Genomic DNA, 57671 nt, shown 5'->3' with positions numbered 1-57671 from the left:
CTTAGCTGAAGATTACCAATCTCTGTTACATAATTAACACTCATTCCTGTGAACTCAGAGACGATTACTTTACCCGCCACCTCGGTACCTTGCTCATCACTTTCTACTGATTCACGAATCCACTCTGGTCTGATCGATACAGCGATTTCTGAACCAACATGTAAACGGCATCCTGGTGAGGCGTTATGTGCAAAGCCACATAGTACAAGATCTGATGAGAGGCGAATATAGACATCCTCTCCATCTATCCGTTCAACGATTCCATTCCATAGGTTCGTCTCTCCGATAAACGTACTTACGAATCGATTTACAGGACGATTATAGATTTCTTCTGGAGATCCAATTTGCTGTACAACCCCACTCTGCATGACCATAATTCGATCAGACATCGCCATCGCTTCCGCTTGATCATGGGTGACATAGATTGTCGTAATACCAAGTTCGATCTGCAGTTTCTTAATTTCAATACGCGTTTCTTCACGAAGCTTGGCATCAAGGTTAGATAATGGTTCATCTAATAATAAAATATTCGGCTCGATAACAAGTGCTCTCGCTAATGCCACACGTTGCTGTTGACCACCAGATAATTGATCAATTCGTCTATCAGCATAAGTATCCAAATGAACTTGCTTTAGAGCTGTCGCAACCTTTTGTTTAATATCATCCTTCGATTTCTTACGAACTCGAAGACCGAAGGCTACATTCTCAAATACCGTCATATGTGGAAATAAGGCATAGTTTTGAAAAACCATCCCTGTATTCCGCTTATTGGGTGGGAGATAGGTAACATTCTCATCACCGAACAAAATCCGTCCCTCTGTCGGATAATAAAATCCTGCGATCATGCGTAGTGTTGTCGTTTTCCCGCATCCACTAGGTCCAAGTAATGTGAAGAATTCCCCTGGCTTAATCGATACATCAACACCTGTTACTCCGCCTACTTGACCAAATTGTTTGCTGATGTGTTCAAGTGTAACTTGGATCAAAATGGCCCCTCCTTCAAGATTTCCCTTAGTTGTTATAATTCAGGCGGAGTTCATAGGACAACTCCGCCTGAAAATTCTAATTATTTCACTTACTACCTTTGCCTTTTATGTTCTGATCCCAGTGTGCCATCCACTCTTTTTCTTTATCAGCCATTACTTTCCAATCAATATCAAGAGGTTTAAGCTCTAGACCCTTGAGCCAAGCTGGTAGCTTATCTTTGCTAATATCAGAACGAGTCGGAATTTGGAATAATTTTTCGGCCATTTCTGCACGAATATCAGGGTCGAACAAGAAGTCGTAGAACTTCACAGCTGCATCTTTATTCGGAGCACCTTTGATAACACCAACACCGTCTACAAGTATTGGCGCACCGCTCTTCGGATACACGAAATCAAATGGACGCTTCTTCGTTTCTTTCTGTAACATCACATCTTGAAGGTTCCATAAAGTGAATGCCCCTTCTTGACGTTCAAGCTTCAATTGCATTTGAGTCGGATCTGCTGCATAGTCTTTAGTATTCGCATCTAGCTTTTTGAGGAAATCATAGCCTTTTTGCGGATCAGCAGCACCAAGACGGAAGATCATTGCAGAATAAATAGTTCTCATAGTACCTGAAGCAAGTACATCACGGATTACGATTTTATCTTTGTATTTAGGATCAATAATATCGTCCCAATCTTGTGGTGCATCTGCTTTGTTCTTATAAACATCGCTATTATACATAATTACTTCAGGTAATAGCATTTCGCCATACCAGCGATCTTGAGCATCTTTATACTGTGCTGGAACCTGATCGCCACCGCTCGGTTTAACCGTATCTAGCAATCCTTCATCAGCTGCAGTCATTAATGCAGACTGTGTACCGCCCCACCAAAAATCTCCTTGCGGGTTAGCTTTCTCACCACGAACACGTTCAAGAATTTGCTGAGCCCCCATCTCTAGTGTTTCAACTTCGATATTCGGGTATTTCTCATTGAATTTCGGTAGAACGACAGCGAATACATTCTTATCTCTTCCTGTATAAATGACTAATTTCTGCTTGGCGTCATTCGGTTTAGCAGTTTCTGCTGCTTTCGGAGCATCTGTTGCCTTTGGTGCTTCCGATGAAGCCGTATTGCCGGATCCCCCACTGCTACAAGCTGTAATGATCATAATAAGTGCCATTAAAACCATTGCATAAACTGAGTGCTTCTTTTTGCTACGTGCCACTTAGATTCCCCCTTGTATTAAGCTAACTTCACTATGGTAAAGTATACCATGGTAAGAATTGTATATGAGAAATTTTGGGTTGTCAATGCTTGGAATATATGATCTTATCTAGTACAATGTATATATTTATGTCGTCTTAAATCAGCATAATAAGGAGTTAATCACATTGAATAATGCAGAACATCAACTATTTCTCCACTTACTACAATCTGAATTCAAGCTAGCAACTGGCTGCACAGATCCAGCTGCAATCGCTTCTGCCGTAGCTCGTGCTTCAGAACAGTTAAAGTCCAGACAACTAGAAGATGTTGCACATATTGAAGTTGAGCTTAGTCCCAATATTTTGAAGAATGGCTATCACGTAGATATCCCTGGCACCTCTGAGCGTGGAATTGAAATGGCTGCTGCCTTAGGTTATGTAATGGGAGATTCCATAACTGGATTTGAGGTATTCCGTGGCTTACAAGACGAGCATGTCATATTAGCCAAACAACTCGTAACTAATAACAAGGTTGTCGTAAGACAATCCAATGAAGGATTGGGATTATCCATTCATATCCTCCTCACGACAGTTCATGGTGAACGAGTTGATGTACTTATGAAGCAAGATTATTTTCTAACACATCACATAAAAGTAAATGATCAAATTGTATATAGTAATGAAGCCATACATGTAGACCACATAACCGATCTAGGCTATACACTTCAAAATTTCGTTCATTTTATTGATCAAGTCGCAATTGATGAGCTCCAGTTTGTAGCAGAAGGAATTCAAACGAATGTATCTTTTCTTGAAGAGGGCTTAATAAACGCTAGAGGACTACAAATTGGCAAAGTTCTCATGAATGCTCATCAAGCTGATTTAGCTCATGGAACAATATCTGATATCAGTATGCGAATCAAAATGTTAACAGCTGCTGCTGTTGATTCACGTATGGGTGGTTCACCTCTCCCAGTCATGTCTAGTGGAGGGAGCGGTAATTTAGGATTAGGCGGGACGATTCCAATTGTAGTTGTTTGTGAGCATCATGGTTATACAGATGAACAACGAATAAGGGCTGTCGCACTCGCTAATCTAGTCCATATCTATATGAAGCAAATGACAGGTAGATTAACTGCTGTGTGTGGAGGCATTCTCGTTGGTATGGGTACCTCCGCTGCGATTGTTTGGTTACAAGGTGGTAGCCTGCATCAGATGGAAGGAGCTATCAATAATCTTACCGCTAACTTAACAGGAATGATATGTGACGGAGCAAATTATGGCTGTTCTTTCAAAGTGAGTACTGCTGCAGTAGAAGCCTATTTTGCAGCAACTCTAGCGCTACAAGGCTGTATCGCGACTTCAACTGAAGGCATTGTAGGCGAGCATAATGAACAGACTTTACGGAATGTTGCCCGAATTTATTTAGAGATGAACAAACTAGACCCCGTCATACTCCAAATGATACCGAATACCCAAACATCATCTAATTACGATTACAAACCATAACAAACCAAAAAAGGAACCCTGTACTAATTTAATTAGTGTAAGGTTCCTTCTCTATTAACTTTCTTGTTCGTATGCAGAGGGTTTATCTTGGTGTAAGCGTACGCTCATAACAAGTCCCATCGAGATCATATTAATTAACAGCGATGTACCTCCATACGAAATGAATGGAAGCGTGATCCCCGTAATCGGCATTAAACCGATCAGCATTCCTACATTTTGAAAAATTTGCAGTACGAACATGGATACAATTCCAATAATGATATATGATCCACTCAAATGAACGCTTTGAATGGCTGTTAAGATCATGCGATAAATCAGTACGAAATACATCAATAATAGAATTGCACTCCCACGGAACCCAAACTCTTCTCCAACTACAGCAAAAATAGCATCCGTATACGCCAAAGGAATACGTTGATCATGAACCATCTCACCTTGTAAGTAGCCTTGACCCGTAAGTCCACCTGAACCGATTGCCGTCATCGAATTCGTCTTTTGATAGCTCCAGTCCTTATCTGCGGTTTCAGGATACAAGAAGGAATCAATTCTAACAACCCAGTGGGAAAAATCAGTGTCCTTGAGACCTTCCACGATCTGATCATGAAAGCTGTCATATATATAATAGCTCCCAAAGGCAATTCCGCATATCACAACTAATCCAATAAGTACATGCGAATATTTGATTTCCCCAATCCAATACATACCAATTAAGATAACCAAATAAATAGCTGCATTTCCCATATCAGGATAGATCATTACAATTAAGAATGGTACAAATACGATTAGTCCAATCGGCAATACATCATTGACGAAGGAAAGCTGATCTCCATTTTTTTTGGAGAGAAGAGCAGCTATCACAATAATTAGAATAACCTTCATTAGCTCTGCCGGTTGAAAGGAAATTCCACCTATTTCAAACCAGCCTCTAGCACCATTAAGCTTATCCGTAAACATAAACGCGGCAATCAATAATGCTATGCCCAATCCATATAAATACGGCCAGTATTTAAGTAGTATTCGATAATCAAAGAATGAAGCTGAGAAGAATGCAATTAATCCAACCACAGTGATAATTACATTTTTCATAAATGGAATTTTGATAGTAGCTTCTAGTGTAGCACTGTGCACTAGAAGTATAGACATAATCATAAATGCGATCAAAATAATAACGATATATGGATCAAATTGTTTTATTTTTCGGAGCAAAACACAATCCTCATCCTATCCCGAGCAGTTTCTTCATTTTGGACAACATTCCCGGCTTTACTTCAAGCGGACTAAGCGGCACAGAATCACCTAAGATCCGCCTAGCTATGTTGCGATAAGCGATTGAAGCTCGTGAAGTATCACTCATCACCGTTGGTTCACCAGCGTTAGCTGATTTGATTACATGTTCGTCATCAGGAACGATACCCAGTAGATCAATGGCTAGAATCGAACAAATCTCATCGATATCCAGCATCTCACCCTTCTTCATCATGTCAGGACGAATCCGATTAATGATTAATTTGGGTGATTTAATTTGCGATTTTTCTAATAATCCAATGATACGATCTGCATCACGCGTAGCAGCTAGCTCCGGCGTAGTAACGACTATCGCACGATCAGCACCCGCAACCGCATTGCGAAAACCATGTTCAATACCAGCTGGACAATCAATAATGATATAGTCAAAATCAGCCTTAAGCTCGTTTACAATTTTCTTAACTTCTTCCGGTTCAATCTCAGTCTTATCCGCAGTCTGAGCTGCTGGCAGCATGTACAGTTCACTAAAGCGCTTATCCCTAACTAGCGCTTGATTCAACCGACAACGTTCTCGGGCAACATCGATGATATTATAAATAATCCGGTTCTCAAGTCCCATAACAACGTCTAAATTACGCAATCCGATATCGGTATCCACCATACATACTTTTTTGCCAAGCAGAGCAAGAGCAGAACCGACGTTCGCTGAAGTTGTCGTCTTACCAACACCGCCTTTACCGGATGTAACTACGATAGCTTCTCCCATGAACGTTCACTCCCCTAATATAATATTCCCATATGAAGAAACGATATTACCTTCTTATGGTAAAATTTGATGAAGATGATTCATTCTTTCAATCTCCATCACGCCATCTTTAATATAAGCAAACTCCATGTGGGCCTCATTGATATTACCTTCATCAGGTGCTCTTGATACGACTTCAGCAATTCTAAGTTGCATGGGGTGCAAATAAGAAGCAGCGATAATTGATGATTCATCACCTTCACTTCCGGCATGAGCCGTCCCTCTTAGTGCACCTAATATGTAGATGGAACCTGTACAAATAATAGATCCACCCGGATTTACGTCGCCTAAAAACAATAAATCGCCTTTATGCTCAAGCATTTGACCGGATCGAACAATCCCTTTTAGCGACTTCAAACGATTAGCTAAATCAAGTTCCTCTATTTCTGCATCAGACTCAATCGATTGAATAAGAAGATTTCCTTTTTGCTTGATGATCTCTCGTATTTGATCCTTCTGTAATTCTGTTAGATTACGTTTACCAAGCTTCACATACACATGTATGATCGGTCCTGCAAAAAACTGTTCGTGTGTTTTCTCTAATATATAATTAAGCTCACGTAGTAACATCTCATAATTACAGTGGTCATTCAAATGAAAAACTAGCCCATCCTTAGAACCTTTGATCGTAATGAATTGTTTTCTCTTAGCAGTCATTTAAGTTCCAGCCTCCTACTCCATACATTTCTGCTAATGGACAGGTTTCTCCTTCCTATCCCTAGGAATCCTCTCGATCTTTTTTGAAAAAGACCAGATCATCCAATAATTTGCGTATCGGCATGTATATAGCTAACGCAAATAGCATGTTGAATAGAGAACTCGGTAGGATATTGTGAGTCAATGCATAGAGATAATTAATCTTTGTAACATTGAATAGTAGATAGGAACCGTAAATGATTGACTCAAAAAATAAATAACTAAGGCCAATTAACAACATAATATTCAGAATAAAATGGGGCTTACGCGACTGTAACAGGCCAAGTAAATAGCCCGTTAAGCCCATCGCGAAAGAATGCACACCTATCATATGCCCATAAAACATAAAGTCTTGTAAGATCCCAAAAATAAGGCCGTAAACAAGCGCCTGATGTCTTCCCAAATATAAAGCAATAAACATAATGAGTACAAACACTAAATTCGGTGAAACGTGAACGTCCGATTGCCATGAAACAGGTAAGATCCAAGTGAACCATGTCCCCTGTATGAAAAATAATAACAGGCAAATCAGCCAAACATAATGGCGTTTCATGACTTACCTCATTTCTGGCACTTCGACCACAAACACTTCGCGAATTTTATGGAACTGAGCGAATGGCTCGATCATTACCTTATGTGTGATACCAAAATCACCAACATCGCGACTAACAACCTTCCCAATTGGGATTCCTCCTGGGAATACTTGACCAAAACCAGATGTAATGACTGTGTCTCCAATTGCAATCGGATCATTTTGATCAACCCTTGTCATAACAAGCTGACCAAGACTTTTCTCATAGCTCTCTATGATGCCATAAGAATCATTCTCACGCCCTTGCGCTGTAGCAGCAATCGCTTTGGTTGTGTTATCAATGTCTGTGATGTCTGTCAATAGCTGAACCGTAGAATGAAATGGAGCTACCGTCTGAATACGACCAACAAGACCATCAATTGTCATAACAGCCATGTTAGGCTTAATTCCATCCTTCTCACCGAGATTAATGGAAATTGTATTCGTATAAGCATCGATGGTGTTTGCAGATACCACTTCAGCTATTCGATATCGATAGTCATTAGCTTGCTTCTGATGCTCAGTAAACTGCAGATCTTCTTTAAGCCGCTTATTCTGCGCTTCTAGATCATTCAGGCGCTGCGTGTCACGTGCATATTGGGTAAGTGTCATTTTGAGCGTCTTGTTCTCCGTATAAACGACACGAAGCTTGCTAAGATCTTCAAAGAAACCCGCTACATAGCCAGCGGGCTTATAAAATAATCCTTGAGTCCAGGAAACAGTATCTCTAATAAATTTTTCGGGCCATGTATTACCTGCTTTACCGCCTATCGTCAATCCCATAAGGATGAAGAAGAGGATCAAAGCAAGCATCAGAAAAATAAGCCTTTTATTCCCCATAAACTTGAACAAACGAAACACCTTCTCGGAATCTGATGAATCCTACCCTTTTTTGTATCTAGCTCCAGCGTTGTTCTTAAATAAATGCATATGGTCAAGGGATAAGCCTGTCCCAATTGCCACACAATCAAGTGCGTTCTCCGCGACGATGACTGGCATACCAGTCTCATGAGTAAGTAATTTATCTAAATTACGCAGTAAACCGCCACCACCAGTAAGTACAATACCACGATCAATAATATCCGCTGCAAGCTCTGGTGGACATTTTTCAAGCGTAACCTTAACAGCTTCTACGATTGAATTTAACGTATCTGTTAACGCATCTGTAATTTCTTCGGAAGTAACTGTCATTGTTTTGGGCAAGCCGCTTACAAGGTCACGTCCACGAATCTCGAAAGACTCGACCTGCTCAAGTGTCAAGGCTGTACCAAGCTCCATCTTAAGTGTTTCAGATGTTCTTTCACCAATTAACAAGCTATATGTTTTCTTGATATATTGCATAATAGCTTCATCCATTTCATCACCAGCAACACGAATCGAACGACTCGTTACGATACTGCCAAGTGAAATGACGGCAACCTCAGTTGTACCACCGCCGATATCGACAACCATTGAACCCGTTGGTTCCCAAACAGGCAAGCCAGCGCCAATCGCTGCAGCAAGTGGTTCTTCAATTGTATGTGCTTCACGCGCACCAGCTTGTTTCGCCGCGTCTATAACAGCTCGCTTCTCTACTGCTGTAATTCCTGACGGCACGCAAACCATTACGTTAGGGTGACGACCAAACATCGATTTCTTCTGTGCTTGTCGAAGGAAATAACGAATCATGGCTGAAGTTGTTTCAAAATCTGCAATAACCCCATCCTTCATCGGTCTGATCGCACGGATATTTCCTGGTGTACGACCAATCATTTTCTTCGCGTCGTTACCGACTGCCTCAATTGTTTTTGTATCTGTACGCTGAGCAACCACAGATGGTTCTCGCACAATAATACCTTTACCTTTTTCATATACCAACGTATTAGCTGTACCTAAATCAATTCCTAAATCTTTTCCACCGAACATTCGTGGAGCTCCTTCCCGCTATGCAAAAACTTTGTGTTCTGGTGAATCACAATGCATTTATTATACTTGAAAAGCCTTCTGTAGGCTAATGGTAGTTACATGTATCCTTTTTCCTTTAAACTTACGTACCCATTATCACCAATTATAATATGATCGAGTACATCAATTCCAATAATCTCGCCTGCTTCCACAAGTCGCTTGGTAATCTCGATGTCCTGTGGACTCGGAGTGGGATCACCGCTCGGATGATTATGTGCACAAATAATAGCTGCCGAGCTACGTTTAATTGCTGCACAAAAGACTTCGCGTGGATGTACAATCGAAGCATTCAGAGAGCCCATCGAGAGCGTCTCCTGTCCAATCACATGATTCTTTGTATTCAAAAACAAGCATACAAAATGTTCTTTCGTTAAATATCGTAGTTCTTCTGTTAATACCCGCGACACATCTTGTGGAGTCCGAATGATTACCGTTTCGCTTTGGGTGCTTCTCGCCATTCTTCGTCCTAGCTCAATACTAGCATGAATTTGCAGTGCTTTAGCTGCACCAATCCCTTTGATCTGCATTAGTTGATCGATACTCATGTCTCCGAGCGTCCTTAAACCGCTAGACTCGGATAATACCCGGTGAGCTAGTCCAATTGCTGATTCTGCATAGGTGCCTGTTCTAAGTAGTATCGCTAACAATTCTGCATTACTTAGTACACTTGAACCGTAGCGAAGCATCCTTTCCCTCGGACGTTCTTCGTTCGGAACATCCCTCAAAGCGATATGAGGCAGGCTCATGAATTCCCCTCTTTCATTCTAATATGGATTCACCTATTTTCATTTATTCCCAAAGCTGGTTATGTTGATTATAGCACTCATTCGCCCAATAAGGTAATGTTCAAAGTACTTCATTACCAAATTCAGCTAACATTCGATTGAGCAAACAGAGCGGCAGTCCTACTACTGTAAAATAATCACCATTGATTTGCTCAACAATAGTCGAGCCCAATCCTTGAATAGCATATCCTCCCGCTTTATCTCTTGGCTCACCCGATTGCACATATTTGGCAATTTGCTCCTCTGATAATGGACGCATCGTCACTTCTGTGCAACTGAAAGAAACCTTAGATTGATTGGTAGCAGCATCCACAATGGCAACTCCAGAATATACCTGATGAGTTCTTCCTTTGAGCTTGTTCAACATCGAATGTGCATCTTGATCATCTGTGGGTTTACCCAAAATTTGATCTTCTAACACAACAATCGTATCTGAACCGATTACTAAGCCTTGCTCATACTTGCCAGCAACAGAAGATGCTTTGCGAAGTGCAAGCATTTCTACTACTTCTTGAGGAGGTGTGCCCGCTGCAAAGGATTCGTCGACATCACTTGAATCAACCGTGAACGACAGACCAAGCCCGCTCAGCAGTTCCTTACGACGTGGAGAAGATGAAGCTAAAATAAGTTTACTCGACATTATAACCTCCGATAAACAAAAAATGCTGCCACGATCCCAAGGATCGCGCATAGATTTAGTTTGATCTCAATATAGAAATCATATTTCAATACTTGCAAATCTGCTTTAGGCTCCCATGAAATTGGAATTGACTTCGTAAGAAACCAAAGTGCTTTGACCGGCATTAAGAGCTCACCTAGTATGATACCAACTACTAAACCGATGATTAGAACAAGAATAAATACGAACGAATTTTTCTTCATCGTAAACTTCCTTCCGTCTCTCCCAAAATCTACATGCCTATTATACGTGCAACCTATCACTCTTTCAATGTAAAATAGGAATTAAACTAATTGAGAGGAGTATCAACAGCATTGTATAAAACATCACGAGTATTATTTCTAGTCATCGTTATATCATTAATTACTAGTCAAACTGCCTTTGCTTCGAAAATTATCATAGATCCGGGACATGGGGGATCAGATCCAGGAGCTATAGGGGTTAATGGGCTTGAAGAGAAACTAGTTAACCTCGATGTATCACTTAAAGTACGCGATTTATTACATAAAGAAGGATTCGAAACGGTTATGACACGTGAAGATGATCGCTACATCTCACTTGCAGACCGAATTCGCTTTAGTAATCGTCAGGATGCAGATTTACTCGTATCTATTCATTCCAATTCGCATCCAAACTCATCTGCTCGCGGCGGGTTAATTCTTTATTACGATAGTCGTTATCCACAGGCAAGCTATCCTGCATCCCCTGAAATGATTCATTATAGTAAAGTATCTGAGCTATTTGCCCAACAAGTGCTTGATAAGTATATCAGCATCACAGGATTTCAGAATCGTGGACTTATGGATAGTTCCGTCTATATGGTACGAAAGGGAAATGTTCCTAGTATTCTAGTAGAAACAGCTTTCCTTAGTAACTGGGAGGATGCTGCTATACTTGCAGATGAATCCAAGCGAAGCATCATTGCGCAAGGGATTGCTGAAGGAATCAAAAGCTATACTCAAATCATTTTCCCCGACACCGTTGATCATTGGGCTAGGGAATCCATTATGAAAATGCATGAAAAAGGCTGGTTACAGGGCTATAAAAATTATTTCCAGCCAAGTAATGCGCTGACACGTGCTGAATTTGTATCACTAATGAACCGTGTGTTTGATTTCAGCAAGCTTGAGCCTATTGCATCCTCACAGGACAGCTCTACGCCTGTGTTCCCAGATTTACCACAGAAGCACTGGGCTTATGAGGACGTAATGAAGGCCGCTGAGCTAGGTTTACTGCAAGGTTATCCGGATGGAACGATTCAACCTGATTCACCGATTACTAGAGGTGAGACAGCATATCTGTTTAATCTATTGATGAATGCTAGTAATGAAACTACCAAAGCAACACCTATATTTACAGATGTACCAGCTGATCTTTGGAGCTCACAAGCAATCTATGCCTTGCAGAAATTAGGAATACTAACAGGCTATAACAAAACTGAATTTAAGCCTAATTACAAGATGCTTCGCTCTGAAATGGCTGTCGTCCTAGATCGCTATTTACAAACCAAATAATTTCATATATAACCCCCGAAGACTAGTTAAGCATAACTGTTCTTCGGGGGTTATCTTCTTTTATATAGCATTAATCGCTTTATAAAGCTGCTTCTCTGCTATTAGATATTGCATCATGGCTGATTGAGCTTTCCATAGTAAAGATGAAGAAGGCTTCTGCTCGTATTCTTCCAATGACAAGATAGCAGCGTTCATCGATTTGGTCATACTGAGTATGATTTTATTTGCTTCATCTTGTCCATCCTTTAGAGCAGTTGCAATCGAAGTCCAACCTGTATGGGCATCTTTAATTGAAGCCATCGTCGCAGGATCAAATGGAGTAGACTGAGTTTCTTCTAAGTGTGTTACCGTCACACCGCTTATCATTCGAATCAATTTATCACCATTCGTAATATAATCACGTACACTTTGAGGTTTAGAGCCGCTCCATTTCATTTGACTTATGGCGGGTATTGCAATTGACTTCACATAAATATCAATCTGGCTTCCCTTTAATACTTCAGCTAAGCGCTGAGCGTCAGCTTTGTTCGCAGCTACTCCAGCATAGACGGTCAGCTTATCCCCTTGTTCGGTTGATGTGACAAATCCTTTTCGACCTAATTCAGTGATTGCAGCTTGTCCAGTCTCTGCAGATGAGAACACACCATGCTGGAGAAAGGAATAGGTATAAGAGTCAATATTAACATTAATCATACCTTCCATTGATACACCAGCTGTTACTGCCTGAGAAGTCACATCCTTCTCTTGTGCAGGCGTCTTTCCTTCAGCAGTAGGCTTACTTGATTCAGGAGCTGGCGTAACCATTGCCGATTTACTCGGATCAAGCACTTCACCTCCACCTTGAATGATATTTAGAATAAAAAAGCCCAAAGTAACACCTGTCATCACCGCTGCTGAAATGGACAACACTGCTTTCCACCAACTGGTTCTAGGCCGCTTACGCAGCATCACACCATTGAATGATTCCTCTGTCCATATTTGATCGCGATTTAACTCCCACATCGGTTCCTCTGGTATCTTAATTCGATCATCTGATTGCACTATTCGTGGTTCTTGATATTTAAAATTATTTACTGATTTAAGTTTATTCTCTTTTTGATTTATCTCAATAACTTTTGATGCGTTGGTTTTCATTTCAATGTGATGAATGACTTGCTCAACTCGATCTGTATCCGCCTCAAATTCACTTTGCCAAGGACCGAAATCCGTTGTGAACTGATTAATTCCTACTTGATCTGGAGTATCATCTTTAGTCTGCGAATTCTCTGGCTTGAGTGGTATCACCTTATTTTCGCCACTTTTGCGATGATCCTTCTCCCCAACTCGATTGCCACTATGATCAAAATGAAACGTAATCTTCGCTTTATTCATTCAGGCACCTCCGTTCAATAGTGTTCAGCATAACTTTCTACTCTATGAATCTTTTGCTATTACTAGATTATGATTGAGAGGAGGGTTATATGACTATAAGTTACGACAGATTTCATCTTCGTCCCATGTCTGTCTCAGTGTCTCATGACACACGAAAAAACCACCCCTCACTCCGTATATACGAAGTAAGGGATGGCTTCTAGTTGCATTCATTAGAGACTATACGTAGATCCTAACTATTTAAACAATATCTTTGAGTTTCTTAGCCAAACCGGCTGCTGCCTTCCAAATATCTCCTGCACCCATCGTAAGTACAAGATCACCTTGCTTCACATGATCAATCAAATAAGCAAGAACTTCATCTCGTGTCGGAATGTAGTTCACATTCTGATTGCTGTTCTTGTGGATGAGCTCCGTAAGCTTCTCTGACGAAATTCCCTCAATCTGCTTCTCACCAGCAGGTGAATATATATCAGTAATAATAACTTCATCTGCTTCAGCGAACGCCCGAGAGAATTGATCGAATAAATAGAAGGTTCTTGTGTACCGCTGCGGCTGGAACACCGCAATAATATGTTTACCCGTTGATTTAGCAGCTGCAATAGTCGCTTGGATCTCCGTAGGATGATGAGCATAGTCATCAATGACGAGAATATCATTTTCTTCACCAAGCACCTGGAATCTTCGCTTAGCGCCGCGGAAATCTTTGATTCCTTCGGCGATTTGCTCAAATGTTAAGCCAGATTCTAGGCAAGTTATCACCGTTGCCATTGCATTGTATACATTATGCGTACCTGGAACTGACAATACAATTTTACCAAGCAGCTTTCCATGATGTAGAACATCAAAGGATACCTTACGATCTCCTAATTCAATATTGCTCGCTACATAATCCGCTTCATCATGAATACCGTAAGTGATTACTTCTGCATGAATATCGGGAATCATTGCACGTAAATACATATCATCCCCGCATACGATTGCTTTGCCGCCTTCTTTAACCTGGCTCAAAAACTGCGCATAAGCCCGCTTCAAGTTCTCGAAATCACCATTATAGTTCTCCAAGTGATCTGCTTCGATATTGTTTACAAGAGCAAGGTAAGGATGATATTGCAAGAACGTACCGTCGCTCTCATCCGCTTCAGCTACAACATATTCACCCTTACCAGCTTTAGCATTTGAACCAATATTCATGATCTCTCCACCGATAATATAAGTCGGATCTGTATCACAATTCTCCATTACGAGTGCAATCATCGAGGAGGTTGTTGTCTTCCCGTGTGCCCCAGCAACAGCAATTCCTTTACGTGCGTTCATGAGTCTAGCTAGCATCTGCGAACGGTGTATGATTGGAATATTACGTTTTTCCGCTTCCACAATCTCAACGTTATCTTTGGATAGGGCTGTCGAATAAACGACTAGATCAGCATCTGTTACATTATGTGCTTCGTGACCGATATACACGTGCGCACCTTTTGCTTTAAGCTTCTCTGTTAATTCCTGTTGCGCTAAATCGGAACCTGATACTTTAAATCCCATTTCAAGCATTACTTTTGCAATCGCGCTCATTCCGTATCCACCGATACCGATAAAATGTACATGTTCTGATGTATTCAAACCACTGTTCACCATCCCTTTTCAGAATCGGCAGTATGTAAAATCCAAGAGCGAACATCGGAAATTAGATACAAAGTACCTGATACAACCGCTAAATCTTCTGGTTCAGTTCGATTTAGCAAAGTATCAAGACCAGCTTTCCAATTCGTTTCGATCGTTACTTCGATGTTCAAATTCATCTCGTCTATTAAATCGCGCACTTTAACCGCCAAACTTTGCGCATTTTCTTTCTTATGGTAGTCCGGTTCAGTAACCACTAAAGTATCCACTATTGGTAGTATATGCCTGAGATATCCCGGATGATACTTCGTTGAAATCATTCCGATCATAAAATGAAGTTTTTTATACTTATAAGTTTCCTTTAATGCGGATGCTAATGCTTCTGCACCTTCAGGATTATGTGCACCATCAATGACTACACGCGGATTGTTCGCAATTAACTCCAATCTGCCAGCCCAATGTGTATCCTTCATCGCTTGATACAGATCTTCCTCTTCCACGATCAAAGCACTATATTGACGCAATATTTCGATTGTCATCAAAGCTGCAGATACATTCTTCAATTGATGCGCACCATTCATGGCAATCTCAGCATTTAGATATTCTCTAAAAGGACCTTTAAAATTAAATAATTGCTTATTTTCTTCTGTACTTAACTTTTCATACTGAAATTGGCTTCCTAATAAATACAACGTAGCTTTACGACTGCGAGCAACCTCCTGAATAACCTCAATTGCTTCTGGCGATTCAGCTGTGCACACAACAGGAACACCTGATTTAATAATGCCGGCTTTCTCAGCAGCAATCTTACTAATCGAGTCACCTAGAATATCCATATGATCATGACCAACATTCGTAATCACTGAAACTACTGGATTCACAATATTCGTTGAATCTAGTCTTCCACCTAATCCAGTTTCCCAGATCACATAGTCAGGGTAAGTCATTTTGCCATAGTACATAATAGCTAAAGCTGTGCATACCTCAAACATCGTTGGATGTCCTAATTCTGTCGCTCCAACTTGTTCTATTAGCGGGTACAATTGGTTAGAAAGCGTCAGTAATTGCTCTTCTTCGATGTCTTGACCATTATATTGCATGCGATTCGTAAATTTCTCGATGTAAGGGGACGTGAACGTCCCCACATCGTATCCAAGTGCAAGTAGTGACTTAGTTAAGAATGCACATGTTGACCCTTTACCATTCGTACCAGCAACATGAATGAACTTCAACCTACGCTCGGGATGTCCAAGCAAATCCATTAGCATTTCCATCCGCTTGAGCCCTGGCTTAATTCCGAGCGGTACTAAATTAACAATCCAATTCACTGCGTCGTCATAATGCTGAAAAGGCACCGAAGAGGAATCAATAGATTTTGTAGACATGAGACATCATCCCTTCATTTCTGCAAGACGTGTAATCACTTTCTCACGTTTGTCAGCATAATCAGCGAGCTTGGCTCTTTCTTCCTCAACAACTGACGCTGGTGCTTTAGCCATAAACCCTTGGTTCGCTAACTTCTTCTCGATCCGTTCTACTTCTCCATTAAGGCTAGCGATTTCTTTCTCAAGTCTTGCAATCTCTTGATCGATATCAATTAGTCCAGCAAGTGGGAAGAACATCTCAACACCTGTAACAACAGCTGTCATCGCTTTATCTGGCGCTTGAAGACTTGTATCAACCTCAAGCTTTGATGTGTTACAGAAGCGTTGAATATAATCCACATTGCCTGTTAGAATTTGACGAATTTCTCCGTTAGATGGTTTAATCATCAACTCAATTTTCTTGCTCATAGGCACGTTTACTTCGGCACGAATGTTTCTTACCGAACGAATAATATCCATTAAGAGCTCCATCTCAGCAACAGCATCTGGTGCCTCAAACTTAGCTTCATAAACAGGCCATGATGCAAGTGTAATCGTTTTGCCTTCATGCGGCAAATGCTGCCATATTTCCTCGGAAATAAACGGCATGAACGGATGAATCAGACGTTGTGTTTGATCAAGAACATACGCAATAACGGATTGTGTTGTTTTCTTCGCAACTGCATCTTCGCTATATAGGCTTAGCTTACTGAACTCAATGTACCAATCACAGAGGTCATCCCATATGAAATTATAAAGTACACGTCCAGTTTCGCCAAACTCATACAAATCGATCAGACGAGTAACATCCTTAACCGTTTCGTTCAAACGATGAAGAATCCAGCGATCCGCTGTACCCAGCTTACCACTTAAATCTATGTCGTCAACTGTAAACCCTTCAAGATTCATTAATGCAAACCTAGAAGCATTCCAAATCTTATTTGCAAAATTTCGTGCCTGCTCGACTCGTTCCCATCGGAATCTTAAATCTTGTCCTGGACTTGATGTAGTTGATAGCATATAGCGCATTGCATCTGCCCCATACTTCTCAATTACTTCCTGAGGGTCAACACCGTTGCCCAGCGATTTGGACATTTTGCGACCTTCTGAGTCACGCACAAGTCCATGCATCAGTACATCTTTGAATGGAACCTGATCTGTAAATTCCAAGGCCGTGAAGATCATCCGAGCTACCCAAAAGTAAATAATATCAAACCCTGTAACAAGAACGCTTGTTGGGTAAAAACGTTGTAAATCCTCAGTATTGTCTGGCCAGCCTAGTGTTGAGAACGGCCATAAACCAGATGAGAACCAAGTATCAAGAACATCGTTATCTTGCTCGATATTGGCCGATCCACACTTCGAACAGCAGGATGCGTCCTCACGTGCAACTGTAATTTCACCGCAATCCTGACAATGCCATGCAGGAATACGATGTCCCCACCATAACTGACGAGATACACACCAGTCACGTACATTCTCAATCCAGTTCAAATAAGTTTTCTCAAAACGATCAGGTACAAAGTTAACACCATTACCTGACTTTTGTGCTTCAATGGCTTTCTCCGCAAGCGGCTTCATGCTAACGAACCACTGTGTAGACAGATAAGGTTCAACAACTGCTCCGCTGCGTTCAGAATGGCCAACCTGATGCATATGTTCTTCTATTTTGATAAGTACGCCCTGCTCTTTAAGATCAGCAACGATTTTCTTGCGGCATTCAAAGCGATCCATACCTTGATAAGGACCTGCATTTGCATTCATCGTCCCTGACTCGTCCATAACAAGCACGCGAGGCAAGTCATGACGTGTACCAACTTCAAAGTCGTTCGGATCATGTGCTGGTGTAATTTTAACTGCCCCTGAACCAAATTCCTTCTCTACATATTCATCCGCAATAATCGGAATTTCGCGTCCGATGATTGGCAGTACAAGCGTTTTGCCAATGAGATCCTTATAACGCTCATCCTCAGGATGAACCGCAACCGCAGTATCACCTAGCATTGTTTCTGGTCTTGTTGTTGCAACTACGATCGCTGCAGAACCATCCTTCGTTTTGTATTCCAAATGATAAAGCGCACCTTGCACTTCCTTATATTCCACTTCAATATCCGATAAAGCTGTACGAGCTTGCGGGTCCCAGTTGATAATGCGATTGCCGCGGTATATCAAGCCCTTTTCATATAGTTTAACGAATACTTCACGAACTGCTTTAGACAAGCCTTCATCTAGTGTAAAACGCTCCCGAGAGTAGTCAAGTGAGAAACCCACCTTCGCCCATTGCTCATGAATCGTATTAGCGTAGTGATCCTTCCATTCCCATACCTTCTCTAGAAACTTCTCGCGTCCAAGATCATATCGTGATAAACCTTCTTCACGAAGCTTTTGCTCAACCTTCGTTTGTGTTGCAATCCCCGCATGGTCAGTCCCTGGAAGCCATAATGTATCGTAACCCTGCATACGCTTTGTACGGATCAGAATGTCCTGTAAGGTACAATCAAACGCATGACCAATATGGAGCACTCCCGTCACGTTTGGCGGCGGTATGACGATTGTGTAAGTCTCTGCATCCTTACGTTCTCCTGCTTTAAAAAAGTTGTTGCTCATCCAATAATCGTACCACTTCTTCTCCGTGCCTTTCGGATCATAGGTCGTTGGCATCGAAGTCAGATTATTCTTTGACTGCTCTTCGTTCATTTCACAAACCCCCGTTTAATTAAAAATAAAAAAACCTCTCGTCCAATAAGGACGAAAGGTTTATCTTCCGTGGTACCACCTTTATTCCATACCTCTTACCTTAGCGTAATAAACCGCTACAAAGAAGTATAGCACTTAGTAACAGATAACGGCTGCAACCGGTCAACGCTACTGCTCAGCTCTCTAATCGGTATAACCTTAGTTGATCAACCAATTATTGGGTTCACGTTAACTACTCAAGGGCGACTTCAATCGGTTTGTTTCCTGCGGAATCTTGCAGCGATTCAATTCCGCTCTCTGAAGGGCTTACCGTCTACTACTCCCCATCTTCGTATGTTGTATTCACCTTATTATAGTTCCCATTCTTACCATATGATAACCATATTTGTAAGGTGAGTCAATACATTGTCCATTTCTTCTGACTTATAATGCTCGGCAACGCAAAGAGCCTTTGGCTTATCTGGAAGAAACGATTTCACCGTCTTAGAGACGGTGACGCTTCTTCAGGTGAATAAGAACTCTTATTCACGGGCCAAAGACTCCTATGTACATCTGCCGAGTAAGCTATCTTGGAATATATATAATTTGACCTGTCTGTACATCCACAGCAGGTAATTTATTAAACTGCTGAAGCTCACGCTCATTAACTCCATATTTACGTGCAATTCCTTCAAGTGTTTCTTCCTTCTGGATTATACACATCTTCACTCTACGGAACTGCTGATTATCCGCATCCTCACGTAAGAATAGTTTACGCCATTCCACAGAATCCGTACGTAAAGTTTCCTGACCCGCTCCAGATTGAGATCCACTATTCGCATCTTGATCAGAATAGTTACTTGGTCTGAGTAATGACTTAATCCCAACAGTCTGCTCATCGACAAAGGGCTCTTCTTTGCTTCTGCTCCCGAGCGCAATTTTCATTTCCTTAACCTCTTCTTGCACTGGAATAACTGGAGCTGCAAACTGAGGTGATAGTTGATTGAATTCATCCTGCTGTTCAACCTCATTAACCTCATTAGGTTCATTAGGTTCATTAGGTTCATTAACTTCATCAAGTTCATTAACTTCATCAAATTCATCATGCTCATCATTAACCTCATGATGGCGAACTTCCTCATACACATAATTAGGAGCAACATAAGATGTTGTATAAGCATTTTTCTGCTCCATATATGCCTTAGGGTAAGCCACCTCTGGTTCGATCACTTCATGAATTTGCTGTTGCCACAAGTGATTCGCTTGTAAAGGCTGTGGTAAATCAGCAGCTCTTATCTCTGCTTCAGGACGTATTTCTACGGGCTGTGGTACATCAGCAAATGGGTGAGCCTCAGATGCTTGATGCGAGAATGTCATTTCTTCTTCAGCTGACCAAGGATCATGAAAGGATAAATCCGATCCGTCAGCATTCTGTTCATAGGGCGTCTCGTGTGCAGCATGTAAGGTCAAATCACTTGGAACCTCAACTCCATGCAGAGACAAGACACCAGTGACATTCAGGTTGCGGGTGGATAAAAGCTCCACGTCAAAATTTTCGATTTCAACTAAAATGTCTGATAAACTATTGATTCTGCTCATTGGCAGTGTGATCTCTACTGGAATTAAATGCTCCAGCGTTCGTTTATCGTTCGTACCTTCGCTAACATATTGACCGGTAAGTAACAAATTCCCTCGAAGTAGTGCTTGTTCGTCTTGTGCAATAACTTGAATATGCGGAATTAGCTCCGCTTCATGTAACTCACTAACCCCAATCGCATCGTCAGCTAAATGGATACGTTCATAAATATCAAATCGTAAGCCCTTGCTCTGTTCAGTCAAAGCAACCCTCTCCTTCCTTTCGTCCCGATATCCATCATCTATAGAATTATATGTAAGGGGGAGAGAAGCATGACTATATTTTTGTTCTTGTCCTTAGACTAGCTCATGAATTGCTCAAGAACTTGATTCAAATCTTGCGGAAGTGGCGACTGTACTTCTATGAATTGTGTGGTTATAGGATGATGAAATGATAGTTTATAACCATGTAAAGCTTGCCTTGGAAGGAGCTTATCACTTCCTCCGTAAAGCTTATCACCGATAAGTGGATGGCCTAGATAGCTTAGATGAACGCGAATTTGATGGGTCCTTCCTGTCTCTAGCGTAAGCTCAACAAGCGCTGCTTGATTGAATTGCTCTAGAACAGTGTAATGTGTAACCGCCGCATCTCCAGTTGGAGACACTCTCCGTCTTGCTTTATGATGACGATCTTTACCTATTGGCTGATTAATTATGCCTCGACGTTTATTGAATTTACCTTCAGCTAAGGCTAAATAGGTCCGATTAATTTCTTTGGCTCGCATTTGTTCATCTAACAGCTGATGAGCCCATTCATTCTTGGCATACAGCACTAATCCCGAAGTATCGACATCAAGGCGATGAATATGTCTAATCCGGCAGGCTTGTCCTGTTTCTTCATAATAGGCCGCAACTAGACCAGCTAAAGTACCTCTTTGCCCTTCTGAAGTCCCATGTACTGGCATACCTGCAAGCTTCACCACAACCAAACAAAAATCGTCCTCATATGCGATAGCTAGCTCACCCCATTCTGCAACCACTGAGGGTGAATCATGCTCTGGTGCAAATACATGCAGCAACAAACGTGAGCCTTGTAAACGAATACCATCATTTGATTTTAATTTATTCCAGTACTTAGGTAACATCGGTACAATTTCTTTCACCGATTCATATGACAGTTCAATAGGTGCTGACAGCGTAATGGATAACCATTCGCCTTTACGTGTATAAGAGTTCATAATTCCCGTCCTTTATCTTCAATATAAATCTCCTCATATATCATCTATTTGAATCAATTTCATAACTGATCTAAATGGTTATATTGAAACTATATATAGACAAATTAAAGCGTTTTGATCTTTATATAGTCCAGATTGAAGCAGCTAAAGTATTATGAAATTGATTCATTTACCATTTGTTTATAGCATTGCCCATGTTAAAATTCATTATTAGATCAAGAATGATATTTTATAAATAAACAATAGATTAATAGGAGAGAGACAATTGTATACATTTACAAAAAAGCACAAGCAAACTCGTCACTGGGGATTTTGGAAACGATCTATGCTCGTACTTTCAATCTTTACATTTCTTGTATCTAGTTTTATGTACCTAACACCGGCAGGTGAGAAAATACGATTATTCCTTGCAGATACAGTCATCACAACTCAACATCGCAGTTGGGCTTGGATCTTGGTCGGCGCTAAAAAGCGAGATGAAATGGTCCAAGCTCTCCATGATACTAGTGAGCTGAATGCTGAGGAAAAGCAAAACCTAGATGCTATTAGGCTTAGTCACACAAAAGATAAGCTAGTTCAAGTAACAGATATATCAGGAACCTATTGGAAAGGGAAAAAAATGATCGTCTCCGATCCCAAAGCGATTCGTGTAGTTGTTCCAAATCACAAGGGTGAAGGTGAACACATATCCTCAATGGTCACTCGAACTGGTGCAATTGCCGGTGTTAACGCCGGTGGATTCGTTGATCCTGAAGGACTCGGAAATGGATTTGCTCCAATCGGTACAATCATGTCTGGTGGTGAGTTCCTTTATACGGATACAGATTCAACCACCAAACAACATATTGTTGGCTTTACGGATGAGGGCACACTGGTGATTGGTAAGTATTCAGCTAATGAGTTAAAATCCATGAATGTCCAAGAAGCCGTATCCTTCTATCCACGTGTTATTGCAAACGGCAAGCCACTGATTACTGAGGGAGATGGTGGTTGGGGACGTGCCCCGCGTACAGCTGTTGGACAACGAGCTGATGGTACAGTTGAGTTCGTCGTCATCGATGGCCGCCAAAATAGCAGTATCGGCGCAACCTTACGTGAAGTACAGGATCTCTTACTTGCAGATGGATGTATTAACGCAGGCTTCCTGGATGGCGGTGCTTCTTCTGAGCTCGTCGTTGATGGCAAAGTCGTCACCAATCCATCGTCACGATATGGAGAACGGCGACTCCCTTCTGGATTCCTCATTTTCGAAAATCCAGACAAAGTGAAGGTCGACAATATTTGGAGCGGCGAGACGCAAATTGATCCAGGTGGTCGTTACGATCATCCTGACTACATTAAAGAGCAGGAATCGAAGAAAAATTCAAAGAAACCACAAGCTTAATAAATAATCTAGAAGCTAGTCCTTTATAGGGCTAGCTTCTTCATTGCATTACGATGTGCTTCAATTGTAAGTTCAATGTCTTGATCTGAATGCGCAGTGGAAACAAACATACCTTCAAATTGTGAAGGCGCAACTGAAACACCAAGATCGAGCATATGTGTGAAATAGCGATTAAACAGCTGGAGATCTGATGTTCTTGCTGTATCAAAGTTGAACACATTTTGATTTGTAAAGAATGGACAGACCATAGAACCGATTCGGTTAATGGTGCATGGTACATTAAATTCTGCTGCATTCTCCGTAAACCCTTGTTCGAGTCGAGCTGATTTCCGCTCAAGCTCCTCATATACACCAGGCTCTCCAAGCAATTGTAGCGTTGTTAGTCCCGCGATCATAGCAAGTAGATTTCCAGATAATGTACCTGCTTGATAGATCGGTCCACTTGGTGCCATTTGCTCCATGATTTCACGCTTTCCACCATACGCACCAACAGGCAATCCACCACCAATCACCTTACCAAGGCAAGTTAAATCAGGATCTATGCCAAATCGACCTTGTGCACAGTTTAAGCCAACTCGAAAACCAGTCATCACTTCGTCGAAAATAAGTAATGCGCCATATGTACGTGTTACTTCGCGTAATCCTTCTAGAAATCCCGGAAGCGGCAGAACAACGCCCATATTACCAGCAACAGGTTCAACAATAATCGCGGCTATTTCTTCTCCAAAACGTTCGAATGCGAGCTTAACCGCCTCCAAGTCGTTATAAGGCACAGCGATCGTACCACCAGCAACACTATCTGGAACACCAGGTGAGTCCGGTAAACCCAGCGTCGCAACACCTGAGCCTGCTTTAATTAATAGCGCATCAGCATGGCCATGATAGCTACCTTCAAATTTAAGAATTTTATTCCGTTTGGTATATCCTCTTGCTAACCGTAAAGCGCTCATGGTAGCTTCTGTTCCAGAGTTCACCATTCGCACAATATCCATCGATGGCACCCGTTCTGTCACTAGCTTCGCCATCTCTGTCTCTACAAGCGTTGGTGCACCGAAGCTTGTCCCCTTCGCTGCTGTCTCCTGAATCGCGGCGACGACCTGTGGATGAGCGTGACCAACGATTAGAGGTCCCCATGAACATACATAGTCGATGAACTCCTGTCCATCGATATCATAAACATGTGAGCCGAGGCCTCGCTCAATATAGAGTGGCGTAACACCTACCGACTTAAACGCTCTTACAGGCGAATTTACTCCTCCCACCAAATAACGTTTTGCTTCTGCGAATGCTACCGAGGACTTATCGTCTTTTCTTCCTATATGTTGTTTCATCTAGCTGTCATCTCCTACACACAAATTGTTATAATCCTTCCCTCTAGCATACGCCAAGCGTAGTCATCTCTCAATAGATCTAGCTTTATGTCCCAATTTCATTTAAAACATTCTCAGCCTTATGAAGAACATGCTTATATTGATCATCGTTTCTAATCCTAAAATAAAGACTTCTTAAGAAGTTTTTGATGTTGTTCTTTAGTGTATAACGATCTAAATATTCGGTACAATTACGAAGATGCTCTAGTAATTCTTCTAACCAATCTTGTATGACTACATCCTCTAGGAGATTGCGATTAAGAATATTCACAACAGCAGTAACGATCCGTTCATCTTCATTATCTCTATACACAGCCCTTGAGTAGCATATCTTAGTTTGTAGAACCTCTAGAATGGAGAGAAGATCGTCACGATCAATTTCTTTGCATTGCGCTAATTCATCCAAAGCATCAGCTGCATGTGCAATCGCGTGTGCCCAGCCTAGCTCATCTACATAACCCCGATGATCCCTCTCATCAATGAGATATTGAATCGTGAGTCTATTAACATGCTTAATTTCCTTATCTTGAAGAAAGGGAGAACGTAGATGTACACCAATAATTAGTGGAATCATCAGAACCGAGAATGCTCGTGTAAAAACAGAGTTAGTATCTATCTCTCCTAGTCGATAGTATAAATGCTGATCATCTATACTAATCGACAATAGTTCACGTAACTCATCGAACGTAAACCTATCACTTGAAATCCAATTGGCCATAATAGAATAAATAAGCTCATCACGTAAAACTGGATCAGGTGAACCGATATCTTGCATCATCTGTTTAGCAAGTTCAAAAGAATCAGTACCTTCTGGTACTTGGTATTCATTCAACTTAATTTGGGTTAGCGTTTCTTTTAATAACTGATTGGCTATAGTCATACAATGGTATCCTCCAATAATTCTATTCTTTCACTAACTCTATCAAACTTTGAACAAGTCCAGGAATTGTATATTCATGTGCGGTAACAGAGATATGAAGACCTAATTCACTTGCTGTATCCGCCGTTTTGTTACCGATACATGCGACGTCGATATGCTGCAGAAGTTCCAAAGGTTGATCAACTCCATAGGAGCGCAGCGCGGCAAATAAATTACGAACTGTAGAAGAACTCGTAAATGTAAGAATATCAATCTCCTTATTCCGTAGTAAATCAATAATTACTTGTCCATTCTCTGAGCTTGGAACATTCTCATAAACAGTCACTTGTGTAACGTTAAGTCCAAGCTCTCGCAATTGCCCTGCAATAATGGTTCGTGCAATATCAGCAGTCGGTAGGAGTGCTCTTTGCCCCTCCTGAATATAAGGCTTCAATGCACTTACTAAACCTTCGCTCACATATTCGTTAGGTAAAATTTCAGGAATCAAGCCATAACTCTGAAGCACCTCAGCTGTTTTAGGACCAACTGCAGCAATTCTTGCCCCTGACACTGTTCGTAGATCAACCTTCAATTGATGCAAACGACGAATAAAGAATTCTACCCCATTCACACTCGTAAAAAATATCCAATCATACTTAGGCAGTTCATGTATCGCTGTGTCAAGTTGATGGAGTGTATCAGGAGCCGATGGTTGTTTAAAAGAAATGACCGGATATTCAATCGGCTGCCCTCCTAATTCCTTGATGGCATTCGATAACTCGCTCGCTTGTGTTTGAGCACGAGTTACAAGAACTTTACGGCCTAATAATGGTTGCTTCATAACAAGTTACTCCTTTCATGAGTGCAAGCACCTTCCTGACATGTATAGCCCTCCGAAGTGCGACTGGCTGGACAATATAGGATGATGTAGATCGACTTCTAGAACAGCTAATGCGAACGGCTACTGGGGTCTACAGATTAGATTCGGACAGCAGTTCTTGCCAAAGTCATAAATAGGTCATAGTCCTTCTCCATCACATTCTCTTGACTCTGGTCATCAGAGTTCAATAACTGCTCCAGTGCGAATATTTTAGAGAAATAATCCAGTGCTTCTTCTCGATCCTGCCCTGCTGACATTTCTTTGATTCGTAGAATTGGATCTCTCATCATTTGATTAACAATACTCTTGGTTAACTTGTGAATCACTTTAATTTGGTGTTCATCCAAATCAGGTAATTTGTTGATTAAGCTCTGCATGGTTTCTTCATGAATCATAGCTGATTTTGTTTGGAGTGCTTGAATGATTGGACTTACACCTAATGTTCGAATCCAAGTATCAAATGCATCCATCTCCACACGGATCATTTGAAGAATTTTGTCTGCTTCCTTACGACGATCCTGCAAGTAATTCTCGATCACCATTTCCAAATCATCCACGTTATACAGTTGTACATGGCTAATCTCTTTTACCTTAGGATCAATATCACGAGGAACTGCAATATCTATCATCACTAGAGGGCTTTCTTGGCGTAGCTTAACCGCCGCTTTAACCATGTCCGCAGTAATGATGTAGCTATCTGCACTTGTACACGAGATCACAATATCAACATGACTTAACTGCAACGGCAGCTGCTCAAATGTACAAGCTTCACCACCAAATTGCTTAACGATTTCAATTGCCTTATCAAGCGTACGATTAACGACAATCATATGATTTACTCCATGATAGACCAAATATTTTGCTGCTAGCTTACTCATCTTACCTGCACCAATGAGCATAACATTCTTATCTATATAGGAGCCAATAGTACGTTTACCAAGATCTATTGCCGCCGTAGAGATGGACACGGGATTCTCACTAATTGCCGTTTCATAATGCGCACGCTTACCGAACGTAATCGCTTGCTTGAATAACATATTGAATAACACACCTGTAGCTTTAAGCTGCTGGGCAAGTAAGAAAGCATCTCTCACCTGTCCTAAAATTTGCGTTTCTCCAATTACAAGCGAATCCAGTCCACTTACAACTTTAAGCAAATGACCTACTGCATCTTGCATGGTGTAGGTATACAAAAAAGGCTTAAATTGTTCTCTTGGCAGCTTAAACCATCTTTCCAGAAAATTCCGTATATAATGAGTGTAACGTTCCAGCTTGTCTACAACCAAATAGATCTCAGTACGATTACAAGTGGTAACAATCACACACTCTAGAATGCTAGTCGTGTCTTTTAATTGAAGCAAAGCCTGGCTTAGCTCGTCTGCCTTCCAAGTGAATTTCTCCCGAATTTCAACAGGAGCTGTCTGATAATTCAACCCGACGACTACTACATGCATGAACTTCTTTCGCCTTCCTTTCCAAATCCATCCTTAATTATAGCATATCCAAATTTACTTCGGAGCTTTCTTCTGAATGAGACTGTGAAGCTTTTCATCTAATTCCTTAAGCTCTTCATTCTGTAAGGAAAGTAGCTCTCCATTAGAATTTAACAACCTGCTATACACCTTTACTAACTCACTGAACACTTCACTAATTTCACCAAAGAAAGCTGATTCTTCAGCCAATAACGGCCTATTACCACCGATTTGTAATCTTGTTATGTATTGAAGCACAATAGGCAGACTGTCCAAATTATGTAAATCATGATCTGTAAAGGCGAGCGTTAGCCTCTCATGCGTATAGCTAGCAGATGACACACTGTTCTTTAATGGCTCGAGACCACTAGTCGAATCTAATTGTTCCGATTGATGGAGCAATACATTCAAGAGCTCTATTTGAAAGGACGAAGCCTGGTAGAGCAAATAAGTAGCCCGTTCTGGTGCTTGCTTAGAGCTAAATAGCCCTAAGATCTGATAGACAAACCCAATTAAGACTAGGGCCATAACGCCATAACCAATAAGACTACCTAATTTTCTTTTTTTCACAATTTCATCCCCCTACAAGCTTAGATCTATAAATTGTTCTCGTTGTACCATTGTATGGATGAATTAAACAACAAATAACCAAGAGCTCCATTCGTCATCACGAATGGAGCTCTTGGTTATTTACTCTATTTACATGTCCGCAAAACAAAACTTGTACTACTTGACAAGCTCAGCTTGTTTCATCATTGGTGTTTCAACTTGAAGCTCGCCCATTCCGCGAATCAACTTCTTCGCATGAACAGTTTCTGGATTTAATACGGATACCATATGATCGATTGCTAGCTGTGGATCTACTGTTTCTCCACATGTATAGCAATCCAGGGCTGCAAAGCCTCTCTCAGGATACGTGTGGATAGAGATGTGACTCTCTGATAGAAGCACCAATACGGTTGCTCCTTGTGGCTCAAATTGCTTGGATTGAACAGATAATACCGTTGCTCCGCATACTTCAGCTGCTTCCACCATTTGTGCTTGGAGCCAATCCGCATTATTAAGCAGATTAAAATCAACACCCCAAGTATCTACAGCAACGTGTCTTCCGAAAGTTGAATATTCCATCTCTCGGTTCCCCCTTCCTAGGAATAAAATGTTTGAACAAATTTCATCCGCTAGGACCTACGTCATTCACTTCTCTCGAGGGAAAAATCTCTCGCAACATTCCATGTCCTGAGTGAATCCTGGTTCCTATATATTGTTTTCAACGAAACTAAAAATAACATCTATTTATCAGAATTGCAATACTTATTTTTTGGGAATTTATATCTACCATATGATATATAAGTCACACACGTGAATTAGACACCTTAATTATTTTTTCTAACTGCTAGAATATCTGCAACTTAGATGATTTTGTAAAATCAAAAAAAGAGCTCCATAAGGAGCTCTTAACTAACTTCATTAAACTTCAAGTATAAACAAACGATGCGTTAATTTACGCAACCGCTCATCGATATCAGCTAGGATCATCGTTTCTTTCAGATCATTACGAATATCTAACAAGTGATTGATTTGTCCACGAATGGACTCAATTTCTTGCTCTGCTGTTTGGCTGAGAAATATTTGTTCTAATTGTCCAAGTGTATCTTTATATTGATATATTAATTTACGTGAACCATTCTTCACTTCTTCGATACGAACAACAGCACCTCGTTCATATTGATAAACGACCATGTAATTCGTGTAAATACGGTTAACAGTCGCAGAACCCTTATATTCTGTAACAGCTTTGCGCATCAAGTTCACTAACCGAGTATCACGCAATCGGCAATTGCCACTGCAAACATAATTACCGGACTCTTGTTCGAACGAAAAATTAATTTCTTGATCCTTGTCGTCTTGGAATACGACCTCCTGATTCCCATTCTCGAGTACATGAATTTGTAGGGTGACGCCATACTCCGAAAATTTATTAATAAATTTTGATAATTCGACTTCCGTTAATTGCAGGCAGGTTTTGACATACTCAGTCGCTAACCGTTGTGCCATGGAAAATCCCTCAATTCTTTATTTGGAAACGAGCTTCTTGCTATTTGATCAGTTAAAACAATATACACTTTATTGTTATGTTTCATATTATACTACATCAGCAAGGATTATTCCTGCACAACCGAATAGTAAAAACAGGCGAATTCCGTAAAAATCAGCCATATAACTGATTTCTTATTAAGTTTTTTGTAGTTACCTCATTTTCCTCTCACTCATTCTTCCTTTCCCGTTTGCTTTCCTCAAGAATATAACAAAAAGCATATACTTTCTTTGTATAAATAAAAACGATCGCTCCCTAGTATACCAATACCAGTTTGCGATCGCAGCTTATTTATAACATAACCTATTCCGTCTTATCTATCACACTTTCATAGCCTATCTTCTCTTCTATATAGCTCCATAGCTCATCTTTGCCCATGCCTGTATCAGATGAGAATAAAATTAAAGTCTCCCCTTGCTCCATCCCAAGTGTCTCACGAACGACTTTGGCATGCTTCTGCCATTTACTCTTAGGAATTTTGTCCGCTTTGGTTGCAACTACAATCCGAGGCGTCTCATTCATCTTCAGCCAATCATGCATCGCTTGATCGTCTTTGGATGGTGGGTGCCTCAAATCAACCAGCTGCATCACAAGCTTAAGCTCTTCACGCTCCCGCAAATAGCGTTCAATGAAGACACCCCAACGAGCTCTCTCAGTCTTCGACACCTTCGCATACCCATACCCTGGCAAATCAACAAAATACAGATCCTGATTAATAAGATAATAGTTCAATGTCTGCGTCTTTCCAGGCTGTGAGCTTGTACGAGCTAAGTTCTTCCGAGAGATCATCTTATTAATGAGCGAGGATTTACCGACATTTGAACGCCCTGCCAAGGCTACTTCTGGCAAGGCGTCAATTGGATATTGACTCGGCTGAACAGCCGATATAATAAATTCAGATTGATTAACTTTCAATTATATTGCCTCCTGTTGTTACAAGTGCATGCTTCAACACCTCATCCATATGACTTACAGGAATGATAGTCAAATCTGCACGTACACTTTCTGGAATTTCCTCAATATCTTTCTCGTTGTCCTTCGGTACGAGGATTTTGCGAATTCCAGCCCGATGTGCTGCCAGTGCTTTCTCCTTCAGTCCACCGATTGGCAACACGCGTCCACGCAGCGTAATTTCACCTGTCATCGCAACTTTTCTTGAGACAGGAATATTACTTAGTGCAGAAATTAGCGCTGTACCAATAGTTATCCCTGCAGATGGACCATCTTTTGGGATCGCTCCTTCTGGTACGTGAATGTGAATGTCGCTTTTCTCATGGAAATCTGGTGCGATCCCAAACTCTTCTGCACGTGATCTTGCAAAGGAAAATGCAGCTTGCGCTGACTCCTTCATCACATCACCAAGCTTACCCGTTAAGGTCAATTTGCCGCTTCCGGGTAATACGGTTACCTCGATCGTCAATGTATCTCCACCAACTTCAGTCCAAGCGAGTCCTGTTACTGCACCTATTTGGTCAATTTCTTCGGCTGTTTGATAACGGTACTTAGCAGCTCCGAGGAGTTCCTTCAGATTATCACGCTCCACCTGAACGATCGCACTTGAATCTACTACAATTCGCTTCGCTGCCTTACGACAAAGAGAAGCAAGCTGCTGCTCTAAGCCACGAACTCCTGCTTCACGTGTATAATCGCGAATGATCTGCATAAGCATCTCATCATCAATTGTTAACTGATTCTCATTCAAACCATGATCACGAAGCTGCTTAGGAAGCAAATACTTCCGTGCAATTTGTAGCTTCTCTATTTCGGTATAGCCCGGGATATAGATCATTTCCATCCTGTCTAGAAGCGGACGAGGAATGTTATGAACAGCATTCGCTGTTGTAATAAACATAACATTGGATAAATCAAACGGAACCTCAATAAAATGATCGCTGAACGTATTATTTTGTTCCGGGTCAAGTACCTCTAGTAAAGCGGCACCAGGATCCCCGCGGAAATCCATCGCCATTTTATCAACTTCATCAAGTAAAAAGACTGGATTCTGCACACCAGCATTTTTCATTCCTTGAATAATTCGACCTGGCATTGCACCCACATAGGTTCTTCTATGACCACGAATTTCAGCCTCGTCTCGAACACCGCCGAGAGAAATACGAACAAATTCACGTCCCATTGACTTAGCAATGGAGCGAACAATCGAGGTTTTGCCGACACCTGGAGGACCAACAAGACAAAGGATCGGACCCTTAAGCTTATTCACAAGCTTCTGCACAGCTAAATATTCAAGTACACGTTCTTTAGGCTTTTCTAGGCCATAATGCTCTGCATTCAATATTTCTTCGGACTTAATTAAATCAATATCATCGTCAGTTTTATTGGACCAAGGCAAGGTAAGTAACCAATCAATATAATTGCGAATGACACTGCCTTCAGCAGATGTTGAAGGCATTTTCTCCAGACGATCAATTTCTTTCTCGATTTTCTCATGCACTTTATCTGGTAATTCCGCATCAACAAGCTGGGAACGTAACTCTTCAACTTCACCAGCGCGGCCTTCTTTATCGCCTAATTCCTTCTGAATTGCCTTCATTTGCTCACGGAGATAGTATTCTTTCTGTGTCTTCTCCATTTGCTTCTTGACGCGCTGATTAATTTTGCGTTCAAGTTCAAGCACTTCACGTTCATTATTTAATATCTCTAATAGCTTCTCAAGACGCTGACGAACATCAATAGTCTCTAGAATTTCTTGCTTATCTTTAATTTTGAGAGATAAATGTGATGTAATCACATCTGCAAGTCTTCCTGGCTCTTCAATATCCGATACTGCTGCAAGTGTCTCAGGCGTTACTTTCTTAGAGAGATTAATGTAATGCTCAAACTGATTCAGAATTGTACGCATTAGCGCATCCGTTTCTGGATCTGAATCCTCTTGCTCTGCTAATTCTTTAACTGATACTTCGTAATATTCGTCATTGATTAGATATTCCATAATCTCTGCACGCATTACACCTTCAACCAGCACACGAATCGTACCATTTGGTAATTTCAACATCTGTCTAACCTTTGAAATTGTCCCAACTCGATAAATGTCTTCATGTGTAGGTTCTTCTATATTCACCTCGGATTGAGAGCATAGCAGAATTAAGCTCTCATCGATCATTGCGTGTTCGAGCGCACGAATCGATTTTTCTCGTCCCACATCCAAATGAAGGACCATGCTGGGATAAACGAGCAAACCCCGGAGTGGCAATAAAGGCAAACGGCGCGACTGATTTTTATTCGATCCCATGTAACAGCACCTCCACTGATTTAGCCGCCTACTGTAGCTGTTGTAGTAGCTAATATTGTATCAAAACTACTAACAAAACTCCAATTTTGCAGTTTGGATCAGCAAAATCACTCGAGCAAAACAATATAATTTCTTTAACATGAACTTTTTTTGCTTTTGTTTTAGTTTAAGAATCTATGGCTCCAGGCTGCTCAGCGTGAAGAACAGTAGAAGAAGTTAATCTGTCTCCCGCACTTGGCATAACGATAATATTAGATTCAGATAGGGTTTCAAATCCTAATACTTGTTTAAGCAGTTGTTCGATCGAATCCACTGGGACTACTTCCACGTCAGGTAAATTCGCGAATAGCTCCTGCCAATTCTCCCTTGGAATAAACACCTTTGTTGCCCCTGCTTGGAATGCTGCCTCCACTTTAGCAACAACTCCGCCAACAGGCTTAACCTTACCATGGATACTGATTTCACCAGTCATCGCAATTCGATTACTCACAGGTGTTCCGCTAATCGCTGAAGCAATTGCAACAGCCATTGTTACACCAGCCGATGGGCCGTCAATCGGTATCCCCCCAGGAAAGTTAATATGTAAGTCATAGTGATCTGTCTCATAAGCAAGTCGTTTGAGCACTGTCAACACATTCTCCACAGAGCCTCGCGCCATGCTTTTGCGTCTTAACGTACGTGAACCTCCACCCATTTCTTCTTCATCAACAATACCCGTTATTGTAAATTTACCTTGTCCTTTAACAGCTGCTGGAATTGCGCTAACTTCAATCTCCAGCAATGTACCTAGATTAGCTCCATATACAGCTAGACCGTTCACAAACCCTACCTGTGGTTCAGCAGGCACCTTTTTCTCTGGTCTTGGAGGAATCTGAGATGAATTAACTACCCATTCAATATCCGCTGGTGTAATCTCTTGTCTTCCTTCTGTAAGTGCTACCCCTGCTGCAAGTTGCATGATATTAACCGCTTCACGTCCATTTGTTGCATATCTTTTGACTACCTCTATTGCTAATTCATTTTCGGGTAATCCGATTTTTGTCAAAGCATTAGTCGCGATAGCGCCAATCTCATCTGGTAATAATGGACGAAAGAAAATTTCCATACAGCGAGACCGAATAGCAGGTGGAATTTCACTTGGCATACGAGTCGTCGCACCAACCATACGAAAATCTGCAGGTAAACCATTTTGGAAAATATCATGTATATAGCTTGGTATATTCTGATCCTCGGAATTATAGTATGCACTTTCCATAAACACTTTACGGTCTTCTAGCACTTTTAATAACTTATTCATCTGTACAGGATGTAATTCGCCAATTTCATCAATAAATAGAATACCACCATGTGCCTTAGAAACAGCTCCTGGTTTAGGCTGTGGTATTCCCGCGGCTCCCATAGCTCCAGCTCCCTGATAAATAGGATCATGAACAGAGCCAATTAACGGATCAGCAATTCCACGCTCATCAAACCGCGCTGTTGTCGCATCAATTTCCGTGAACTTAGCTTCAGAACGAAATGGAGACTGAATGTTCTTCTTCGCTTCTTCTAGAATGACACGAGCTGCTGCAGTCTTCCCTACACCAGGAGGACCATAAATTAATACATGCTGAGGATTAGCTCCACATAATGCAGCCTTCAGAGCTTTAAGCCCCTCTTTCTGACCAACGATATCAGATAGTGTTTGCGGTCTTGTCTTCTCAGCTAGTGGCTTCGTCAGAGAGATCGATCGCATTTTACGCAGCTTATCCATTTCCTTCTTAGACTCTTTATCGACCGCAGACCGATTCGTCTGTTGATTACGCAGCAAATTAAGAAAGTAAAGCCCAATTATGATCGCAAAAAAGAACTGCACCACCATAACAACTACACTTAAATTCATCCTGTTCCCTCCTAAAAATCCACTAAAAAATATTTAACTTCTCATAATTGCTAGTATAGCCTTTGTGCTCAATCCATAATCAAAAAATTCACACCTTCAAAGTGAATGAGGAAGTTCAAATCGAGTTACTATAAGAGAAGTTTGTGTGAAAGGATGATCCGCCATGAAATCAACAATAATTGCACTGCTATTTGTAGTATCTATATTTTTACCAAATTCTACACTTCAAGCAGCAGACCCAATCGCACCAGATGCGGATATTATTATAGATGCCGGACATGGAGGTATTGACGGAGGAACAACTTATGGAAAGTTACTGGAGAAGGATATTAATCTTGCTATTGCCAAAAAAACATTTCAATCTTTAGCAAACAAGGGCTATGATGTGATCCTAAATCGAACAGGTGATTATGCACTAAGCGACCAGAATTCATGGCTGAAAAGTCGATCACGTCATCGCAAGGATCTTGCCCAACGTAAACAGTTAGCTGTAGATATGAAACCAAGAGTGATGGTATCTTTACATGTAAACTGGTCTAAACACAAAGATAAAAAAGGTCCTATCGTGCTGCATCAAGCTAATAAGCAAAGTATAGAACTAGCCAATATACTTCAAGACAAGCTAAATCTGCTTTCTCGAGCTAATGAAAAGCCATTTCTCGGTAAAACCTATTACTTGCTAAACCAATCAAAATGTCCAACCGTTATTATCGAAATGGGATTCATCACAAGCGCTGAGGATCGCGCACGACTAACTAGCAATCGCGGGCAGAAGGAAATAGCGAAGACAATAGCTGAGGGAGTGCTTGAATATCTAGATAAATCACAGAACAATAATAAACCCGAGGACTCCTAAGAGCCTCGGGTTTACGTTATATTTAAACTTGTGCTGTTCCTGCTTTGACTTTAGGCGTTTGTCTAAAGTTTCGTTTAAAGCTAAGGTGCAAGATTCCCCAAGTAAGAATCGCCATTGTAACAATAAAGCCACAAAGCACCGCAATATTGCCCCACATGACATCAAATTGACCACTGGAGATTACCGCTTTATATCCGCTGACTGAATAAGTCATTGGTACCCAAGCATTAAAGCCTTGCAACACATCAGGAATTAGCTCTAATGGGAATGTTCCGGCAGATGTTGTAAGTTGAAGAATGAGTAGAACAATCGCAATAAATCTACCTACATCATCGAAAGCTGTAACAAGGAATTGGAGAATTGCCATGAAGCACCAGCTTGTTACTAAAGTCATGATTATAAAATACGGTACACTTTTCACTTGAAGATCAAGTCCGACTAACATAATGAAATCCACGAGTAAAGCTTGAATAGTTCCGATCACCATAATCGTTCCAAACTTAGACATGAACCAACCAATTGAAGATCTAGGTGTAACAGCTGGTCTCTTCATCGGATAGATAATAGTTAACATTAAAGCACCAACAAATAATCCTAGCGATATGAAGTAAGGTGCGAATCCTGTTCCGTAGTTAGGAACAATTCCCTCTCCTTCTGATTGTAGATGAACTGGATCCGAAATCATATTAAAGTTATCATCAGTAGGTTTAAACTCTTTCGTTTTATCTACTGCTTCAGATAGCTTAGATGATAATTCACCTGATCCTTCTGCAACTGATCCCATACCTTGTGTAAGCTTCAGCGTACCTTCTTTCAATTGAACAGAACCCGTACTAAGTTGATTAACTCCACCCTCAAGTTGATTTAATCCTTCTTTTAATTGGGCAGTTCCTGTTGAAAGGCTTGTAGCACCTGCATCAACTTTCTGAATCCCTTGAGCAGCCTCGCCTAGCTTGCCACTAAGCGTACTTATACCTGTAACAAATTGACCTTGAGACTCAGTGAGCTTATTAGCACCAGCCACTAATTGCTTTTGACCATCTACAACCGCGGTTGCCCCTGTGCTAAGCTGATTACTCACTTCCATCAGTTGTTTAAATTCAGCAGATTCTGCAAGCTCTGGTTTAGCTTTAGCTATTCCTTCTAGTGCTGCATGTAATCCTTGTGCTCCTGCTTGAAGCTTTTGCGTACCTACTAGCGAACCATCCAGTCCTACTTTCAATGTATTTGAGGCAGCCTGCAGTTGCTGTGCACTAGAAGTAAGCTGTGTAGCTCCCTTAGATAATTGATTAAGACCCTCAGTTAATTGACTTGTACCTTGCTTTAATTCACCAGTACCGGCATTTAATTGAGTAGCACCAGCAATTAAACCTGTAACACCCTCTTGTAATGGTTTAGTTCCATCTGCTAGCTTACCCATGTTCAAATCAATTTGGGCAATACCATCTTTAGCTTCTACAGTTCCATCAGTTAACTGTTTAGCACCATCTGCAGCTTGAGCTAGCCCACCGGATAATTCTTCTGCATTAGCAAATATGGCTTCAGCATAGGCCTTAGTTAAATTGGAGGATATTTCCGATTTCATCTGCTCAACTGCACTCTTACCAATCTGTGAAGAAAGGAAATTCAAGCTTTCGTTCGCAACATATTTTAATTCTGGTTGAACGGGCTTGTTATCCATTGCTTTCGTTGCATTCTCGGAGAAATTCTCTGGAATTTCAATAGCCATATAATATTTCTTATTTGTTATTCCTTCTTCTGCTTCATTCATTGATACAAACTCATAATTAAAGTCCTTAGTCTTTTTGAGCTCATCAACAAATTCATTACCAACTGCGAATTTCGTATCTTTAAATGTTGCCCCACGATCATTATTTACGACTGCTACCGGCAGGTCAGCTAATTTAGCGTATGGATCCCAGAATGCCCATAGAAACATGAAACTATAGAGCAATGGAACAAGTGCAATTGCGATAACTGGAATTAGTACTTTCTTATTTTTAATAATTGATGACCACTCACCAGTCGTGGAAGTAGCACGATTTGCCATAATAATTTCCCCCTAATAATAAAACCGACTGACCAAAATAATCAATTGGTCATTTTACTTTTCAAAAAAAGGATGGCTTATTCTTTAGCCAATCCTTCCACAAAATACAAATTGAATAGCTCTAGAATTTCTTCTTTGTTTAATGGTTCGTGGAACATTTCCCAATCAATTACAAATGCGATATACATTTTGAACATAGCATATGCAGTTCGCTCTGAATTGCATGGCTTTAATTCTCCACGTTCTATTGCATCCTCAATCTTACTCACTACAAATGATAAAATCGCATTCTCGATTTTCTGCATTCCTTCTTTAGCAGCTGCGGTACCCATCTCTATAACTTCATGCGTTAATCGATGCATAAACTCATGTTCCCGACGGAATTCTAATGCTGCAAACAAAAAACGATGCAAATTATAAGTGAATGGTTTATCTACTTCCATTGATGTCTCTGCTAAGTCACGAAGTTGTAGGATCACATCTTTAACTATTTCATTAAATAGCTCTTCTTTATTCGTGAAAAAGGTATAAATTGTACCTTTCCCAACATTAGCAAGTTTCGCAACCTGCTCCATCGTCGTGGCTTTATATCCGAACAAGGCAAAAGACTTACCTGCCGCTTCAACAACCTGCTTCCGACGATCTATTGCCATTTATTCACCCCCCGAGTAACGATCTAATAGCCGTGTGACCAGATGACCAATATATTATTTCGGTCAATCCATGAAAAACAATATATCACATCTAAATTAATTTGTAAACACTATATACTATTAATCTAAAGTAAAATTATATTTATTCCATATTAAGAAAAACTTCATACCACGTCTATAACAAAAAAACAATCGTTGTTACACGATTGTCTTTACCTATTGGATCTGTTGATAAGAAGGATAATTGATAATTAGTGCCTACGACCTGGAATAACACCTGTTTCCTCATACTCACGTACAATTTTATCAATCTCTTCTTTAAGTGCACCCAGTAGTTCTGCTTCTGGTACTTTACGAACGACTTCACCATGCCGGAATAACAGTCCCTCTCCACGTCCACCCGCAATACCAATATCAGACTCACGTGCTTCACCAGGACCATTAACCGCGCAACCAAGAACTGAAACCTTAATTGGTACCTTAATTTTTGAAATATATTCCTCTACTTCGTTAGCAACGGTGAATAAATCAAAATCAAGTCTACCGCATGTAGGACATGATACCAAAGTAGCTGCATTAGTAATTAGCCCAAAGGTCTTGAGCAGTTCACGTGCAACCTTGATCTCCTCTACTGGATCTGCGCTAAGTGAAATACGAACTGTTGAGCCGATGCCCATATTCAGCATAACACCAAGCCCTGCTGCACTCTTCACAGTACCAGAGAATAATGTACCTGCCTCCGTAATACCAAGGTGAAGTGGATAATTGAATGCTTCAGCAGCCTGCGTATATGCAGCAATCGCCATTGGCACATTAGATGCTTTAAGTGAGACGATAATATCCTGGAAATCGAGCTCTTCTAATATACCAATGTGGAATAGGGCACTTTCGACCATTGCTTCAGGAGTCGGATAACCATATTTATCTAGTAAGTGTTTCTCTAAGGAGCCCGCATTAACTCCTATGCGAATTGGTACTCCGCGCTCCTTACAAGCACGCACAACCTCTTCGACTCGTTCACGCTTACCGATGTTACCTGGATTAATCCGTACTTTATCAATACCATTCGCAATTGCAGCAAGTGCTAAACGGTGGTCAAAATGAATGTCAGATACGAGTGGAATATGAATCTGCTTCTTAATTTCTTTAATTGCATCAGCAGCTTCTTGATTATTCACCGTTACACGTACAATCTGACAACCCGCTTCCTCAAGCCGATGTATTTCTGCTACTGTCGCTTTGACATCAGCTGTTTTGGTCGTACACATGCTTTGCATGATGACCTCATTACTTCCACCAATCGTCACATTACCTACTTGAACAGCTCTAGTATCTTTACGATGAAACATAATAATTACCCCCGAATTAGAAACATCCTCCGCTCTAAAACCATCATTGCACAATGGATTTCAGATTGGAGGCTGTATGATCATCTAATCTATGCACTCTCTTCTTTTTTCTTAGATGGCTTATCTTCTTTGCCCTTAAGCACAGGAGATATTTTATTCTGAACAACATCTTGTGTCACTGTACAAGTCGACACATCTGTTCTTGATGGCACATCGTACATTACATCAAGCATGATACTCTCAATAATGGCACGAAGTCCACGCGCTCCAGTGTTACGCTTAATCGCTTCTTTAGCGATAGCTTCAAGTGCTTCTTGATTAAACTCAAGCGCAACATTATCCATCTCAAGAAGCTTCTGATATTGCTTAACAAGTGCATTCTTAGGTTCAGATAGAATCCGTACTAATGCTGACTCATCAAGCGGCTCAAGAGTCGAGATGACTGGTAAACGACCGACAAACTCCGGAATCAAACCGAATTTCAATAGATCTTCTGGTAAAACCATAGACAAGTATTCGCCTGGTTTCAGATCTACCTTCATTCCGTCTGTTGAGAAGCCAATCACTTTCTTACCAATTCTGCGTTTAATAATGTGCTCAAGACCATCAAATGCACCACCACAGACGAATAGAATGTTCGTAGTGTCGATTTGAATAAATTCTTGATGCGGATGCTTTCGTCCACCCTGAGGAGGTACAGATGCAACCGTGCCTTCAAGAATTTTGAGCAAAGCTTGTTGAACACCTTCACCAGATACATCTCTTGTGATCGATGGATTCTCGGATTTACGAGCTACCTTATCGATCTCATCAATATAAATAATTCCGCGTTCCGCTTTCTCTACATCATAGTCTGCCGCTTGAATCAGCTTCAGAAGAATATTCTCAACATCCTCACCTACATAACCTGCTTCCGTCAATGACGTCGCATCAGCAATTGCAAATGGAACATTCAATATTTTAGCTAGAGTTTGCGCTAAGAGTGTTTTACCACTACCTGTAGGACCTAAGAGTAGGATATTACTTTTCTGTAGCTCAACATCTTCGATTTTACTTTTGGAATTCACACGTTTGTAGTGATTATATACGGCAACGGCTAGAGATTTCTTTGCTTTCTCCTGTCCGATAACATACTGATCCAGAATAGCGCAAATTTCTTTCGGCTTTGGTACATCTTTGAGATCGAGCTCTTCATCATGCCCAAGCTCTTCCTCTACAATCTCCGTGCAAAGCTCGATACATTCATCACAAATATAGACGCCAGGCCCAGCAACAAGTTTACGAACTTGTTCTTGTGATTTACCACAAAAAGAACATTTTAATTGTCCCTTTTCATCATTAAACTTGAACATTATATCACTCCTTATTGTTTCAGGTCTTGTCGAGTGATAACCTCATCGATCAAACCATAGGCTTTGGCTTCTTCCGCTGAGAGAAAATTGTCACGATCAATATCCTTATCAATTTTCTCATAAGATTGACCCGTATGTGTTATATACGTATCGATTATTTTATCCTTCGTCTTCAAAATCCACTCCGCATGAATTTTGATGTCAGTCGCTTGACCTCTTACACCGCCTAGTGGTTGATGAATCATCACTTCACTGTTAGGTAAACAAAACCGCTTTCCTTTAGCTCCTGCAGTCAGCAGAATGGAAGCCATGCTTGCAGCCATACCTACACAAATCGTGGATACGTCAGGCTTAATGAATTGCATTGTATCGTAAATTGCGTATCCCGCTGTAACAGAGCCACCTGGAGAATTGATATATATAGATATATCCTTCTCGGAATCCTGTGCTTGTAAAAATAACAACTGTGCAATTACTAAGTTAGCCACATCATCATCAATCGGACTACCGATGAAAATAATGCGATCCTTAAGCAAGCGCGAATAAATGTCATAGGACCTTTCACCGCGAGCCTCTTGTTCTACAACCATAGGTATAAGATTCACTTCAGACCAACTCCTTTTAGCGGTATTGCAAGTAATTACATTTTGATTGTATCATGTTTTCTGTGTGAAGTCATATTTTGGTACTTGCACTGATTCACCGATTTTTGGGTAAAGCAAAGGCACGCTAGTAAATCTTACGTGCCTTGTATGCTTATTTATGCAATCTTCATGTTGTTTATGCAATCTTCATGTTGTTTATGAGGAAGTCTACAGTTGCTTTTAATTTTAGATCTTCTTTCATGTTATCAAGTGTACCATTTGCTTCGAAAATCGAACGAATTTCTTCAGCTGTACGCTTGAATTGCTCAGCCATACGGTCAATTTCTGCATTCACATCAGCTTCAGTAGCTTCGATGTTTTCTGCGATTGAGATTGCTTCAAGTACCAAGTTGTTGCGAACACGCTTTTCAGCATCTTCTCTCATTTGATCCTTCAAAGTGCTCTCTGTTTGACCAGTGAACTGGTAGTAAAGTTCAAGGTTCAAACCTTGTGAGCTAATGCGTCTTTCGAAGTCTTTCATCATAACATCTAGCTCAGTTTCAACCATAGCTACTGGAATTTCAACTTCAGCATTAGCTGCTGCTTTAGCAACAACGTCAGCCTCTTTTTTAATTTCAGCATCCTTTTCTTTTGTTTCTTGCAGACGTTTTTGGATATCTGCTTTATATTCTTCAAGAGTGTCGAATTCACTAACATCTTTTGCAAACTCATCATCAAGTGCTGGTAAGTTTTTGCGTTTAATGTCATGAAGCTTCACTTTAAATACAGCAGAAGCACCTTTCAAGTTCTCAGCTTGGTAGTCTTCAGGGAAAGTTACTGTAATATCTTTCTCTTCATCCTTAGCCATTCCTACAACTTGCTCTTCAAATCCTGGAATGAAGGAGTTTGATCCAAGCTCAAGGGAATACTTCTCTGCTTGTCCACCTTCGAAAGCAACATCATTTACGAAGCCTTCAAAGTCAATTACAACAACGTCACCGTTTTGTGCATTACCTTCTTCAACTACAGCAAGTTCAGCATGACGCTCTTGCAATCTTACAAGCTCAGCATCAATCTCTTCTGCAGTTACAGCTGAATCAGCTGCTTCAACTTCAAGACCTTTGTATTCGCCAAGTGTAACTTCAGGCTTAACAGTTACAGTCGCTTTGAATTTAAGCGTTTGACCTTTAGCGAATTGCTCAACATCTACATCAGGACGATCTACAGGCGTAATTCCTGCTTCTTCAACTGCTTGTACATAAACTTCTGGTAAAATAATATCCAAAGCATCCTGGTACAGGCTCTCTACACCAAATTTTTTCTCAAATAAAGCGCGAGGTACTTTTCCTTTACGGAATCCAGGTACGTTTACTTTTGCTACTACTTTTTTGAATGCCTTGTCTAGTGCAGACGCTACTTGGTCCGCTTCAACTTCAACTTGAAGAACGCCGACGTTCTTCTCTATTTTTTCCCAACTTGCTTTCATTTTATGCTTTCCCCTCCAAAAATGTCCATTAATTAATCACGTATTGGCATGCAAGAAATGTTGATAAATTAAATTTTTTCATACATCCGCCATTATAACCACTATATTATAACATATAACCTCCGCATTACAAGGAGGCGTTAATAAACGGTAAGTTTTATCAATAAAATCAGTGATCAGAGTTCTGATGGCATAAATTCTTTTACGCTAAAAAAAATACCGCACTTCCCATATCTAGCACGCCATTCATCTAACTGACTCATCGGTATATCGTAAAGCTGTAGCACTCGCTTCTCATCACTTATCCCGAAAATATGCATTTCAAGCAGAGAATGAAAGGCGCTAGCCCATACAGAAGCCTCCGCATGACTGCCAACCTCAGACATTTCTTGGTATAAGCGCGTCCCACAAGATGTAGCAATAACATCCCATTTCATTTGACTCGCAAATTCACCGATTATTGGATCTGATGATTCGCAAATTGTTTTGATCTTATTGAAGATAGATTCGATTCCATATGGTATTTCATCAAAGTCTAATGGAAAATCATTCGGGCTTAAACATAGTATTTCACCAGACCTTGGTATACAGACTTGCCTTTCATCGCCTGCCTGCTTCAAGGTTTGCATCGCCTTAAATTGCAATAAAGGATGCTTCTCTTCATGCGTCAACCAATTTCGAACACCTTCAATCGCTTCAGAGCCGCCATGATAAGCGAGCTGTTCTAATGTAATTAGCTGCTTCTCAGGGGAAATGGCAACATCAAGTGTGTGTAACAAATCTGCAATATGAGCTGGACTTTGACTCCATTTATCATCAAGTGTCTGCTTGCGGAGTTCATCCTCTGTCTGCTCATCATAACCACTACTTGTATGTAGTAACTCTGGAAACATCATATGTAGCCAAGAAAGTAGCTGCTCCCACTGTAAGCGACTCTCAACATCAGCACTCGTATAGTGGAGTAAGAACTGAAGAAGCTCAGCAGCCTGTTCATATTGCTCCATACTTAAATAAGAAGCTAATTGGGATTCATAGTGCTCTACTGTCTGTGGCATAAAAACCACATTATCCTGATTCCGATTCGTAATTATAACCACCTCACGCTTCAAACAATACTGGCAACCTGCAACTTTAGATTCGCCAATGAAGATAAGTGTATCGAACTTTGGAAAGAATAGCAAAAAACTGCCTTGTGAATTCAATTAATTCCCAGCGCTTAATGGGTTGACTTATACAAATTTGATGTGATATTATAACTCTTGTTCTTAAAACAAATGTTAAGCAGCTGTTGCTTGCAACAACATTTAACTACATGTCCCAGTAGCTCAGCTGGATAGAGCAACGCCCTTCTAAGGCGTGGGTCGGGAGTTCGAATCTCTCCTGGGACGTACCTTGATCATTTTCGAATAAGTTTAAACAAATGATAAAAACGCTGTAAACCTTGATACATAGGGGTTTATGGCGTTATTTTATTTCTATATTAGTTCTTTAGACTACGTTTGAAAACGATATAATTCAAAAAAGTTCTTTTATTTAATGGCCGCAGTTATGAATGAAGTGTTGGATCAGTTCATTCAATTTGCCCGCTGCTTTTGTAGGTACTTGGTGTTTAGTGTTTTTGATAAAAATGAGCTCGCTCTTAGGCAATCGCTCTTGCAGCAGTCTAGCATATGGATGAAATCCTTTATCCTTCTCTCCGTAGACAAGTAGGACTGGATGTTCTATATTTCCCAATTGTTCTGTACAGTTATATACCAAACTATATTGATAATACTGTTCAACGTTTTTGGCGTTGCTTTTTTTGGCGTCGTTAAATAATAGCCGAACCAAAGACAACTTCGTGTTTGCTTGTCCCCAGGCAACGGGGAGTGCGACTGTTCGAATTGCACCGATTTTGGAGAAAATACGTCCAAGCAATATTTTGCTCCGTAACTTCCAATCACTTGCTTCTGACATCCCACCGATCACAATACCACCCAATGCCCTTTCGGGATAGGTTAACAAAAACTCGAGCACAACTGATCCGCCTGTTGAATATCCGCACAAAAATGCCTTTTTGATTTCCAATCGATCCATCAACAACTTGATATCATCGACAATTAACGGATAGGTAACCTCTTTCTTGGAAGGTTCACTTTGACCATGTCCTCGGATATCAAAAGCAATTGTTCGAAATTTCATCGACAAATTCTCGATCTGATATTTAAAATTCAGGCTTGTCAAAACTGGAGGATGAATGAATATGATCGCTGTTCCTTCTCCTCGATCTATATAATGCATGCTGTATCCGTTTATATCGGATTTAGGCATTTATGATCACCTTTTTCATGGATGCTTGGCTTAGCGCAGTTCCAAAACATAGCTTACCCTAAACGTATGGCATTTATATACATCCTCCTGGGACGTAACAAAAAGGCTATTCTATCTTAATTGATGGTATAGCCTTTTCTTTGTATTCCTAATTAACTCTACGAATTAGCAAGCGAACGGACTTCCTCTAAGTTACTTCTAACCTTCTTCAAACTCTTGTAATCAATTTTCTCATTATACGCATGTGATGCGTGAAGTTGATCGTTAAGTGATTTCATCTCAAATTGCTCTATTGCGTTACCAGTAACATCGTTATAGGATTCCCTTGCTTGTCCCTCCAATTGCTCAACCATTTGAACAATTTCTCCTATCGAACTTTCTAAATGCGTAAAAGATCCTCCTGCACTATTGGATAGCTGACCTGCTTGTTGCTGTAAAGCATGCTTAATCTGCTGCACATGTGTTGCCGTAGCTCCACTTTCCTCCATATGATCAATAATTTGAATAGAAGCATCCACTAATTCACGCATGCGCTCTACGTTCTGCACGATATGAATTCCACCTTTCTGTCATTCTAAATCCAATTTAGCCCTTAGTATATACGTTCGAATTATCAAATATGTGGCAGTAATGATTTGTTGATTGAATTAAATTGTTAGATAATCTGACATAAATATAAATTATATGTGACATTTTCTTACCATTTTATTGAATTAGATTTTTCTGACTCCTATACTAACGAAAACAGCTGGAACTAAATGTTATTAATTCTAACATTACTTCCAACAAAGGAGAGAGAAACATGAAAAATAGCCATTATCGCTGCGGCAAATTCATTCTTTCAATTGGTACATCTCTTGCACTTCTCGGCGTACTATTCCCTACAAGTGCATTTGCTGCAGAGGACGTAACTATCAAACAAGTTAGTACTGGACTTGATGCCCTATGGGTGATGATCGCAGCTATCTTAGTTCTTTTCATGCAAGCGGGCTTCATTATGCTTGAGACAGGCTCGACAAGAATGAAAAATGCTGGACACATCACTGGTAAGACCGTATTCACGATTGGGCTTTGCTCACTAATCTTCTGGGCTGTCAGTTATGGCATTATTTTTGGACCAGATGGTAACTCCTTAATAGGATGGGGAAGCTTCTTATTTAATCCTGGTACTACAAGTTCACTTCCTCCTACCATTTTCTTCGTCTTTCAAATGGCATTTGCAGCAGTCTCATTATCTATTGCCTGGGGCGGTTTTGCTGAACGAGCAAAAATGTCTATATACGTCATCTTCACGATTCTCTTCACTGCAGTTATTTACCCTGTCATTGCACACTGGATTTGGGGTGGCGGCTGGTTGAGTGAACATGGTAAGCAAGATTTCGCTGGTTCAACAGTGGTTCACTTAACAGGTGCAATGGCAGCTCTTGCAGGTACAATTCTGTTAAAGCCTCGTATTGGTAAATATAACAAGAACGGTACGGCAAATGAAATTCATGGACATAACCAAGTGTTCACTTCACTAGGTGTTCTCATTCTATGGGTTGGATGGTTCGGATTTAATGCAGGCAGCACTCTGGCTGTCGGAGACGGTTTTTTTGGATACGTCGCAATGAATACACAACTAGCTACTGGAGCCGGGACATTAGCAACACTGATCATCTCCTGGATGTGGAAGGGCAAAGCAGATATTCCGATGATCCTTAACGGTACACTCGCAGGATTAGTAGCGATTACAGCATCATGTGCTTTCGTGGAACCTTGGGCGGCTATTGTGATTGGCTTCATTGCAGGATTACTTATTTTCTTCAGCTCCATGATGTTCGATCGTTTACGTATAGATGATCCAATATGCGCATTATCAGTACACGGGATTGCAGGTATTTGGGGAACACTTTCCACTGGTTTATTCGCAACAACAGAGCTTGCTGACAAAGTAGGCGTTGGTAAGGGCGGTTTATTGTACACAGGAAGCTTCGATCAATTGTGGGTTCAAATTTATGGAATTGCCACATCAGGTGCATATGCTTTCGTTATCTCCTTTATCATCCTATATATCTTGAAGAAAACAATCGGTCTACGTGTTACAGAAGAAGAAGAAATTGTAGGTCTCGATTTAAGTGAACACGGAACTTATGGTTACCCTGAACAGTTAAAGAAGGTTGGTTGTCCTATAAACACTAAAAAATCAGCAGTCAAGGAGTAATCCTCTAACTGCTGATTTTCTACTATTAACTATATTTAGACTGTTACACTCTGCTCTTTCGAATCTTTATGCTTATCCTTCGGTTCAGCTTGTTGTTTACCGACACTTGTACGTAGTGGGATTTCTTTCAAGAAGAAAGTAAGAATAAATCCAACTACCAACAACGCTGCTCCATATAAGAATACAAGACCAAGTGAATGACTCAAAGCATCTTTAAGATTATCAACCAATTTAAGTAATATGTCTTTCATTTCCGATGGAGCTTGATTAATTGTTTCCACTAATTTGGGCTGGTTGAGTAGCACCTGAGGGTTCTGGAATGCAACCAGTTTCTCAGCGACACTTGGATCAAATTTGGTTAGATCAACACCTTGACCCGATGTAACCTGATCCTGCAAACTAGTCTTTATACCATGATTCATGAGTGTACCCATGATCGCAATACCAATTGTTCCCCCAAGGTTACGGAACAACTGGTTACTTGCCGTTACAACTCCAAGCTGAGTTGGCAAGACGGCATTCTGAATGACAAGTGAGAATACCGACATTGCTGGACCAAGTCCAAGTCCAAATACGATCATACTAGCAATCGCTATCGTAACATTATCCATATAGTGCATCATCACCATACCGCCAACCAGAAGGAGCATTCCAAATATGGCAAGCTTCTTGTATTTGCCTGTCTTCGTCATATATTGACCTGACAATGTACTAGCTACAAGCATACTTAACATCATGGGCATCGTAATATAACCAGAATAGGTAGGCGAGATTCCTAGTACACCCTGCGTAAAGAAAGGCATATACATGATCGCTCCCATCATACCCGCATTAAGGATAAATCCGATGATATTCGATATCGTAACAATACCATTCTTGAATAAGGATAGTGGAAGCACAGGTGTCTTCACTTTCGTTTCAACAAATAAGAAAATTAATAAGGCTACAATGGTTGCAGCAAATAATCCGAGAATCTGACTTGAACCCCATGCGTATTTGGAACCAGCCCATGAGAAGGCAAGCAATAAGGGTACAATCGTTAAGGTCAAGAATAGTGAACCGAAGTAGTCAATCGATTCCGACTTATTACGTTCAACTTTAGGAAACAAGATCAAAATCATAAGAAAAGCTACAATACCGAGTGGCAAGAAAATCCAGTACACCCAATGCCAATTCATATGATCAACAATATAGCCGCCTAAAGCAGGCCCAATAACACTGGAGAGCGCGAATACACTGCTCATTAACCCAGCCCAACGTCCCCGTTCACGAGGTGAGAATAGATCACCAATCGCCGTAAATGCAGTTGCCATAATTATCCCTGCACCAATACCTTGAATACCTCGATACGTAATTAACTGAAATATATCATTAGACAATCCACATAAAAACGCACCGATCATAAAAATTACAATACCTGCTAAAATAAAAGGCTTTCTTCCATAAATATCCGATAACTTACCTACCAGAATAGTAGCTATTGTAGAGGTAAGCATATAGATTGTCATAACCCAAGTATAATATTCCATACCTCCAAGAATCGCGATAATCCTTGGCAATGCAGTACCCACAATCGTTTGGTTTATTGCTGCAAAAAACATTGCTGCCATAATGGCAATCATAATGGATATTTTTCGTTTCTGTGTTAAATGTTCCACTTTCTCCTACTCCTCTTGTAACATCTTTAGATTCTCTTTAACTTTCTTATAAAGCTTGATTTGATCAGCAATCTGTTCATCTGTAAATCCAATAAAGAAACGATCAACTACAGATTCCCACTGTTCACTAATCGCATGTAGTTTATTGGTTCCTTTGCTCGTAATGGTTAAATAAACAACTCTTCTATCATCCTCCGCTCTATGTCGAATCGCATAGCCTTCCTCAATTAATTTGTCCGATCTAGCGGTGATTGCTCCGGATGTAATGTGAAGTGCTGTTGCAAGGTCAGTCACTTTTTGGGGACCAGCAAAGTTTAATCTCTCCAGAATATAAAATTGCGCAGGAGAGAAGGAGTTACTAATTTGTTGTCTCCACAGTGCTGCCGAACGCTTCGAAACTTCCCTAAACTCGTCAACTAATAATCCCCTAATGTGATGATCTGTCACTTCGAAAATCTCCTTTACATATAAAACATTTATGTGTGAAGTATATAGGCATGAAAGTCAGTCTACACCATTTAGAATTAATTGTAAATAGAATCAATTTCATAACTCATTGAAACCATGAAATTGATTCAATAGCACAAATTATAATTATTTTATACTTTAAAACGACTAGTTTTAGCTTGCAATTCAGTTGCTAATTCAGATAAGGAGGTTGCTGAATTCGTGATTTCCTGCATGGAAGCAAGTTGTTGCTGGGCAATTGCAGCGATGTGAATTGAATTTGTTGCCGAAGTATTCGTCATCCCTGAAATAGACTCTACCGAGGCAACTACTTCCTCTGTCACTGCTGCAATTTCTTCTGCCGAAGCTGAAACTTCCTGTGCCTGAGATGTCACGTGTTGAATGGAGGTCAAGATGGTCTTAAAAGCTTCACTCGCTTCATGAATGACCGTAACACCAGTCCTCACTTCATGGCGTTCATTCTGCATCCCTTTGGAAATTCTATCTGTATCCATACGAATATCCTGCACAAGATCAACTATTCGTTGTGAAGTTAGTTTAGAATGCTCTGCGAGTTTTTTGATCTCATTGGCTACTACAGCAAAGCCTCTACCCTGTTCGCCTGCATGCGCAGCTTCAATTGCTGCATTCAGAGATAATAGCTCCGTCTGGGAACTAAACTGCGTGATATTCGCAATCATTTGTTCAATTTCTCTAGATTTCTGATCTAGCATTTCTACAATTTGGGATGAAACAGCAACAGATTCATGAATGACTTCCATTTGATTAATTGCATTTACAATAGCTGTATTCCCTTGCTCTGCTTGAGCGGCAGTAACTGTGGACATTTCGGCTACAATTCCAATTGATTCAACAATATGTTGGAACTCTATTCCGATCCCTTCCATACCCTTCGCACTTTCTTCTCCAGCTTGCGCCATATTTCCTAAGTCACTAGACATTTGTTGAATCGTATCAGTAACCTGTTTCGTAGCTTGTGCAACTTCTGAACCACCTGCAAGTAGCTCACAAGCTGAAGAAGCAACTTGACTAGAACCGGTTCCAATTTGGACAATGAGTTCCTTGAGATTGTCATTCATTTGGTAAAAAGAATCCGCTAATTCCTCCATCTCATCACCTGAATGATAATACAAAGAAGCTCCGGTTAAATCACCGTCAGCAATTCGTTTTGTGCGTGCAGTTAATGAAACGATTCGTCGAGAAATACGAATTGAAATATAGCTGCCAATTGTCATAGAAAGCACGATAGCTATAATGCCAGTTATCACAGCAGTGATGATCATTTGATCCAATTGTTCTCCAGCCTTTAGATGTTCAGCATCAATTAAGCTTTGTTGATTAACTGCAAGCTCTTGACTTAGTAATTTTATTTGCTTTACTAAGCCAGACACTTCAGTATTATTTAGTCGAATCGCTGCTTCTAGCTTATTCGCATTAACGAGTTCAATCTGCTGATCAAACAGCTCGTTCAGCTTACTATTATGTACGGACAGTTGTTTTAACCGTCCTAGTTGTTCACTATTAGTTATCGTTTGATTCAATCTATCAATTAATTGTTTCAGTTTAGCCGATGAAGATTCGAGGCTATTGAACATCTCAGGTTCTCTCGTCAATAAATAGCCTCGAATCGCTGAGCTTTGCTGAGCGCTCAATGTTTCTAATCTTGTAATATCTACTAGGATATGCCCACTATGATCAACTAGATCATCATAAGTACCCTCTGCTTTCTGTAATTGAAAATATGAAAAGGCTATAATAACGACGATAAAAATAGCATTTAATACAATTACTGCATGAAGCTTTCGATTAATAGATAGTTTTATTCTCATATACATGGCGCCCCCTGATGTAAGTTCTAGTTGTAAGTTACAATAAACCAGTATAGTAACGTTCGTTATAAAGCTAGAAAATTATAACATAACTAGCTTTCAAAGGACTATGAATTAGTACTCATCTTAACAATCTGAGTCCATTCAGAATAACGAGAATTGTACTCCCCTCATGTCCTACAACTCCAAGCGGCAGCGGAATACCTTGAACAAAATTAGTCAGAATGAGCCCAATAATAACTAGTAAAGCGAAGGCAATATTCTGTTTTACAATCCGGTTGGTTCGTTTACCTAGATGGATCGCACTAACAATTCGTTCAATATCATCATTCATTAGCACCAAGTCTGCTGTCTCAAGCGCAGCATCACTTCCAGCGCCACCCATTGCAATACCAATCGTAGCCGAAGCGAGGGCTGGCGCATCATTAACCCCATCTCCAACCATCACTACATTGCCGTATTTCCCTCTGAGTTCGCTGATAATACGCAGTTTATCTTCTGGTAGTAACTCGGAATAAACTAGTTTAATTCCAGCCTCTTCGGCGATCGATTTAGCAGTCTTCTCCCCATCTCCTGTAAGCATAGCAACCTCGATACCTAGACTCCTAAGCTTTGCAACTGTGATTTTGGCTTGTTCGCGCAATCGATCCTGGAGTGCAATTACGCCTGCAATGCCCCATGAGTTACGTACAATGACGACCGTTTTCCCTTGCTCTTGCAATCTGGATACCTGCTCAAAAATTTCTTCATTCCCTAACAAATCATCTGCGAGTGTACTCTTACCAATCGTCCAAGTCTCATCGCGGTATTTGGCCTGTACGCCCCATCCTACAAGTGCCTGTAGCTCTGCAGGATGATCAATAGTTAGACCTTCCTCCTGTGCTTTATTCACAATGGCTTTAGCTAAGGGATGCTCAGATAAGCTTTCAACGCAAGCAGCTATCTCAAGCATGCTCTGCTTCGAATAACCTTGGAATGCATATAAATCTGTTACTGTGGGACGACCCGTAGTTAATGTGCCTGTTTTATCAAAAGCAATTACTTTGGTTTTAGCGAGTAATTCGATATAAGCCCCACCTTTAAATAACAGACCTTTGCGTGCACTATTGGAAATAGCGGATAATGTAGCTGGCATAATCGCAGCAACAAGCGCACAGGGTGAAGCGACAACTAGAAATACCATTGCTTTATAGAATGTATCTGTCCATGTCCAGCCTAGTAAATAATGAAGTGCAAACAATAACAAGACTGTAATGATAATAATAGCCTTAGCATAGATTCGCTCAAATCTCTCAATGAACAGCTGAGATACAGGCTTTTCATCCTGTGCTTCTTGTACAAGTCGAATAATTTTGGCAAATAAGGAGGATTCACTAGTCTTCGTTACTTCAATGAAAAGTGCGCCGTGACCATTAATCGTTCCTGCGTAAACTTCATCCCCAGTTGACTTATCTACTGGAACTGACTCACCTGTAATAGACGCCTGATTGACAGAACTAGTTCCCTTATTAATCTCACCGTCTGCAGGAATACGTTCGCCTGGCTTTACTACAACGATGTTGCCAACCTGGAGCTCTTCAATTCGAACGACTGTTTCTTTGCCTCCAGTAACTAAAGTTGCAGTTTCAGGTTTCATATCCATTAAAGCCGAAATATCTCGAGAGCTTCGCTGCATCGTATAGGTTTCAAGTGCGCCGCTTAAAGAGAAAATAAATATGAGCACAGCACCCTCTGCCCAGTAACCTATGCTTGCAGCTCCAATCGCTGCTAGGATCATTAATAGATTCACATCGATATCTTTATCATGAATAAGAGTCTTAACCCCTTCTTTTGCCTGCACAAATCCTCCGACAACGAATGCGACCAAATAGAGGATGATCGACAACACTTCTAACCAGCTTGAAGCAAGCCATCCCCCTGCCAGTAATAGACCACAAACGATCGCAGCTGTGAGTTGTCTATTCTGTACGATCCATTTTCTAATTGTTAAAGTACGTTCTTTCTGTTGTTTCTGTTGTTTCTCATTAGATTGTTCCTTTATTTGACCCTGTGATGTTGATGTTAGCATTGTGCTTATCCTCCTTAAAATATGATAATTGATAATAACAATCATTATTAATGCCCTTAAAATGCGATATGCTGCTCCTAATTAAAGGAACAGCACTTTTAGTGATAACGATTATCATTTTTTTACTTTAACCAACTATTTTGCATTAAGTAAACTTAAGATAATTATACAATATGATCCAGGAAGTGTAAATGAAACCTTTCCCTTATTTATAATTATTATAATTTAGGAATCATTAAAAATCAAGTGATTTTATTAAGCATCAACCCATCAACTATTTTCTAGCAGCACGTTCTCTAGGATCCTGACTTGCAGTATGTTTGACATTCTTAGCTAAAACTTCATCGGCGAATTCAGTATCGTGAGCGAATTTATTACCTTTGTTATTTTTAAATTTCTTAGCCATTTGTTCATTCTCCTTTACTAAATAAATTAAATAATGACAGGTTCAAAGTTTGTATCAGGTGTTAATTCCAACGCAGCCTCGATTTCGCCCATTCGGTTCTTCGTATATTGGTAACCTAACTCAATACAGCTTGAAGTTTTGTCGAACGCTAAGGAACCCACATCGGATACATCTGGACTTAGTAGAACATCCGTATGGTTGTGTAAACTTTTGGCTTGATGGACTAAGAAGACATTCAATGATCGATTAAAAATGGATAATAAGGAATTCATTGGTGAACCTACCTTAGTAAATGTACATAAATCAACGGCAATTATTTTATCAGCACCTAGAGCTCTAGCATATACGGAAGGACAATTATCAATTATTCCTCCATCTACTAAAATTCGTTCGCCTAATTCTATAGGTGGGAATATCGCTGGAATGGCACAGCTAGCTAGAACAGCATCTATAATCGAGACATCCGAGAGCTCCTCATGTTCATCTGAATTCATTACTAAAGGCTTTGAAGTAAAAATGACTTTCTTAGCTGTCTTTAAATCTGTAGCTATTAGCGCGACAGGCAATATTAAATCCTTCATGTTTTTTTCTTTTATTTTGACACCCAGAAAATCTCTGAATTTCTTTCCTTTAATGATGCTCTGATGTTTCTGCCGACTCCACAAAAGCTTACTAATAAAGGATCGATAATCGTAATCCATATATTTCTTTGTAAGTTCAGGGACCATCTGAATGATCTGATCGGTGGTATAACCACTGGCATAAAGTGCAGCGACTAATCCACCAGAGCTGGTTCCAGTAATACAATGAAACGTAATACCTGCTTCTTCTAAGGCCATCAGAACCCCAAGATGAGCGCACCCAGCTATACCTCCTCCTCCTAAGGCAATTCCAACCCGAGTCACTTCCACACCCCCTTACGACGTTCTGTCTTATTACTATTTCAATTCAACGTCTTGCCTATGCTGATCAATATCTGTCAATATTGCCGAATTTCATGAACTTCTATGAGCTCATCCGATATACATGCTGTATAAAATAAAAAGCTGACACTAATTTAGTGTCAGCTCTCTATATTGTTACTAATCGAGTTCAAGATTCATGGCCATCTCAATAATCGTTTTTCTACCTTCAGGATCATTCTTCACTTTACGATATAGGTTCTCATAACCTTCACGATCCGCTTTGTATTCAGGTGTGTTCTTAATTGAAGTATGTGACCATTCAATTAGAATATTCTCAGCATGAATCAATTCATTAAAAGCTTTATGAAGTCCACTTCGAGTAAGTACGTCTTCCATTTCCTTCTGACCGATCTCAACATCAGACTCTCTTAGCTCATCTAATTTGATATCTGCTTGCTTACTAGTTAATAAAAAATGCTCCTTAACTGCCATGTAATCAAGTTGCGCACGTGCTAGTCTTCTTTTCTTCATCGTTAAATCACCTTCTATAAGAATTCGACATTAAATTCATTGTAACAAAAAGTAAGACAAAAACAAAGCCCAAGCCCGACTTTCCCAAGGACAGACATTTTCATACGGGCAAAAGCATATTTTGATATCACGAAATGCTCTTGTCGATACAAGGCTTATCCTAGGGCTAAGAGAAGGAGTTGATGAGCAATGTGCGGCATAACAGGCTTTATTGATTGGCGTAAAGATTTAACTGGATTCCCCTTAATTTTAGAAAACATGACGGAAACGCTAATTAATCGCGGACCAGATGCATCTGGCACTTGGATTTCGCGTCACTGTGCGTTAGGACACAGACGATTAAGCGTTATTGACCCTGAGAACGGTGCTCAACCTATGATTCGAAGATTCGGTGATCATCTATATACAATCGTTTATAACGGTGAGTTATATAATGCGCTAGAACTCCAGAAACAATTAGAAGAACGAGGCCATCAGTTTAGAACGACCTGTGACACTGAAGTATTATTACTCGCTTATGTCGAATGGGGTAAAGATTGTTTAGAACGATTAAATGGAATTTTCGCATTTGCAGTGTGGGATGATACGAACCAAAATCTCTTTTTGGCACGTGATCGGCTTGGGGTAAAGCCGCTTTTTTATGCGCTTTATAATGAGGTTTTTTTATTTGGCTCCGAGCCTAAAGCTATCCTTGCCCACCCTGATTTCCCCACTGAGGTTGATGGTGAGGGACTTGCTGAAATATTCTCGCTTGGGCCTGCCCGTACCCCAGGTCAAGGTATTTATCGGCATATGTCTGAATTAAAACCTGGGCACTTTATGGTATATGATCACACCGGATTGTCCATACGTAATTATTGGAAGTTAATCAGTAAACCACATTACGAATCAATCGACCAAACTGCATTAAAGATTTATGAGATTTTAAAAGATACAACTGAGAGACAATTAGTATCCGATGTTCCTATAAGTACACTTTTGTCAGGTGGCCTAGACTCCTCCGCGCTTACTACATTTGCTGCAAATCACTTTCGTGAATCAAACCGCGGTATACTGCAAACCTTTTCAGTTGATTATTTAGATAATGATAAATACTTTAAAGCAAATACCTTTCAGCCTAATGCGGATGCTCCGTGGATAAAGCGAATGACAGAATTTCTTGCTACTAATCATCATGATGTGAAATTCGATACGCCTGAATTAGTTGAATCACTTAAAACAGCAGTCTATGCACGAGATACGCCGGGAATGGCTGATGTTGATGGATCTCTTTATTTATTTTGCCGAGAAATCAAAAAACTAACTACTGTTGCTGTGTCTGGTGAAGCTGCAGATGAGATTTTTGGGGGATATCCATGGTTCCACCGGGAAGAAGCACTTACAGCTAAGACATTTCCTTGGTCACTCTCCCTTAATGCGCGTGTTGATTTACTTTCTCCGGACTTAACTGCACACATTCGTCCTGAAGAGTATGTAAGCCAGCGTTATCAACAAGCCATTGATGAAGTTCCTCATTTAGCAGGAGAGACACCTGAGCAAATGCAAATGCGGCAAATGTCATATTTAAACATTACGCGATTCATGCCCACCTTGCTTGATCGTAAGGACCGCATGAGCATGGCTGTAGGTCTCGAGGTCCGTGTACCTTTCTGCGATCATCGACTCGTAGAATATGTGTGGAATATACCTTGGGAAATTAAAACAGCTGGTGATAGAGAGAAAGGAATCCTCCGCAAAGCGCTGAAAGGTGTGCTACCAGATGATGTCCTTACTCGCAAAAAAAGTCCTTATCCTAAAACACATAATCCGAATTATTTAGCTGCTGTACGAAGTGAAGTTCTGGAGATTCTAAACGATTCCTCATCACCTCTTCTTCCTTTCATTAATCGTGACAAAATACTCACCCTCGCTAATTCAGATGCAGCTCAGTTCAACCTGCCTTGGTTCGGTCAGCTAATGAATGGGCCGCAAATGTTCGCTTATTTAATCCAAGTCGACACTTGGCT

At 40.5% G+C, this 57671-nt stretch carries 49 protein-coding genes, 1 tRNA gene and 1 other annotated feature (2 of these 51 cut by a window edge); of the genes, 7 read left to right on the top strand and 43 right to left on the bottom strand.

The window, feature by feature from the left end; genetic code table 11:
- Both AC1DOK_RS07000 and AC1DOK_RS06995 read right to left on the bottom strand, forming a co-directional pair.
- On the bottom strand, positions 1-986 hold the 5' portion of the coding sequence (locus AC1DOK_RS07000) for an ABC transporter ATP-binding protein (protein ID WP_477553530.1). 94 nt of this gene lie to the left of the window's left edge; the window shows 986 of its 1080 coding nt (coding positions 1-986); the start codon lies at positions 984-986; its stop codon lies beyond the left edge, outside the window.
- Between the two features lie 85 nt (positions 987-1071).
- Entirely contained in the window at positions 1072-2160 is a 1089-nt protein-coding gene (locus AC1DOK_RS06995; protein ID WP_477553696.1) for an extracellular solute-binding protein, read from the bottom strand.
- Positions 2161-2362: 202 nt separating this feature from the next.
- Between AC1DOK_RS06995 and AC1DOK_RS06990 the strand changes: the two genes are divergently transcribed.
- Complete coding sequence (locus AC1DOK_RS06990) at positions 2363-3685, top strand: L-cysteine desulfidase family protein (protein ID WP_477553529.1); 1323 nt, start codon at positions 2363-2365, stop codon at positions 3683-3685.
- Positions 3686-3739: 54 nt separating this feature from the next.
- On the opposite strand, the gene AC1DOK_RS06985 is transcribed toward AC1DOK_RS06990, so the two are convergent.
- The 9 genes from AC1DOK_RS06985 to AC1DOK_RS06945 form a co-directional block, all read right to left on the bottom strand.
- Positions 3740-4891 (bottom strand): FtsW/RodA/SpoVE family cell cycle protein, encoded by a 1152-nt coding sequence (locus tag AC1DOK_RS06985; RefSeq protein WP_477553528.1) that lies wholly within the window; start codon positions 4889-4891, stop codon positions 3740-3742.
- Between the two features lie 10 nt (positions 4892-4901).
- Positions 4902-5696, bottom strand: coding sequence for a septum site-determining protein MinD (gene minD / locus AC1DOK_RS06980; RefSeq protein ID WP_477553527.1), 795 nt, complete (start codon positions 5694-5696; stop codon positions 4902-4904).
- Between the two features lie 54 nt (positions 5697-5750).
- On the bottom strand, positions 5751-6392 hold the full coding sequence (locus AC1DOK_RS06975; protein ID WP_477553526.1) for a septum site-determining protein MinC: 642 nt from the start codon (positions 6390-6392) through the stop codon (positions 5751-5753).
- A 61-nt stretch (positions 6393-6453) separates the two neighbouring features.
- Positions 6454-6984, bottom strand: coding sequence for a rod shape-determining protein MreD (gene mreD, locus AC1DOK_RS06970; protein WP_477553525.1), 531 nt, complete (start codon positions 6982-6984; stop codon positions 6454-6456).
- A 3-nt stretch (positions 6985-6987) separates the two neighbouring features.
- Positions 6988-7842, bottom strand: coding sequence for a rod shape-determining protein MreC (gene mreC / locus AC1DOK_RS06965; protein ID WP_477553524.1), 855 nt, complete (start codon positions 7840-7842; stop codon positions 6988-6990).
- 42 nt (positions 7843-7884) lie between these two features.
- Complete coding sequence (locus AC1DOK_RS06960) at positions 7885-8907, bottom strand: rod shape-determining protein (RefSeq protein WP_477553523.1); 1023 nt, start codon at positions 8905-8907, stop codon at positions 7885-7887.
- A gap of 95 nt (positions 8908-9002) precedes the next feature.
- Positions 9003-9692: a RadC family protein gene (gene radC, locus AC1DOK_RS06955; RefSeq protein ID WP_477553522.1), complete on the bottom strand. Its 690-nt coding sequence runs from the start codon at positions 9690-9692 to the stop codon at positions 9003-9005.
- A 100-nt stretch (positions 9693-9792) separates the two neighbouring features.
- Positions 9793-10371, bottom strand: coding sequence for a Maf family protein (locus AC1DOK_RS06950; protein ID WP_477553521.1), 579 nt, complete (start codon positions 10369-10371; stop codon positions 9793-9795).
- Positions 10371-10613, bottom strand: coding sequence for a DUF4321 domain-containing protein (locus AC1DOK_RS06945; RefSeq protein WP_477553520.1), 243 nt, complete (start codon positions 10611-10613; stop codon positions 10371-10373). Before AC1DOK_RS06945 ends, AC1DOK_RS06950 begins: the two co-directional genes overlap by 1 nt.
- Positions 10614-10724: 111 nt before the next feature.
- Here AC1DOK_RS06945 and AC1DOK_RS06940 point away from each other — a divergent pair, with 111 nt between their 5' ends.
- Positions 10725-11924, top strand: a complete 1200-nt coding sequence (locus tag AC1DOK_RS06940) for an N-acetylmuramoyl-L-alanine amidase (protein ID WP_477553519.1) — start codon at positions 10725-10727, stop codon at positions 11922-11924.
- Positions 11925-11984: 60 nt separating this feature from the next.
- Here the strand turns inward: AC1DOK_RS06940 and AC1DOK_RS06935 are convergent, their stop codons facing one another.
- The 6 genes from AC1DOK_RS06935 to AC1DOK_RS06910 form a co-directional block, all read right to left on the bottom strand.
- Positions 11985-13295 carry a hypothetical protein gene (locus tag AC1DOK_RS06935; protein WP_477553518.1) on the bottom strand — a complete coding sequence of 437 codons (1311 nt, stop codon included), beginning with the start codon at positions 13293-13295 and terminating at the stop codon, positions 11985-11987.
- 240 nt (positions 13296-13535) lie between these two features.
- Positions 13536-14912: a UDP-N-acetylmuramate--L-alanine ligase gene (gene murC, locus AC1DOK_RS06930; protein ID WP_477553517.1), complete on the bottom strand. Its 1377-nt coding sequence runs from the start codon at positions 14910-14912 to the stop codon at positions 13536-13538.
- A gap of 8 nt (positions 14913-14920) precedes the next feature.
- On the bottom strand, positions 14921-16297 hold the full coding sequence (locus AC1DOK_RS06925) for a bifunctional folylpolyglutamate synthase/dihydrofolate synthase (protein WP_477553516.1): 1377 nt from the start codon (positions 16295-16297) through the stop codon (positions 14921-14923).
- A gap of 6 nt (positions 16298-16303) precedes the next feature.
- A complete protein-coding gene (locus tag AC1DOK_RS06920; protein ID WP_477553515.1) occupies positions 16304-18973 on the bottom strand; it encodes a valine--tRNA ligase in 2670 nt (889 codons plus the stop codon).
- 44 nt (positions 18974-19017) lie between these two features.
- Positions 19018-19312, bottom strand: a binding site (T-box leader).
- A 225-nt stretch (positions 19313-19537) separates the two neighbouring features.
- Complete coding sequence (locus AC1DOK_RS06915) at positions 19538-20791, bottom strand: LysM peptidoglycan-binding domain-containing protein (RefSeq protein ID WP_477553514.1); 1254 nt, start codon at positions 20789-20791, stop codon at positions 19538-19540.
- 98 nt (positions 20792-20889) lie between these two features.
- A complete protein-coding gene (locus tag AC1DOK_RS06910) occupies positions 20890-21765 on the bottom strand; it encodes an RluA family pseudouridine synthase (RefSeq protein ID WP_477553513.1) in 876 nt (291 codons plus the stop codon).
- 265 nt (positions 21766-22030) lie between these two features.
- Between AC1DOK_RS06910 and AC1DOK_RS06905 the strand changes: the two genes are divergently transcribed.
- Positions 22031-23149 (top strand): phosphodiester glycosidase family protein, encoded by a 1119-nt coding sequence (locus tag AC1DOK_RS06905; RefSeq protein WP_477553512.1) that lies wholly within the window; start codon positions 22031-22033, stop codon positions 23147-23149.
- A gap of 23 nt (positions 23150-23172) precedes the next feature.
- On the opposite strand, the gene hemL is transcribed toward AC1DOK_RS06905, so the two are convergent.
- The 10 genes from hemL to lonB form a co-directional block, all read right to left on the bottom strand.
- Positions 23173-24480, bottom strand: a complete 1308-nt coding sequence (gene hemL, locus AC1DOK_RS06900) for a glutamate-1-semialdehyde 2,1-aminomutase (protein WP_477553511.1) — start codon at positions 24478-24480, stop codon at positions 23173-23175.
- 85 nt (positions 24481-24565) lie between these two features.
- Positions 24566-25399, bottom strand: coding sequence for a DUF2785 domain-containing protein (locus tag AC1DOK_RS06895; protein ID WP_477553510.1), 834 nt, complete (start codon positions 25397-25399; stop codon positions 24566-24568).
- A gap of 22 nt (positions 25400-25421) precedes the next feature.
- Positions 25422-26219, bottom strand: a complete 798-nt coding sequence (locus AC1DOK_RS06890; RefSeq protein WP_477553509.1) for a uroporphyrinogen-III synthase — start codon at positions 26217-26219, stop codon at positions 25422-25424.
- 137 nt (positions 26220-26356) lie between these two features.
- Positions 26357-27712, bottom strand: coding sequence for a glutamyl-tRNA reductase (gene hemA / locus AC1DOK_RS06885; protein WP_477553508.1), 1356 nt, complete (start codon positions 27710-27712; stop codon positions 26357-26359).
- Between the two features lie 54 nt (positions 27713-27766).
- Positions 27767-28300, bottom strand: coding sequence for an S-adenosylmethionine decarboxylase (locus AC1DOK_RS06880; RefSeq protein WP_477553507.1), 534 nt, complete (start codon positions 28298-28300; stop codon positions 27767-27769).
- A gap of 156 nt (positions 28301-28456) precedes the next feature.
- Entirely contained in the window at positions 28457-28858 is a 402-nt protein-coding gene (gene speD / locus AC1DOK_RS06875; protein WP_477553506.1) for an adenosylmethionine decarboxylase, read from the bottom strand.
- A gap of 339 nt (positions 28859-29197) precedes the next feature.
- Positions 29198-29785 (bottom strand): non-ribosomal peptide synthetase module, encoded by a 588-nt coding sequence (locus AC1DOK_RS06870; protein WP_477553505.1) that lies wholly within the window; start codon positions 29783-29785, stop codon positions 29198-29200.
- Positions 29786-30128: 343 nt separating this feature from the next.
- Complete coding sequence (gene yihA, locus AC1DOK_RS06865) at positions 30129-30740, bottom strand: ribosome biogenesis GTP-binding protein YihA/YsxC (protein WP_477553504.1); 612 nt, start codon at positions 30738-30740, stop codon at positions 30129-30131.
- Positions 30730-33075, bottom strand: a complete 2346-nt coding sequence (lon, locus tag AC1DOK_RS06860; RefSeq protein ID WP_477553503.1) for an endopeptidase La — start codon at positions 33073-33075, stop codon at positions 30730-30732. The genes yihA and lon overlap by 11 nt, the downstream gene beginning before the upstream one ends.
- A gap of 166 nt (positions 33076-33241) precedes the next feature.
- Positions 33242-34957 carry an ATP-dependent protease LonB gene (lonB, locus tag AC1DOK_RS06855; protein ID WP_477553502.1) on the bottom strand — a complete coding sequence of 572 codons (1716 nt, stop codon included), beginning with the start codon at positions 34955-34957 and terminating at the stop codon, positions 33242-33244.
- Positions 34958-35120: 163 nt separating this feature from the next.
- Between lonB and AC1DOK_RS06850 the strand changes: the two genes are divergently transcribed.
- The gene (locus AC1DOK_RS06850) at positions 35121-35813 is read left to right on the top strand and encodes an N-acetylmuramoyl-L-alanine amidase family protein (protein ID WP_477553501.1); all 693 of its coding nucleotides are present in this window, start codon (positions 35121-35123) and stop codon (positions 35811-35813) included.
- Between the two features lie 22 nt (positions 35814-35835).
- On the opposite strand, the gene AC1DOK_RS06845 is transcribed toward AC1DOK_RS06850, so the two are convergent.
- The 7 genes from AC1DOK_RS06845 to AC1DOK_RS06815 all read right to left on the bottom strand — a co-directional run bounded on the left by AC1DOK_RS06845 (position 35836) and on the right by AC1DOK_RS06815 (position 44468).
- Positions 35836-37863 carry a YhgE/Pip family protein gene (locus AC1DOK_RS06845; protein ID WP_477553500.1) on the bottom strand — a complete coding sequence of 676 codons (2028 nt, stop codon included), beginning with the start codon at positions 37861-37863 and terminating at the stop codon, positions 35836-35838.
- Between the two features lie 77 nt (positions 37864-37940).
- The gene (locus AC1DOK_RS06840) at positions 37941-38516 is read right to left on the bottom strand and encodes a TetR/AcrR family transcriptional regulator (protein WP_477553499.1); all 576 of its coding nucleotides are present in this window, start codon (positions 38514-38516) and stop codon (positions 37941-37943) included.
- A gap of 251 nt (positions 38517-38767) precedes the next feature.
- A complete protein-coding gene (gene ispG, locus AC1DOK_RS06835) occupies positions 38768-39865 on the bottom strand; it encodes a flavodoxin-dependent (E)-4-hydroxy-3-methylbut-2-enyl-diphosphate synthase (protein ID WP_477553498.1) in 1098 nt (365 codons plus the stop codon).
- Between the two features lie 89 nt (positions 39866-39954).
- A complete protein-coding gene (gene clpX / locus AC1DOK_RS06830; RefSeq protein ID WP_477553497.1) occupies positions 39955-41217 on the bottom strand; it encodes an ATP-dependent protease ATP-binding subunit ClpX in 1263 nt (420 codons plus the stop codon).
- An 11-nt stretch (positions 41218-41228) separates the two neighbouring features.
- Complete coding sequence (clpP, locus tag AC1DOK_RS06825) at positions 41229-41822, bottom strand: ATP-dependent Clp endopeptidase proteolytic subunit ClpP (protein WP_477553496.1); 594 nt, start codon at positions 41820-41822, stop codon at positions 41229-41231.
- A 175-nt stretch (positions 41823-41997) separates the two neighbouring features.
- Positions 41998-43287, bottom strand: coding sequence for a trigger factor (gene tig / locus AC1DOK_RS06820; protein ID WP_477553495.1), 1290 nt, complete (start codon positions 43285-43287; stop codon positions 41998-42000).
- Positions 43288-43463: 176 nt separating this feature from the next.
- A complete protein-coding gene (locus tag AC1DOK_RS06815) occupies positions 43464-44468 on the bottom strand; it encodes a hypothetical protein (protein ID WP_477553494.1) in 1005 nt (334 codons plus the stop codon).
- A gap of 133 nt (positions 44469-44601) precedes the next feature.
- On the opposite strand from AC1DOK_RS06815, the gene AC1DOK_RS06810 reads away from it, so the two are divergent.
- Positions 44602-44675, top strand: a tRNA-Arg gene (locus AC1DOK_RS06810).
- A gap of 145 nt (positions 44676-44820) precedes the next feature.
- On the opposite strand, the gene AC1DOK_RS06805 is transcribed toward AC1DOK_RS06810, so the two are convergent.
- Both AC1DOK_RS06805 and AC1DOK_RS06800 read right to left on the bottom strand, forming a co-directional pair.
- Positions 44821-45597: an alpha/beta fold hydrolase gene (locus AC1DOK_RS06805; protein ID WP_477553493.1), complete on the bottom strand. Its 777-nt coding sequence runs from the start codon at positions 45595-45597 to the stop codon at positions 44821-44823.
- Positions 45598-45755: 158 nt separating this feature from the next.
- The gene (locus tag AC1DOK_RS06800; protein ID WP_477553492.1) at positions 45756-46145 is read right to left on the bottom strand and encodes a hypothetical protein; all 390 of its coding nucleotides are present in this window, start codon (positions 46143-46145) and stop codon (positions 45756-45758) included.
- Positions 46146-46399: 254 nt separating this feature from the next.
- On the opposite strand from AC1DOK_RS06800, the gene AC1DOK_RS06795 reads away from it, so the two are divergent.
- Complete coding sequence (locus AC1DOK_RS06795; RefSeq protein WP_477553491.1) at positions 46400-47800, top strand: ammonium transporter; 1401 nt, start codon at positions 46400-46402, stop codon at positions 47798-47800.
- 35 nt (positions 47801-47835) lie between these two features.
- Here the strand turns inward: AC1DOK_RS06795 and AC1DOK_RS06790 are convergent, their stop codons facing one another.
- From AC1DOK_RS06790 to AC1DOK_RS06760, 7 genes are all read right to left on the bottom strand, one after another.
- Positions 47836-49458 carry an MDR family MFS transporter gene (locus tag AC1DOK_RS06790; RefSeq protein WP_477553490.1) on the bottom strand — a complete coding sequence of 541 codons (1623 nt, stop codon included), beginning with the start codon at positions 49456-49458 and terminating at the stop codon, positions 47836-47838.
- Positions 49459-49464: 6 nt separating this feature from the next.
- On the bottom strand, positions 49465-49905 hold the full coding sequence (locus tag AC1DOK_RS06785; protein ID WP_477553489.1) for a MarR family winged helix-turn-helix transcriptional regulator: 441 nt from the start codon (positions 49903-49905) through the stop codon (positions 49465-49467).
- Positions 49906-50057: 152 nt separating this feature from the next.
- A complete protein-coding gene (locus tag AC1DOK_RS06780; protein WP_477553488.1) occupies positions 50058-51755 on the bottom strand; it encodes a methyl-accepting chemotaxis protein in 1698 nt (565 codons plus the stop codon).
- Positions 51756-51876: 121 nt separating this feature from the next.
- On the bottom strand, positions 51877-53823 hold the full coding sequence (locus AC1DOK_RS06775) for a heavy metal translocating P-type ATPase (RefSeq protein WP_477553487.1): 1947 nt from the start codon (positions 53821-53823) through the stop codon (positions 51877-51879).
- A 274-nt stretch (positions 53824-54097) separates the two neighbouring features.
- Entirely contained in the window at positions 54098-54229 is a 132-nt protein-coding gene (locus tag AC1DOK_RS06770; RefSeq protein WP_477553486.1) for a hypothetical protein, read from the bottom strand.
- A gap of 26 nt (positions 54230-54255) precedes the next feature.
- Positions 54256-55134 (bottom strand): patatin-like phospholipase family protein, encoded by an 879-nt coding sequence (locus AC1DOK_RS06765; RefSeq protein WP_477553485.1) that lies wholly within the window; start codon positions 55132-55134, stop codon positions 54256-54258.
- A gap of 177 nt (positions 55135-55311) precedes the next feature.
- Positions 55312-55665, bottom strand: coding sequence for a hypothetical protein (locus AC1DOK_RS06760; RefSeq protein ID WP_477553484.1), 354 nt, complete (start codon positions 55663-55665; stop codon positions 55312-55314).
- 189 nt (positions 55666-55854) lie between these two features.
- On the opposite strand from AC1DOK_RS06760, the gene asnB reads away from it, so the two are divergent.
- Positions 55855-57671, top strand: the 5' portion of a protein-coding gene (asnB, locus tag AC1DOK_RS06755) for an asparagine synthase (glutamine-hydrolyzing) (RefSeq protein ID WP_477553483.1). The gene runs 28 nt beyond the window's last position; only the first 1817 of its 1845 coding nucleotides appear in the window; the start codon lies at positions 55855-55857; its stop codon lies off the right edge, out of view.

The sequence above is a fragment of the Paenibacillus sp. P5_B5 genome, assembly GCF_056400365.1.
This window is presented reverse-complemented; position numbering and strand designations above follow the sequence as displayed.

Coding starts and splice junctions, on each gene's coding strand:
- AC1DOK_RS06995 (WP_477553696.1), bottom strand. CDS start 2,160: ATGGTTTTAATGGCACTTATTATGATCATTACAGCTTGTAGCAGTGGG.
- minD (WP_477553527.1), bottom strand. CDS start 5,696: ATGGGAGAAGCTATCGTAGTTACATCCGGTAAAGGCGGTGTTGGTAAG.
- AC1DOK_RS06975 (WP_477553526.1), bottom strand. CDS start 6,392: ATGACTGCTAAGAGAAAACAATTCATTACGATCAAAGGTTCTAAGGAT.
- mreD (WP_477553525.1), bottom strand. CDS start 6,984: ATGAAACGCCATTATGTTTGGCTGATTTGCCTGTTATTATTTTTCATA.
- mreC (WP_477553524.1), bottom strand. CDS start 7,842: ATGGGGAATAAAAGGCTTATTTTTCTGATGCTTGCTTTGATCCTCTTC.
- AC1DOK_RS06960 (WP_477553523.1), bottom strand. CDS start 8,907: ATGTTCGGTGGAAAAGATTTAGGAATTGATTTAGGTACAGCTAATACG.
- radC (WP_477553522.1), bottom strand. CDS start 9,692: ATGAGCCTGCCTCATATCGCTTTGAGGGATGTTCCGAACGAAGAACGT.
- AC1DOK_RS06950 (WP_477553521.1), bottom strand. CDS start 10,371: ATGTCGAGTAAACTTATTTTAGCTTCATCTTCTCCACGTCGTAAGGAA.
- AC1DOK_RS06945 (WP_477553520.1), bottom strand. CDS start 10,613: ATGAAGAAAAATTCGTTCGTATTTATTCTTGTTCTAATCATCGGTTTA.
- AC1DOK_RS06935 (WP_477553518.1), bottom strand. CDS start 13,295: ATGAATAAAGCGAAGATTACGTTTCATTTTGATCATAGTGGCAATCGA.
- AC1DOK_RS06925 (WP_477553516.1), bottom strand. CDS start 16,297: ATGTCTACAAAATCTATTGATTCCTCTTCGGTGCCTTTTCAGCATTAT.
- AC1DOK_RS06920 (WP_477553515.1), bottom strand. CDS start 18,973: ATGAACGAAGAGCAGTCAAAGAATAATCTGACTTCGATGCCAACGACC.
- AC1DOK_RS06910 (WP_477553513.1), bottom strand. CDS start 21,765: ATGAACTCTTATACACGTAAAGGCGAATGGTTATCCATTACGCTGTCA.
- hemL (WP_477553511.1), bottom strand. CDS start 24,480: ATGAAACAACATATAGGAAGAAAAGACGATAAGTCCTCGGTAGCATTC.
- AC1DOK_RS06895 (WP_477553510.1), bottom strand. CDS start 25,399: ATGACTATAGCCAATCAGTTATTAAAAGAAACGCTAACCCAAATTAAG.
- AC1DOK_RS06890 (WP_477553509.1), bottom strand. CDS start 26,219: ATGAAGCAACCATTATTAGGCCGTAAAGTTCTTGTAACTCGTGCTCAA.
- hemA (WP_477553508.1), bottom strand. CDS start 27,712: ATGCATGTAGTAGTCGTCGGGTTGAATTATCAGACAGCTCCTGTTGAA.
- speD (WP_477553506.1), bottom strand. CDS start 28,858: ATGGAATATTCAACTTTCGGAAGACACGTTGCTGTAGATACTTGGGGT.
- AC1DOK_RS06870 (WP_477553505.1), bottom strand. CDS start 29,785: ATGGCACAACGGTTAGCGACTGAGTATGTCAAAACCTGCCTGCAATTA.
- lon (WP_477553503.1), bottom strand. CDS start 33,075: ATGGGATCGAATAAAAATCAGTCGCGCCGTTTGCCTTTATTGCCACTC.
- lonB (WP_477553502.1), bottom strand. CDS start 34,957: ATGAATTTAAGTGTAGTTGTTATGGTGGTGCAGTTCTTTTTTGCGATC.
- AC1DOK_RS06850 (WP_477553501.1), top strand. CDS start 35,121: ATGAAATCAACAATAATTGCACTGCTATTTGTAGTATCTATATTTTTA.
- AC1DOK_RS06845 (WP_477553500.1), bottom strand. CDS start 37,863: ATGGCAAATCGTGCTACTTCCACGACTGGTGAGTGGTCATCAATTATT.
- AC1DOK_RS06840 (WP_477553499.1), bottom strand. CDS start 38,516: ATGGCAATAGATCGTCGGAAGCAGGTTGTTGAAGCGGCAGGTAAGTCT.
- ispG (WP_477553498.1), bottom strand. CDS start 39,865: ATGTTTCATCGTAAAGATACTAGAGCTGTTCAAGTAGGTAATGTGACG.
- clpX (WP_477553497.1), bottom strand. CDS start 41,217: ATGTTCAAGTTTAATGATGAAAAGGGACAATTAAAATGTTCTTTTTGT.
- tig (WP_477553495.1), bottom strand. CDS start 43,287: ATGAAAGCAAGTTGGGAAAAAATAGAGAAGAACGTCGGCGTTCTTCAA.
- AC1DOK_RS06805 (WP_477553493.1), bottom strand. CDS start 45,597: ATGCCTAAATCCGATATAAACGGATACAGCATGCATTATATAGATCGA.
- AC1DOK_RS06795 (WP_477553491.1), top strand. CDS start 46,400: ATGAAAAATAGCCATTATCGCTGCGGCAAATTCATTCTTTCAATTGGT.
- AC1DOK_RS06780 (WP_477553488.1), bottom strand. CDS start 51,755: ATGAGAATAAAACTATCTATTAATCGAAAGCTTCATGCAGTAATTGTA.
- AC1DOK_RS06775 (WP_477553487.1), bottom strand. CDS start 53,823: ATGCTAACATCAACATCACAGGGTCAAATAAAGGAACAATCTAATGAG.
- AC1DOK_RS06770 (WP_477553486.1), bottom strand. CDS start 54,229: ATGGCTAAGAAATTTAAAAATAACAAAGGTAATAAATTCGCTCACGAT.
- AC1DOK_RS06760 (WP_477553484.1), bottom strand. CDS start 55,665: ATGAAGAAAAGAAGACTAGCACGTGCGCAACTTGATTACATGGCAGTT.